Source organism: Enterobacter sp. BNK-16 (assembly GCF_048684955.1).
Lineage (GTDB): Bacteria > Pseudomonadota > Gammaproteobacteria > Enterobacterales > Enterobacteriaceae > Enterobacter > Enterobacter bugandensis.
The window spans coordinates 2,227,659-2,283,461 of the sequence record NZ_JBLQTQ010000001.1; the positions used below are offsets into that span (position 1 = coordinate 2,227,659).

Annotated in this window: 51 protein-coding genes, 1 other RNA gene, 2 pseudogenes and 1 other annotated feature (2 of these 55 running past the window's edge); of the genes and pseudogenes, 30 read left to right on the plus strand and 24 right to left on the minus strand. The window is 57.0% G+C overall.

Features of this window, described 5'->3' with window-relative positions:
* The 4 genes from ACMGGH_RS10630 to amtB form a co-directional block, all read left to right on the plus strand.
* Positions 1–520 carry the 3' end of a SmdA family multidrug ABC transporter permease/ATP-binding protein gene (locus ACMGGH_RS10630; protein ID WP_232948759.1) on the plus strand. The gene continues 1,253 nt to the left of window position 1, outside the view, so only the last 520 of its 1,773 coding nucleotides appear in the window; its start codon lies beyond the left edge, outside the window; the stop codon is at positions 518–520.
* Positions 513–2,294: a SmdB family multidrug efflux ABC transporter permease/ATP-binding protein gene (locus ACMGGH_RS10635; RefSeq protein ID WP_047367613.1), complete on the plus strand. Its 1,782-nt coding sequence runs from the start codon at positions 513–515 to the stop codon at positions 2,292–2,294. The genes ACMGGH_RS10630 and ACMGGH_RS10635 overlap by 8 nt, the downstream gene beginning before the upstream one ends.
* Positions 2,295–2,514: 220 nt before the next feature.
* Entirely contained in the window at positions 2,515–2,853 is a 339-nt protein-coding gene (glnK, locus tag ACMGGH_RS10640; protein WP_008503304.1) for a P-II family nitrogen regulator, read from the plus strand.
* A gap of 35 nt (positions 2,854–2,888) precedes the next feature.
* Complete coding sequence (gene amtB, locus ACMGGH_RS10645) at positions 2,889–4,175, plus strand: ammonium transporter AmtB (RefSeq protein ID WP_014882787.1); 1,287 nt, start codon at positions 2,889–2,891, stop codon at positions 4,173–4,175.
* Positions 4,176–4,269: 94 nt separating this feature from the next.
* Here the strand turns inward: amtB and tesB are convergent, their stop codons facing one another.
* The gene (gene tesB / locus ACMGGH_RS10650) at positions 4,270–5,130 is read right to left on the minus strand and encodes an acyl-CoA thioesterase II (protein WP_028012172.1); all 861 of its coding nucleotides are present in this window, start codon (positions 5,128–5,130) and stop codon (positions 4,270–4,272) included.
* A 203-nt stretch (positions 5,131–5,333) separates the two neighbouring features.
* Between tesB and ACMGGH_RS10655 the strand changes: the two genes are divergently transcribed.
* Positions 5,334–5,861 (plus strand): YbaY family lipoprotein, encoded by a 528-nt coding sequence (locus ACMGGH_RS10655; RefSeq protein ID WP_028012173.1) that lies wholly within the window; start codon positions 5,334–5,336, stop codon positions 5,859–5,861.
* A gap of 33 nt (positions 5,862–5,894) precedes the next feature.
* Here the strand turns inward: ACMGGH_RS10655 and ACMGGH_RS10660 are convergent.
* A pseudogene (locus ACMGGH_RS10660) lies at positions 5,895–6,291 on the minus strand (MGMT family protein).
* Positions 6,292–6,375: 84 nt separating this feature from the next.
* Here ACMGGH_RS10660 and ffs point away from each other — a divergent pair.
* From ffs to ACMGGH_RS10675, 3 genes are all read left to right on the plus strand, one after another.
* Positions 6,376–6,472, plus strand: an RNA gene (gene ffs / locus ACMGGH_RS10665) — signal recognition particle sRNA small type.
* Positions 6,473–6,730: 258 nt separating this feature from the next.
* Positions 6,731–6,982, plus strand: coding sequence for a hypothetical protein (locus ACMGGH_RS10670; RefSeq protein ID WP_006176926.1), 252 nt, complete (start codon positions 6,731–6,733; stop codon positions 6,980–6,982).
* The gene (locus ACMGGH_RS10675) at positions 6,979–7,194 is read left to right on the plus strand and encodes a hypothetical protein (protein ID WP_028012176.1); all 216 of its coding nucleotides are present in this window, start codon (positions 6,979–6,981) and stop codon (positions 7,192–7,194) included. Before ACMGGH_RS10670 ends, ACMGGH_RS10675 begins: the two co-directional genes overlap by 4 nt.
* 80 nt (positions 7,195–7,274) lie before the next feature.
* Here the strand turns inward: ACMGGH_RS10675 and ACMGGH_RS10680 are convergent, their stop codons facing one another.
* Positions 7,275–8,696, minus strand: a complete 1,422-nt coding sequence (locus ACMGGH_RS10680) for a PLP-dependent aminotransferase family protein (RefSeq protein WP_048961232.1) — start codon at positions 8,694–8,696, stop codon at positions 7,275–7,277.
* A gap of 86 nt (positions 8,697–8,782) precedes the next feature.
* Here ACMGGH_RS10680 and ACMGGH_RS10685 point away from each other — a divergent pair, with 86 nt between their 5' ends.
* The 3 genes and pseudogenes from ACMGGH_RS10685 (at position 8,783) to ACMGGH_RS10695 (ending at position 13,735) form a co-directional block, all read left to right on the plus strand.
* Positions 8,783–9,394, plus strand: a complete 612-nt coding sequence (locus tag ACMGGH_RS10685; RefSeq protein WP_028012178.1) for a YczE/YyaS/YitT family protein — start codon at positions 8,783–8,785, stop codon at positions 9,392–9,394.
* A gap of 76 nt (positions 9,395–9,470) precedes the next feature.
* Positions 9,471–10,540: pseudogene (locus tag ACMGGH_RS10690) on the plus strand (LacI family DNA-binding transcriptional regulator).
* 102 nt (positions 10,541–10,642) lie between these two features.
* Positions 10,643–13,735: a beta-galactosidase gene (locus ACMGGH_RS10695; RefSeq protein WP_232948762.1), complete on the plus strand. Its 3,093-nt coding sequence runs from the start codon at positions 10,643–10,645 to the stop codon at positions 13,733–13,735.
* A gap of 33 nt (positions 13,736–13,768) precedes the next feature.
* Here the strand turns inward: ACMGGH_RS10695 and ACMGGH_RS10700 are convergent, their stop codons facing one another.
* On the minus strand, positions 13,769–14,581 hold the full coding sequence (locus tag ACMGGH_RS10700; protein WP_232948763.1) for a nickel/cobalt efflux protein RcnA: 813 nt from the start codon (positions 14,579–14,581) through the stop codon (positions 13,769–13,771).
* A 153-nt stretch (positions 14,582–14,734) separates the two neighbouring features.
* Here ACMGGH_RS10700 and ACMGGH_RS10705 point away from each other — a divergent pair, with 153 nt between their 5' ends.
* Positions 14,735–15,007: a metal-sensing transcriptional repressor gene (locus ACMGGH_RS10705; RefSeq protein ID WP_232948764.1), complete on the plus strand. Its 273-nt coding sequence runs from the start codon at positions 14,735–14,737 to the stop codon at positions 15,005–15,007.
* On the opposite strand, the gene ACMGGH_RS10710 is transcribed toward ACMGGH_RS10705, so the two are convergent.
* Positions 15,000–16,565 carry an EAL domain-containing protein gene (locus tag ACMGGH_RS10710; RefSeq protein ID WP_232948765.1) on the minus strand — a complete coding sequence of 522 codons (1,566 nt, stop codon included), beginning with the start codon at positions 16,563–16,565 and terminating at the stop codon, positions 15,000–15,002. The two genes, ACMGGH_RS10705 and ACMGGH_RS10710, sit on opposite strands and share 8 nt — an antisense overlap.
* A gap of 219 nt (positions 16,566–16,784) precedes the next feature.
* Here ACMGGH_RS10710 and ACMGGH_RS10715 point away from each other — a divergent pair, with 219 nt between their 5' ends.
* Both ACMGGH_RS10715 and ykgO read left to right on the plus strand, forming a co-directional pair.
* On the plus strand, positions 16,785–17,045 hold the full coding sequence (locus tag ACMGGH_RS10715; protein WP_006176933.1) for a type B 50S ribosomal protein L31: 261 nt from the start codon (positions 16,785–16,787) through the stop codon (positions 17,043–17,045).
* 2 nt (positions 17,046–17,047) lie between these two features.
* Positions 17,048–17,188: a type B 50S ribosomal protein L36 gene (gene ykgO, locus ACMGGH_RS10720; RefSeq protein ID WP_003859006.1), complete on the plus strand. Its 141-nt coding sequence runs from the start codon at positions 17,048–17,050 to the stop codon at positions 17,186–17,188.
* On the opposite strand, the gene ACMGGH_RS10725 is transcribed toward ykgO, so the two are convergent.
* Positions 17,185–17,895, minus strand: a complete 711-nt coding sequence (locus ACMGGH_RS10725) for a GNAT family N-acetyltransferase (RefSeq protein ID WP_045259912.1) — start codon at positions 17,893–17,895, stop codon at positions 17,185–17,187. The genes ykgO and ACMGGH_RS10725 overlap by 4 nt on opposite strands.
* Positions 17,896–17,996: 101 nt before the next feature.
* Here ACMGGH_RS10725 and ACMGGH_RS10730 point away from each other — a divergent pair, with 101 nt between their 5' ends.
* Positions 17,997–19,457, plus strand: a complete 1,461-nt coding sequence (locus ACMGGH_RS10730) for a PLP-dependent aminotransferase family protein (RefSeq protein WP_232948766.1) — start codon at positions 17,997–17,999, stop codon at positions 19,455–19,457.
* Here ACMGGH_RS10730 and ACMGGH_RS10735 read toward each other — a convergent pair.
* The 6 genes from ACMGGH_RS10735 to acrA all read right to left on the minus strand — a co-directional run bounded on the left by ACMGGH_RS10735 (position 19,429) and on the right by acrA (position 26,266).
* Positions 19,429–19,896, minus strand: coding sequence for a YlaC family protein (locus ACMGGH_RS10735; RefSeq protein WP_059354006.1), 468 nt, complete (start codon positions 19,894–19,896; stop codon positions 19,429–19,431). The genes ACMGGH_RS10730 and ACMGGH_RS10735 overlap by 29 nt on opposite strands.
* Before the next feature lie 116 nt (positions 19,897–20,012).
* On the minus strand, positions 20,013–20,564 hold the full coding sequence (gene maa / locus ACMGGH_RS10740; RefSeq protein ID WP_028012187.1) for a maltose O-acetyltransferase: 552 nt from the start codon (positions 20,562–20,564) through the stop codon (positions 20,013–20,015).
* A 209-nt stretch (positions 20,565–20,773) separates the two neighbouring features.
* Positions 20,774–20,992, minus strand: a complete 219-nt coding sequence (locus tag ACMGGH_RS10745) for an HHA domain-containing protein (RefSeq protein WP_008499287.1) — start codon at positions 20,990–20,992, stop codon at positions 20,774–20,776.
* 27 nt (positions 20,993–21,019) lie between these two features.
* Positions 21,020–21,394: an Hha toxicity modulator TomB gene (gene tomB, locus ACMGGH_RS10750; RefSeq protein WP_028012188.1), complete on the minus strand. Its 375-nt coding sequence runs from the start codon at positions 21,392–21,394 to the stop codon at positions 21,020–21,022.
* A 509-nt stretch (positions 21,395–21,903) separates the two neighbouring features.
* The gene (acrB, locus tag ACMGGH_RS10755; protein WP_041911061.1) at positions 21,904–25,050 is read right to left on the minus strand and encodes a multidrug efflux RND transporter permease subunit AcrB; all 3,147 of its coding nucleotides are present in this window, start codon (positions 25,048–25,050) and stop codon (positions 21,904–21,906) included.
* Between the two features lie 22 nt (positions 25,051–25,072).
* Positions 25,073–26,266 (minus strand): multidrug efflux RND transporter periplasmic adaptor subunit AcrA, encoded by a 1,194-nt coding sequence (acrA, locus tag ACMGGH_RS10760; protein ID WP_028012190.1) that lies wholly within the window; start codon positions 26,264–26,266, stop codon positions 25,073–25,075.
* A 141-nt stretch (positions 26,267–26,407) separates the two neighbouring features.
* Here acrA and acrR point away from each other — a divergent pair, with 141 nt between their 5' ends.
* Entirely contained in the window at positions 26,408–27,061 is a 654-nt protein-coding gene (acrR, locus tag ACMGGH_RS10765) for a multidrug efflux transporter transcriptional repressor AcrR (RefSeq protein WP_063942740.1), read from the plus strand.
* A gap of 112 nt (positions 27,062–27,173) precedes the next feature.
* Positions 27,174–30,521 carry a mechanosensitive channel MscK gene (gene mscK / locus ACMGGH_RS10770; protein WP_059357443.1) on the plus strand — a complete coding sequence of 1,116 codons (3,348 nt, stop codon included), beginning with the start codon at positions 27,174–27,176 and terminating at the stop codon, positions 30,519–30,521.
* A gap of 1 nt (position 30,522) precedes the next feature.
* On the opposite strand, the gene rsmS is transcribed toward mscK, so the two are convergent.
* Both rsmS and priC read right to left on the minus strand, forming a co-directional pair.
* On the minus strand, positions 30,523–30,699 hold the full coding sequence (rsmS, locus tag ACMGGH_RS10775; RefSeq protein WP_045631461.1) for a pleiotropic regulatory protein RsmS: 177 nt from the start codon (positions 30,697–30,699) through the stop codon (positions 30,523–30,525).
* A gap of 14 nt (positions 30,700–30,713) precedes the next feature.
* Entirely contained in the window at positions 30,714–31,241 is a 528-nt protein-coding gene (priC, locus tag ACMGGH_RS10780; RefSeq protein ID WP_232948767.1) for a primosomal replication protein N'', read from the minus strand.
* Positions 31,242–31,291: 50 nt separating this feature from the next.
* Between priC and ACMGGH_RS10785 the strand changes: the two genes are divergently transcribed.
* The 9 genes from ACMGGH_RS10785 to ACMGGH_RS10825 all read left to right on the plus strand — a co-directional run bounded on the left by ACMGGH_RS10785 (position 31,292) and on the right by ACMGGH_RS10825 (position 40,659).
* A complete protein-coding gene (locus tag ACMGGH_RS10785) occupies positions 31,292–31,669 on the plus strand; it encodes a DUF454 family protein (RefSeq protein WP_028012194.1) in 378 nt (125 codons plus the stop codon).
* A 151-nt stretch (positions 31,670–31,820) separates the two neighbouring features.
* Positions 31,821–32,372 (plus strand): adenine phosphoribosyltransferase, encoded by a 552-nt coding sequence (apt, locus tag ACMGGH_RS10790; RefSeq protein ID WP_000127359.1) that lies wholly within the window; start codon positions 31,821–31,823, stop codon positions 32,370–32,372.
* Between the two features lie 88 nt (positions 32,373–32,460).
* On the plus strand, positions 32,461–34,389 hold the full coding sequence (dnaX, locus tag ACMGGH_RS10795) for a DNA polymerase III subunit gamma/tau (protein ID WP_232948768.1): 1,929 nt from the start codon (positions 32,461–32,463) through the stop codon (positions 34,387–34,389).
* Positions 33,719–33,783, plus strand: a sequence feature (DnaX frameshifting element). Its footprint overlaps the gene before it by 65 nt.
* Before the next feature lie 53 nt (positions 34,390–34,442).
* Positions 34,443–34,775: a YbaB/EbfC family nucleoid-associated protein gene (locus ACMGGH_RS10800; RefSeq protein ID WP_003858972.1), complete on the plus strand. Its 333-nt coding sequence runs from the start codon at positions 34,443–34,445 to the stop codon at positions 34,773–34,775.
* Complete coding sequence (gene recR, locus ACMGGH_RS10805; RefSeq protein ID WP_006809843.1) at positions 34,775–35,380, plus strand: recombination mediator RecR; 606 nt, start codon at positions 34,775–34,777, stop codon at positions 35,378–35,380. Before ACMGGH_RS10800 ends, recR begins: the two co-directional genes overlap by 1 nt.
* A gap of 110 nt (positions 35,381–35,490) precedes the next feature.
* On the plus strand, positions 35,491–37,365 hold the full coding sequence (htpG, locus tag ACMGGH_RS10810) for a molecular chaperone HtpG (RefSeq protein WP_045259919.1): 1,875 nt from the start codon (positions 35,491–35,493) through the stop codon (positions 37,363–37,365).
* A gap of 195 nt (positions 37,366–37,560) precedes the next feature.
* A complete protein-coding gene (gene adk / locus ACMGGH_RS10815; RefSeq protein ID WP_006809841.1) occupies positions 37,561–38,205 on the plus strand; it encodes an adenylate kinase in 645 nt (214 codons plus the stop codon).
* A 124-nt stretch (positions 38,206–38,329) separates the two neighbouring features.
* The gene (gene hemH / locus ACMGGH_RS10820) at positions 38,330–39,292 is read left to right on the plus strand and encodes a ferrochelatase (protein ID WP_207119505.1); all 963 of its coding nucleotides are present in this window, start codon (positions 38,330–38,332) and stop codon (positions 39,290–39,292) included.
* 62 nt (positions 39,293–39,354) lie between these two features.
* Entirely contained in the window at positions 39,355–40,659 is a 1,305-nt protein-coding gene (locus ACMGGH_RS10825; protein WP_045260696.1) for an inosine/guanosine kinase, read from the plus strand.
* A gap of 92 nt (positions 40,660–40,751) precedes the next feature.
* Here the strand turns inward: ACMGGH_RS10825 and ybaL are convergent, their stop codons facing one another.
* Both ybaL and ACMGGH_RS10835 read right to left on the minus strand, forming a co-directional pair.
* Positions 40,752–42,428 (minus strand): YbaL family putative K(+) efflux transporter, encoded by a 1,677-nt coding sequence (ybaL, locus tag ACMGGH_RS10830; protein ID WP_193066089.1) that lies wholly within the window; start codon positions 42,426–42,428, stop codon positions 40,752–40,754.
* A gap of 232 nt (positions 42,429–42,660) precedes the next feature.
* On the minus strand, positions 42,661–43,869 hold the full coding sequence (locus ACMGGH_RS10835) for an MFS transporter (RefSeq protein ID WP_028012201.1): 1,209 nt from the start codon (positions 43,867–43,869) through the stop codon (positions 42,661–42,663).
* Between the two features lie 164 nt (positions 43,870–44,033).
* Here ACMGGH_RS10835 and ushA point away from each other — a divergent pair, with 164 nt between their 5' ends.
* Entirely contained in the window at positions 44,034–45,686 is a 1,653-nt protein-coding gene (gene ushA / locus ACMGGH_RS10840) for a bifunctional UDP-sugar hydrolase/5'-nucleotidase UshA (RefSeq protein ID WP_232948769.1), read from the plus strand.
* A 90-nt stretch (positions 45,687–45,776) separates the two neighbouring features.
* On the opposite strand, the gene ybaK is transcribed toward ushA, so the two are convergent.
* From ybaK to copA, 3 genes are all read right to left on the minus strand, one after another.
* On the minus strand, positions 45,777–46,256 hold the full coding sequence (gene ybaK, locus ACMGGH_RS10845) for a Cys-tRNA(Pro)/Cys-tRNA(Cys) deacylase YbaK (protein ID WP_021241623.1): 480 nt from the start codon (positions 46,254–46,256) through the stop codon (positions 45,777–45,779).
* A gap of 198 nt (positions 46,257–46,454) precedes the next feature.
* On the minus strand, positions 46,455–47,249 hold the full coding sequence (locus ACMGGH_RS10850) for a TraB/GumN family protein (RefSeq protein WP_049000966.1): 795 nt from the start codon (positions 47,247–47,249) through the stop codon (positions 46,455–46,457).
* Between the two features lie 50 nt (positions 47,250–47,299).
* Entirely contained in the window at positions 47,300–49,798 is a 2,499-nt protein-coding gene (copA, locus tag ACMGGH_RS10855; RefSeq protein ID WP_232948770.1) for a copper-exporting P-type ATPase CopA, read from the minus strand.
* Positions 49,799–49,906: 108 nt separating this feature from the next.
* Here copA and cueR point away from each other — a divergent pair, with 108 nt between their 5' ends.
* Positions 49,907–50,317 carry a Cu(I)-responsive transcriptional regulator gene (gene cueR, locus ACMGGH_RS10860; RefSeq protein ID WP_028012206.1) on the plus strand — a complete coding sequence of 137 codons (411 nt, stop codon included), beginning with the start codon at positions 49,907–49,909 and terminating at the stop codon, positions 50,315–50,317.
* Here the strand turns inward: cueR and ACMGGH_RS10865 are convergent.
* From ACMGGH_RS10865 to ACMGGH_RS10875, 3 genes are all read right to left on the minus strand, one after another.
* Positions 50,314–50,766: an NfeD family protein gene (locus tag ACMGGH_RS10865; protein WP_182035480.1), complete on the minus strand. Its 453-nt coding sequence runs from the start codon at positions 50,764–50,766 to the stop codon at positions 50,314–50,316. The genes cueR and ACMGGH_RS10865 overlap by 4 nt on opposite strands.
* The gene (locus tag ACMGGH_RS10870; RefSeq protein WP_008499312.1) at positions 50,763–51,677 is read right to left on the minus strand and encodes an SPFH domain-containing protein; all 915 of its coding nucleotides are present in this window, start codon (positions 51,675–51,677) and stop codon (positions 50,763–50,765) included. The genes ACMGGH_RS10865 and ACMGGH_RS10870 overlap by 4 nt, the downstream gene beginning before the upstream one ends.
* 110 nt (positions 51,678–51,787) lie before the next feature.
* Complete coding sequence (locus ACMGGH_RS10875; protein WP_041911048.1) at positions 51,788–52,645, minus strand: hypothetical protein; 858 nt, start codon at positions 52,643–52,645, stop codon at positions 51,788–51,790.
* Positions 52,646–52,891: 246 nt separating this feature from the next.
* Here ACMGGH_RS10875 and fetA point away from each other — a divergent pair, with 246 nt between their 5' ends.
* Together fetA and fetB are read left to right on the plus strand one after the other, a co-directional pair.
* Positions 52,892–53,563, plus strand: a complete 672-nt coding sequence (gene fetA, locus ACMGGH_RS10880) for an iron efflux ABC transporter ATP-binding subunit FetA (protein WP_028012209.1) — start codon at positions 52,892–52,894, stop codon at positions 53,561–53,563.
* Complete coding sequence (fetB, locus tag ACMGGH_RS10885) at positions 53,556–54,338, plus strand: iron efflux ABC transporter permease subunit FetB (RefSeq protein ID WP_045260704.1); 783 nt, start codon at positions 53,556–53,558, stop codon at positions 54,336–54,338. Before fetA ends, fetB begins: the two co-directional genes overlap by 8 nt.
* A 50-nt stretch (positions 54,339–54,388) precedes the next feature.
* Here the strand turns inward: fetB and ACMGGH_RS10890 are convergent, their stop codons facing one another.
* Positions 54,389–55,243, minus strand: a complete 855-nt coding sequence (locus ACMGGH_RS10890; protein WP_028012211.1) for a co-chaperone YbbN — start codon at positions 55,241–55,243, stop codon at positions 54,389–54,391.
* A 58-nt stretch (positions 55,244–55,301) separates the two neighbouring features.
* A protein-coding gene (locus tag ACMGGH_RS10895) for an SDR family oxidoreductase (protein WP_232948771.1) crosses the window boundary here: on the minus strand, positions 55,302–55,803 show its 3' portion. Its footprint extends 308 nt past the window's final position; the window shows 502 of its 810 coding nt (coding positions 309–810); its start codon lies beyond the right edge, outside the window — the gene reads right to left on this strand; its stop codon occupies positions 55,302–55,304.

Here is a 55,803-nt window from a genome sequence, read left to right on the forward strand (position 1 = left end):
GCCGTTTTTATTTTCGGACACCGTGGCGAATAACATTGCGCTTGGTCACCCGTCGGCGACGCAGGAAGAGATCGAACACGTGGCGCGCTTAGCCAGCGTACATGACGATATTTTGCGTCTGCCGCAGGGCTACGAAACGGAAGTCGGGGAACGTGGCGTCATGCTGTCCGGCGGGCAGAAACAGCGAATCTCGATTGCCCGCGCGCTGCTGCTGAATGCTGAAATCCTCATTCTGGATGATGCGCTCTCCGCCGTGGATGGTCGTACCGAGCATCAGATTCTGCATAACCTGCGCCAGTGGGGCGACGGACGCACGGTGATTATCAGCGCCCACCGTTTGTCAGCGCTCACTGAGGCCAGCGAAATTCTGGTCTTACAGCACGGACACATTGCCCAGCGCGGGCAGCATGAAATGCTTGCCGAGCAGCCGGGCTGGTATCGCGATATGTACCGCTATCAACAGCTTGAGGCGGCGCTGGACGATGCGCCGGAACAGGATCAGGAGGCCACCAATGCGTAAGCTCGGAACGATGTGGCCGACGCTCAAACGTCTGCTGGCCTACGGCTCGCCGTGGCGCAAACCCCTCTCAGTGGCCGTGCTTTTACTCTGGATAGCGGCGATTGCTGAGGTGAGCGGGCCGCTGCTCATCAGCTACTTCATCGACAATATGGTCGCAAAAAGCTACCTGCCGCTGGGGCTGGTGGCGGGCTTAGGCGTGGCCTACGTTGGGTTGCAGCTTGCGGCGGCAGGGCTGCATTATGCGCAGTCGCTGCTGTTTAACCGTGCCGCCGTGGGCGTGGTTCAGCAGCTGCGCACGGATGTAATGGACGCGGCGCTTCGCCAGCCGCTCAGCGAGTTTGATATCCAGCCGGTCGGGCAGGTGATTTCGCGCGTGACCAACGATACCGAAGTGATCCGCGACCTGTACGTCACCGTGGTCGCGACGGTGTTACGCAGTGCGGCGCTGATCGGCGCGATGCTGGTGGCGATGTTCAGCCTCGACTGGCGCATGGCGCTGGTGGCGATTACCATCTTCCCGGCGGTGCTGATCGTGATGATCATCTACCAGCGCTACAGCACGCCAATCGTGCGTCGGGTGCGCGCCTATCTGGCCGACATTAACGATGGCTTCAACGAAGTGATTAACGGCATGAGCGTCATCCAGCAGTTCCGCCAGCAGGCGCGCTTTGGCGAGCGGATGGGCGAAGCCAGCCGATCGCACTATATGGCGCGTATGCAGACGCTGCGCCTTGACGGCTTCCTGCTGCGTCCGCTGCTCAGCCTTTTCTCTGCGCTGGTGCTTTGCGGTTTACTGATGCTCTTTGGCCTGAGCTCAAGCGGTACGATTGAAGTGGGCGTGCTGTACGCTTTTATTAGCTATCTGGGGCGCCTTAACGAGCCGCTGATCGAGCTCACGACCCAGCAATCGATGCTGCAGCAGGCGGTCGTCGCCGGCGAGCGCGTGTTTGAGCTGATGGACAGGCCGCGCCAGGCCTACGGTCATGACGAGCGACCTCTGCAAAGCGGCGCCATTGCCTTTGATAACGTCTCGTTTGCCTATCGCGAAGACCGGCTGGTGTTGCAGGACATTACGCTGGATGTCCCGTCGCGCGGTTTCGTGGCGCTGGTGGGACATACGGGCAGCGGCAAGAGCACGCTCGCCAGCCTGTTGATGGGCTACTACCCGGTCACGCAAGGCGAAATCCGCCTCGACGGTCGCCCGCTCGCGTCTCTCAGCCACAACGTGTTGCGTAAAGGCGTCGCGATGGTGCAGCAGGATCCGGTCGTCCTGGCCGATACCTTCTACGCCAACGTGACCCTGGGGCGAGACTACTCTCAGGAGCAGGTATGGGAGGTGCTGGAAAAAGTGCAGCTGGCAGACCTGGCGCGCGGGTTTAGCGACGGGATTAATACCCGGCTGGGCGAGCAGGGAAACAACCTCTCCGTTGGGCAAAAGCAGCTTCTCGCGCTGGCGCGGGTGCTGATTGAAACCCCGCAGGTGCTGATTCTGGATGAAGCGACGGCCAGCATTGACTCCGGCACCGAGCAGGCCATCCAGCAGGCGCTGGCCGCGGTACGCGACCATACGACGCTGGTGGTGATTGCCCATCGCCTTTCCACCATTGTCGATGCCGATACCATTCTGGTGCTGCATCGTGGACAAGCCGTGGAGCGCGGGACGCACCGTGAGCTGCTGGAAGCCAAAGGGCGTTACTGGCAGATGTATCAGCTTCAGCTGGCGGGCGAAGAGCTCGCGGCCAGCGTGCGCGAGGAAGAGTCGCTCAGCGCCTGATGCACCAAAACAAAGCAACGCGCTAACAGTCATTCCTGTTGGTGCAATACTGAAACGCACCGTGCACCGACATGGTGCGTTTTTTTTCGCCGGTTCATTAAGGAAGACGGCATAACGCTCGTCGCACCGCTTTTCTCCCTCCATTTCATTTCTGGCACACCCCTTGCAATACCTTCTGCGTGAGCTGCGGCCATTACCGAATTCTGACTGGAGGGGATCTATGAAGCTGGTTACGGTGGTAATCAAACCATTCAAACTGGAAGACGTGCGTGAAGCATTGTCCTCAATGGGTATTCAGGGACTGACTGTCACCGAAGTGAAAGGCTTTGGTCGTCAGAAGGGTCATGCCGAGCTTTATCGCGGGGCGGAATACAGCGTTAACTTTCTGCCAAAAGTAAAAATTGATGTCGCGATTGCTGACGATCAGCTTGATGAAGTGATTGATGTGATTAGCAAAGCGGCCTACACCGGCAAAATTGGCGACGGCAAAATTTTCGTTGCCGAACTGCAGCGCGTCATTCGCATTCGTACCGGCGAATCTGACGAAGCGGCACTGTAAATAACGCCTGGCACACAGTGATAGGGATCGAGAAAATGAAGATAGCAACACTTAAAACGGGTCTGGGTTCGCTGGCACTGCTGCCGGGCCTGGCGCTGGCTGCTCCTGCCGTGGCAGACAAAGCCGATAACGCCTTTATGATGATCAGCACCGCGCTGGTGCTGTTCATGTCTATCCCGGGCATTGCGCTGTTCTACGGCGGCCTGATCCGCGGCAAAAACGTTCTCTCCATGCTGACGCAGGTTGCCGTGACGTTCGCGCTGGTCTGCGTGCTGTGGGTGGTTTACGGTTACTCGCTGGCCTTCGGTACCGGCAACGCCTTCTTTGGTAACTTCGACTGGGTAATGCTGAAAAATATTGAGCTGACCGCGCTGATGGGCAGCTTCTACCAGTACATCCACGTCGCGTTCCAGGGCTCGTTCGCCTGCATTACCGTCGGGCTGATTGTGGGCGCGCTGGCGGAGCGCATCCGTTTCTCTGCCGTTCTGATCTTCGTGGTGGTCTGGCTGACCCTCTCCTATGTGCCGATTGCGCACATGGTCTGGGGCGGTGGTCTGCTGGCAACGCACGGCGCGCTGGACTTTGCGGGCGGTACCGTTGTACATATCAACGCCGCGGTAGCGGGTCTGGTGGGCGCATACCTGATTGGCAAACGCGTGGGCTTCGGTAAAGAGGCGTTCAAACCGCATAACCTGCCGATGGTGTTTACCGGTACGGCTATCCTCTACTTTGGCTGGTTCGGCTTCAACGCCGGCTCCGCAAGTGCCGCGAACGAAATCGCCGCGCTGGCCTTCGTAAACACCGTTGTGGCGACGGCGGGTGCAATTCTCTCCTGGGTATTCGGCGAGTGGGCGGTACGCGGTAAACCTTCCCTGCTGGGTGCCTGTTCGGGGGCGATTGCCGGTCTGGTTGGTATCACCCCGGCGTGTGGCTATGTGGGTGTCGGTGGTGCGCTGCTGGTGGGACTGGTCGCGGGCCTGGCAGGTCTGTGGGGCGTCACCGCACTGAAACGCGTGCTGCGCGTGGATGACCCTTGCGATGTGTTCGGCGTCCACGGCGTGTGCGGCATCGTCGGCTGTATCATGACCGGCATCTTCGCCGCGAAATCACTGGGTGGCGTGGGCTACGCAGAAGGTGTCACCATGGTTCATCAGGTGCTGGTGCAGCTGGAAAGTATCGCTATCACCGTGGTGTGGTCTGCCGTTGTCGCCTTCATTGGCTATAAGCTGGCGGATATGACCGTTGGGCTGCGTGTACCGGAAGAGCAGGAGCGCGAAGGTCTGGACGTCAACAGCCACGGCGAGAATGCGTATAACGCCTAATAAAAAGCAAAACGGCAACTTCGGTTGCCGTTTTTAATGTTTATTCCCTCTCCCATGGGAGAGGGGCAGGGTGAGGGCATCAGGCCGCACACTATCACCCGCGATTACGCATTACCCCTTCCTGCACCGTAGAAGCGACCAGCACGCCGTCCTGGGTATAAAACTCTCCACGCACAAACCCGCGAGCGCTCGACGCTGACGTACTCTCCACGCTGTAAAGCAGCCACTCATTCATATTGAACGGACGGTGGAACCACATGGAGTGATCGATGGTTGCGACCTGCATCCCTTTTTCAAGGAAACCAACGCCGTGCGGCTGTAGCGCAACCGGCAGAAAGTTAAAGTCTGACGCGTAGCCCAGCAGATACTGATGCACGCGGAAATCTTCCGGCACGGTGCCATTGGCGCGGATCCAGACCTGACGCTTCGGCTCGGCGGTGTGGCCTTTCATGGGGTTGTGGAACTCAACCGGGCGGATCTCCAGCGGTTTATCGCAGAGAAACTTCTCTTTGACCTGCGGCGGAAGCAGATGCGCCAGCGCGCGGGCGATATCGGTCTCTGATTTGAGTTCGTCCGGCGACGGTGCTGGCGGCATCACTTTCTGATGTTCATACCCCGGTTCCGGCGCCTGGAAAGAGGCGGTCATATAAAAGATAGGCTTACCGTTCTGAACGGCCGCCACGCGGCGTGCGCTGAAGCTGTTGCCGTCTCTAAGGACTTCAACGTCATACACGATCGGTTTTGCGCTGTCGCCAGGGCGTAAGAAATAGCTGTGGAATGAGTGCACCAGGCGGTCTGCAGGGACGGTCTCCTTTGCAGCGTAGAGCGCTTGTCCAACGACCTGGCCGCCGAAAACCTGACGTAAGCCGAGGTCTTCGCTCTGCCCGCGATAGAGTCCTTCCTCAATTTTTTCCAGATTCAGTAATGTCAGCAGATTGTTCAGTGCCTGACTCATAATTATCCTCAATAAACGCCGTAGCGAAAGATAGGCAGAGTATAACGCAGAAATGAAAGTGGTCCGATGGGTAGAATAATCTGAATGTCGGCACGTTTTTAGGCATTAATCGGTGATCTGTGCCACACTTAAAAACGTTATGTGATTGAAACGACATCGGATGGGATCGATCCCGCTGGTGCATTGATGATAAGGAGACTTCAATGAAACTCGTGCCCATGCTAAGTGGTGTAGCTATTGCGGTGGCGTTGTCCGCCTGTGCCGGTAAGAGCGCCCAGGTGCCGGTACCAGCTGCAGATCCGAACGGGATTAATACCCTTTCACAGCAATCCATTCAGCAGCCTAACGTTTCCGGTACAATCTGGATTAAACAGAGAGTCGCTCTGCCGCCGGATGCGGTATTAACGGTCACGCTGTCTGATGCTTCCCTGGCGGACGCGCCGTCGAAGGTGCTGGCTCAGCGCGCGGTCCGTACTGAAGGTAAGCAGGCTCCGTTTAGCTTCGTGTTGCCGTATAACCCGTCAGACGTGCAGCCGAATGCCCGTATTCTGCTGAGCGCAGCGGTAACCATCAACGGCAAGCTGGTCTTTATCACCGATACGGTCCAGGAAGCGATTAACCACGGTGGAACCAAAATCGACCTGAATCTGGTGCCGGTGCAGCAAACCGAAGTCCCGGTTGCTCCACAGACCAATCAGCCGTCCCTGCCAACCCCACCGACCCAGATGTAACTGTTGCTCTTACCCTCTCCTTCGGGAGAGGGTTTAGTACACCCAGCGGTATTTCTGCAAATCAATCTGTCCTGCGCCCGACACCTGCACACCCTCTGAAAGCAACGCCTGACGCTGACGCTGGAGATCCGGCCCGGTCAGCGAGATAGCGCCATGACGGTTCACTACCCGATGCCAGGGCAGCGTACTTCCCTCCGGGAGCCGTTTCAGGACGCCGCCGACCTGTCGCGCCGCGCGTGGAGAGCCTGCCAGCCTTGCCACATCACCATAGGTGGTGACATAGCCTTCCGGAATCGAGGCCACGATTTGCCATACGCGCTGGGGAAAGGAGTCGTTTTCGTCCATACCTTCACCTGTGGGGATGTTTGGACCGTCATGGTAAACGAAGATCGTCCTGATTGCTGCGCCTGTTTGCGCAAGAAACCAGCATCCGGTTCCTGGTCGCTTGCAATTGGCTCTTCGCACAGGGATAATGCGCCAGCGCGTTGGTTATCAACGCTCTCAATGGGGGCTCTGTTGGTTCTCCCGCAACGCTACTCTGTTCACCAGGTCAGGTCCGGAAGGAAGCAGCCAGGGCAGACGACGTGGGTGCCGGGATGTAGCTGGCAGGGCCCCCACCCATTTGTGGCCTCATCCATCTTTCCTGTTTCCATCTCTTTTTAGCCTTTATTCCACAATAATATAATGCCTATACCGTGTAATATATATTTCATCGCTCTGAAATATTACTGTCATAAACCTGTAATAATAGACTGGCATTTTATAATTGGACGTCTATTTTCGTCAAAATTCAAAAAAATATAGATCTGGATAACAGTGATAACTTCGTGTATTAAATAAAGTACTTATTCCGAAGGGAAGTGACAAACATGGCTACTGCAGTTTTAAATGTTAAAATTGACGAAGCGCTAAAAGAAAGACTCCGCCACTATGCGGAAGTAAATAACGAAAATTTAAGCGTGACCACAGAGAAACTGCTGCTGCTGGCGTTTGAAGCAGTAGAAGAGGCGGGAGTATCGGAAGAGGATATTGATAATCAGCATACGGAAGAAGAGAGTGTTTCTCCTTTTACTCCTAAAGAAATCAAGGCTCTACGTAAACTTCTGAAGAAGAGAAAATGAAACAACAACTGTCAACTGCCAGTGACTACAACGAGGCCTGCGCTCTGTTGCGTTCAGGCTACGTGAAGCATGTACGCCTTGGCTGGAATGTTGGAAGCGATGAGTTCTTTCGTATTGCGTCTGACTGGTGTGATACCGGTGCAAAAATAAAGAAAGACGGTGATAATTTCGTTATTTCCCTGAAAGGTTTCCCCATTCCTCCTCAGCACTAAATCCTGACCAGTGAAAACTGCTGACTGCATATATTACAGTCAGCAGTTTTTATTTTATGATCCAGTTCAAAATTTTAATATTAAACCAGGCGGCGTTTGACTGCTGGCGTATTTGAATTTAGCGCGAGCCATAACGGTTTAATCCGCAGCAATGCCGCTTCCAGCTCCGCTGGCTCCAGCGAAAAGGGCATACGTAAAAAGCGGTCAAACGCCCCCGATAAGCCAAACCGCGTCCCGGTTCCCAGGTTAATCCCGATGATTTCTGCCCGTGCGGCAAGCTGTGTCGCCAGCATGCCAGGAAGTTCGATCCAGTAAGATAGTCCGCCCTCCGCCTCATGAAACGTCCACTCCGGGAAATGTTCTCGCAGCAGGTTACTGCATCGATCGCGCCGTTCCGCCAGCATCTTGCGGCGAGCGGGCAGAAAACGCTCGCTGTTGTCGATAAGCCACAGCGTTGCCAGCTGCTCAAGCAGCGGCGAGCCTAAATCCAGCGTATCGCGCGTCTGGGCGAGCGTGGCGATAGTCCGCGAGGAGGCGCGGATCCAGCCGAGACGCAGCCCGCCCCAGAAGCTTTTTCCGGCAGAGCCTAGCGTAATCACGCTGGCCTGTGGGTTAAACGATGCCAGCGGTGGCGGCGGTGGCGAATCAAACCAGAGATCGACCATCGTTTCATCCACGACCAGCGCCGTGCGGGTCTGGGCTGCTATATCAGCGATTGCCTGACGGGTGGCGATATCCATGCATCGACCGGTTGGGTTGTGAAAATCTGGCATCAGGTAGGCCAGGCGCGGCGCGGTCTGGGCAAGCGTAGCCGCAAAGCCATCCGTATCCCAGCCCGTTTCCGGCAACGACACTCCTACTGGCCGACACTGTGCCCCCTGAATAGCGGCAATCGCCAGCGGATAGGTGGGGTGATCGACCACGACGCGATCCCCCGGTCCGGCCATCATCCGCAGCACCAGCGCGAACCCGCTGACGGCACCGTTGACCACCATCACCTCGTCTGCCCGGGTGGGAAGACCTCGCGCGGTATAGCGCGCAGCGATAGCCTCCCGTAGCGCCGGCAGCCCAAGCTGCTCGTAGCCCGTCAGCGAGAGGTGTTGAGTAATAGCCGTCAGTGCATGGGTGTAAGCCTGGTGGATCTCCGGCCCGGCGCTGAGGGCGGCAGTGGAAAGATCCAGGGCGACGCTCGCTGCGGAAAGGGTGGGAACGGCGCGTGCATCCGGGAGGATGACGCGCGACCCGCTGCCGTGGCGGCTTTCAAGATAACCCTCTTCACGCAGGTGGGCGAGGGCGCTGCTGACGGTGGTTCGGCTGACGTTCAGCGCCGTCGCCAGCTCACGCTCACCCGGCAGGCGCGTATGCAGCGCCAGCCGGCCATCAAGGATTAATAAGCGCAGCGCGTCAGCCAACTGGCGCCAGAGCGGAGTGCGGGATGAAGTTTGCTGCCAGTGCCCTAAAAGGCGTACCAAAGACTGGCTTCCGAAGCGGCGTGATGACATAAGCAGTCCACTATTTAAAAACTGGACATTAATCTTAGTGCCATTTTAGGTCAGGATGAAAGTCGGGTTCACTGGAGAAGATAAAAATGGTACGTCGTCTGCTACAACTTTATGTCGGTTTAGGGCTGTATGGGCTTTCCACCGCGATGTTTATTCGTGCGGATTTGGGGGTCGATCCGTGGGATGTGTTTCACCTTGGCGTGGGAATACAGTTGGGGATGAGCATCGGGACGGTGATCATTTTGACCGGGGCTGCGGTGCTCTTACTGTGGATCCCACTGCGTCAGATGCCCGGTCTTGGCACGATCAGCAACGTGATTTGTATCGGTCTGGCGGCGGACGCCAGCATGGCGCTTATCCCCGAACTGAGTTCGTTATCCGTGCGCATCGCTTTCCTGGTGTCGGGCATCGTGATGAACGCGATCGCCACCAGCATGTACATCGGGGCCGGTTTCGGGCCTGGTCCGCGCGACGGCCTGATGACCGGCATTCACGCCCGGCTGGGGTGGTCCATTCGCAGCGTGCGTACCTCCATCGAAGTGTCCGTCCTGCTGATTGGGTGCGTGCTGGGTGGCTCGTTTGGAGTGGGAACCGTGGCGTATGCTCTGACCATTGGCCCGCTTATCCAGCTCTGTTTGCCCTGGTTCCGCCAGAAGCCGCGCGGTGAGAAAATGACGCAGCCGGAGCGGGTTGTTTAATTTGCGAAGCGCTCACATGTTTTAACGGCGTCGCTGTGTCAGAATAGACGCTTCGAAAATCGCGATGCCAGAACGCATGAAAGCAATCACTCTTTATGATGTCGCCCTCCTTGCGGGGGTTTCTTATCAGACCGTTTCCCGCGTGATTAACGACGCGGAGCACGTCTCTGCCCGCACGCGGGAAAAGGTGCAGCAGGCAATGGCGGAGCTGCATTACGTTCCCAACCTGCGGGCGCAGCAGCTGGCGGGGAAACGCACCCGTACGCTGGGGCTCATCACCACCGATCTGGCGCTGCACGCGCCTTCGCAAATTGTCTCGGCGGTAAAATCCCGGGCTGCAGGGCAGGGGGCGAGCGTCCTGATTTCCATGGTGGAGCAGCCGCAGCAGTGTCAGGCGGCGCTTCAGGCGCTGCTGGCGCAGCGGGTAGACGCGCTGCTGGTAAATGTGCCGCTTGACGATCCGCACGCCGAAGCGCTCAGGTCGCTGGCGACGCCCGTCCCGGTGCTGTTCCTCGACGTGTCACCTTCAGCGCAGGTAAATAGCCTCGTGTTTAACGCCGAGGAGGGGGCACGGCTGGGCGTTGAGCATCTGCTTTCGCTGGGGCATCAGCATATTGCCCTGCTGAGCGGGCCGGAAAGCTCTGTCTCTGCGCGCGCGCGTTTGGCGGGATGGAAAGCGACGCTGGCGCAGGCGGGTCTTGACGCGGCTGCGGTGGCCTACGGCGACTGGAGCGCGGCCAGCGGCTATGAGAAGGGACATGTGCTGCTCTCGGGGGCGGTACTGCCGGATGCCATTCTGGTGGCGAACGATCAGATGGCGCTTGGGGTAATGCGCGCCTGTGCGGAAAAAGGGATAGCTGTTCCTGGCCAGATATCGGTGGTCGGGTTTGATGATACAGCCGACAGCGCCTGGTTTTCTCCGCCGCTGACGACCATTCGTCAGGCGTTTCGAGAGGCGGGCGAGCGCAGCGTGGAGTGGCTTCTGTCCCCCAGCGGGGGGAGGAATGCTGGCAGGTTCAGCTGCCGGTAACGCTGGTGACCCGCCATTCCAGCGCGCGCCGTACCCCGCAGCAGGCCGAACGCGAGGATCTGGCGCAGCAGCTCAGAAGCCTGGCCCTCCTTGCCGGGCAGCTTGCCCGCAAATAAAACTTTGTGATCGGACTCGCTACCCCGCGATTGCGTGCTTTACCGTCGCCGGGTGCCAGGGCATGTTAACCAAAATTGTGAGCGCTTCGCAAAGAGGTTAATATGCCCAACACTTTATCGCTGACTCTCAGCGCCATTCTGGCCCGACGGGACTGGGAAAACCCGGGTGTCACCCAGTGGAACCGTCTGGAGGCACATGCGCCGTTACACAGCTGGCGTCTTGAACAGCCTGCCCTGGATGATGCTGCATCCGCCAGCAGACGCTCCCTCAATGGGGTGTGGCGATTTAACTACTTTTCTGCACCCGAACAAATCCCGGAGGCGTGGGTAACCGAAGACTGTGCGGACGCCGTTGCGATGCCCGTGCCGTCGAACTGGCAGATGCAGGGGTTTGACACGCCCATCTACACCAACGTCACCTATCCTATCCCCGTTAATCCGCCTTTTGTGCCGCAGGAAAACCCAACCGGCTGTTACTCGCTCACATTTGATGTGGATGACGCGTGGCTTCAGAGCGGGCAGACCCGCATCATCTTTGACGGCGTGAACTCTGCGTTTCATCTGTGGTGCAACGGGCGGTGGATGGGCTATTCCCAGGACAGCAGGCTGCCTGCCGAATTCGATCTCTCGACGGTCCTGCGGCCCGGTGAGAACCGCCTGGCGGTCATGGTGTTGCGCTGGTGCGACGGCAGCTATCTGGAAGATCAGGACATGTGGCGCATGAGCGGTATTTTCCGCGATGTGACGCTACTGCATAAACCCGAAACGCAGATTGCCGATTATCGCGTGGTGACGGACCTGAATGCGGAGCTGGACCGCGCGGTGCTTAAGGCAGATGTCGCGCTGGCAGGGGCGGGCTTTGCAGACTGCGAGGTGGTCTTTACCCTGTGGCGCAAGGGTGAAAAATGCGCCAGCGTTTCCCGGCGTCCGGGATCTGCCATTGTGGACGAGCGCGGCAGCTGGGACGAACGCTTAACGGTGGCGATCCCCATTGACCGTCCCGCGCTCTGGAGTGCTGAAACGCCGGAACTGTATCGCCTGACGATGGCGCTTCTCGGCCCGCAGGGTGAGGTGCTGGAGGTTGAGGCGTGCGATGTGGGCTTCCGCCGCGTTGACATCAGCAACGGCCTGCTGAAGCTTAACGGTAAGCCGCTGCTGATCCGCGGGGTTAACCGACACGAGCATCACCCGGAAAACGGTCAGGTGATGGACGAGGCGACCATGCGTCGCGACATCGAAATCATGAAGCAGCATAACTTCAACGCCGTTCGTTGCTCGCACTACCCGAACCATCCGCTGTGGTACCGGCTTTGCGATCGCTACGGGCTGTACGTCGTTGACGAAGCCAATATTGAAACCCACGGCATGGTGCCGATGAGCCGCCTCGCTGACGATCCGCGCTGGCTGCCCGCCATGAGCGAGCGCGTGACCCGCATGGTGCAGCGCGATCGCAATCATCCCTCAATTATCATCTGGTCGCTGGGTAACGAGTCCGGCCACGGCGCGAATCATGATGCGCTGTACCGCTGGCTGAAAACCACCGATCCCACGCGCCCGGTGCAGTACGAAGGCGGCGGGGCGAATACGGCGGCGACCGATATTGTTTGTCCGATGTACGCCCGGGTCGATTGGGATCAGCCTTTCCCGGCGGTGCCTAAATGGTCAATCAAAAAATGGATCGGTATGCCCGACGAAACGCGTCCGCTGATCCTCTGTGAATACGCCCACGCGATGGGAAACAGCTTCGGCGGGTTTGCGAAATACTGGCAGGCGTTTCGCAGCCATCCTCGCCTGCAGGGTGGGTTTGTCTGGGACTGGGTCGATCAGGCACTGACGAAGAAAGACGAAAAAGGCAACGCGTTCTGGGCCTACGGCGGGGATTTTGGCGATACGCCGAACGATCGGCAGTTCTGCCTTAACGGACTGGTCTTCCCCGATCGCACGCCGCACCCGTCGCTGTACGAGGCGCAGCGCGCCCAGCAGTTCTTTACCTTTACGCTGGTCAGTACCTCTCCGCTGGTGATTGAGGTGCAAAGCGGCTACCTGTTCCGCCCTACCGATAACGAGGTGCTGAGCTGGACGGTTGCCCGGGACGGAGACGTGCTGGCCGCAGGTGAGGTGACGCTCGCGATAACGCCTGAAGGCGCCCGGCGTCTGGAACTCGACCTGCCGGAGCTGAAGGCCGGGCCGGGTGAAATCTGGCTGAACGTTGAGGTTCGCCAGCCGCTGGCAACGCCGTGGTCACCGGCAGGCCATCGCTGCGCGTGGGAGCAGTGGACGCTTCCCGCTCCACTCTTTATTGCACCGTCAGCCTCTACGGGCGAGCCGCCGGTTTTAACGCAAAACGATCGCATCCTGGAGGTCACGCATCGTCAACAGCGATGGCAGTTCGATCGCGCATCCGGAAACCTGACTCAATGGTGGCGAAATGGCGTTGAAACGCTGCTTTCACCCGTGACGGATAACGTCAGCCGCGCGCCGCTGGACAACGACATTGGGGTGAGCGAAGCGACGCGCATCGATCCAAACGCGTGGGTTGAACGCTGGAAAGCGGCGGGCATGTACGATCTCACCTCGCGCATGCTGCACTGTGAGGCAGAGCAGCATGCGCGTGAGGTGGTGGTTACCACGCTTAATGTCCTGGAGCATCGCGGCAGGGCACTGTTCCTGAGCCGTAAAATCTGGCGGGTGGACGAGCAGGGGGTTCTGCATGGCGACATTCAGGTCGATATTGCGTCTGATATCCCGGAGCCCGCGCGCATAGGCCTGAGCGTTCATCTCGCTGAAACGCCAGAAAAGGTTGACTGGCTGGGGCTGGGTCCGCATGAAAACTACCCGGACAGAAAGCTGGCGGCGCAGCAGGGGCGCTGGACACTGCCCCTGGCAGACATGCACACGCCGTATATCTTCCCGACGGAAAATGGTTTGCGCTGCGATACCCGCAAACTTGTGCTGGGTGCGCATCAGCTGAATGGCGCGTTCCATTTCTCAGTGGGCCGCTATAGCCAGCATCAGCTGCGTGAGACAACCCATCATCATCTGCTGCGGGAAGAGCCGGGGTGCTGGCTCAACCTCGATGCGTTTCATATGGGGGTGGGTGGCGATGACTCCTGGAGCCCCAGCGTTTCGCCGGAATTTATCCTGCAGACGCGCCAGCTTCGTTATACCTTTAGCTGGCAGCAGACTCTTACCTGACCAGAGAGGCGGCCACCGGGCGTGGCCGCCTGCTTACGCCAGAATGCCGCTCAGGCCATGCAGGCTTATGTAAATCCCTACCACGATAATCAGCGCGGCGGAGATCCACGGCGCTTTGCGGGAAAGTTCGCTGAATCCGGGCCAGCGTTTTGTCGCGTGCTTAAGGCTTAAGGCGGCAATCGCGCCGGAAGCGACCAGCGTTAACGCCAGACCGATGCTGAAGCTGAATACCAGCGTCGCGCCGAGCGCAAAATGCTTCAGCTGCAGGCAGATCAGCAGAACGGTGATGGACGCCGGGCAAGGGATAAGCCCGCCGGTCAGGCCAAACATCGCGATCTGTCCTGTCGTCACGTTTTGTCCGTTAAAGCGCCGGTTGATATCCTGCGCGTGCGCGCGCTGGTGGGCGTCCTGCCACTCCTCTTCAACCAGCGGGTGTTCATGGTGATGATCATGGTGGTGGTCATGGTCATGATGGTGGTGGCAATCGTGATGATGATCGTGTGGCCGGCTCTCTTTCCAGGTTCGCCACGCCATCCACAGGGCGATTGCAACGATCAACACCCCGGAGATCAGCTGGAACCAGGGTTCAGACGTATGTGCGTCCCAGCCGCGGCCAAACCATAGTCCTGCCATGGCAATGATCCAGACTACCGCCGTATGGGAAAGCGTAGCCGCCAGACCGAGCAACACCGCCTGCTTCAGCGTGCCGCGGATAGCCACGATAAAGGCAGCCATCATTGTTTTTGAGTGGCCCGGCTCCAGGCCATGCAGCGCACCGAGCAGGATAGCGCTGGGAACAAACAGCCAGGCATTACCCTGCTGCAGGAGTGAAGCAAAATCGTTCATTGAAATTTCCAGTATGGAAAGCGTGCGCAAATAGTACTCCCCCCCAGTAGTTTAATACTACCCCCAGTAGTTTAATACTACCCCCCCGTAGAAAAATACTCAGGGGGAGTAGAGCGTGATATGCTTCAAAAGCCAAAAATGAGGGAGACAGAGATGTCACATACCGTTCGCGATAAGAAGATTTTATTGACTCGCCTGAAGAAAATTCAGGGGCAGAGCACCGGGCTGGAGAAAATGCTCAACAGCGATCATGAGTGCGCCGAGGTGTTACAGCAACTGGCGGCGATCCGTGGCGCGGTCAATGGCATGATGATGCAGGTGATTGAAGGGCATCTTACCGATCATGTCGTGAAAGAGCCCGAAGAGGCGCAGCGTGAAGCCGATCTTGGCGTCGTGCTGCAGGTGATCAAATCCTATCTTAAGTAGAGCGCGTGGCGAGGTTGTTCTCTGCCCAAAGGATAAATTCCGTCCTGGGCAGCGCCTTACTGTAGAACCACCCCTGCCCATACTGCACACCGTGGCGGTGCAGCCAGGTAAGCTGCCCTTCGGTCTCCACGCCTTCCGCCACCATTGCCAGCTGCAGCGACTTCGCCATTTCGATAATGTGCGGCGTTACGTTTTTGTACTCCAGTGCATCCACGAACGATTTGTCAATTTTTAGCGTGTCGACATCGAGATGCTGCAGATAGCTGAGGCTGGAATAGCCCGTGCCAAAATCATCAATGTAGACAGGGTGGCCCGAACGGCGAAACGCGGCGATAGCCGGCGCGCTGATTTTGGGGTCGGCAAAGCCACGCTCGGTTAACTCAAGGGCGATTTGTCGGGGATGAATCTGCCACTTATTCAGGAGTTGACTCAGTAAAGGCGGCAGATTACCGGAGGTCAAATCGGCCGGGGCGAGGTTGATGGAGATATGCTGATCGGGGTGGAGCTGCAGCCAGTGGCCCATATCTTCAAACACTTTTTCCATAACTAACTGCGTCAGCTGCGAGATGAGGCCGGTTTGCTCGGCAAGCGGCACAAATATATCAGGCGAGAGACTGCTTCCGTCTGGCTGGGGCCAGCGCGCAAGCGCTTCCGCACCCACGATTTTTCCACTGCACAGCGCCACGATAGGCTGATAGTGAACCACAAAATCGCGGCTGTTAATGGCGTCCAGCAGGCGATTGCGCGGCGACTGGATACGTCGCAGGATCCGCAGGACAAACAGTGCCGCCAGCAGGCTTATCAGGACGCCAAACGGCAGCCAGAAAAGCAGCTGTCGGTGCCAGCTTTCAGCCAGGGGGGTGAGCGATGCCCACGTGACGACACTAAATCCAAGCTCAGGTACCGGCTTCATCACGTACATGGAGCCCTTGTACTGAACGCTGGAGACGCCTCGATCGTTGATCCGATCGCGGATATGCGGATCAAGCGTGTTACTGCTGGCGAAAATAAGATGCGTTGCGCTTCCCACCAGAGCGGCATCAATGGCAATCGCCCCGAAAGGGATCACATCCACAAGCGAGGCAGGATCGACCAGAACAAGGTAATGGCCCTTCCCGAGCACGGCCATATAGCGGTGAAACCCAAGATCGTTCTGTGCGGTAAGCCACGCGCTGTAGCCATCTTCGGTGATACGCATGGGAGGAGGATAAGCGGCGGATTTACTCGCCTGCTCAAGCGAAGAGCAGAGGGGTTTGAGGTTGTCGATATAGATCACCTCCTGGATATAGCGCCACGAGAACGCGACCCGACGTATTTCCCTCAAATGCAGCGGACTACAGGGAACGCCCTTAAATCCCTGCAGGTGATTTAACGCTTCTTTAGCCTGATCCACGACTCTGTCGGTGCGCATCAGCACCCGAGAAGCATAGCTATCCAGCGCATCAACAAATTTCTCTTCTGCCTGGCGATGGGCAAGCCAGATGCTGAGGCAAATGGGAACCAGCACGGAAAAGATAAGTACGCCAGTCACCAGACTGACCAGATGTCGGGTTTTCATGCTGTCGTTTCCTTTCTCATATGCCCGAATCCGGACGCTGAGTTTCCTGCCTGAAGAGAAAGATTTTACCGCGAAATGAAATAGTTATAGCACGTGGGGGCAGGGTTTTCATGTTATCTAAAGCAAATCAGAAAATATCCTCAGGAGAGAGAGGGTTGTTTTTTCAACCTTGCCTGGATATTATTTTGTTATGTTATAACAAAACACAAAGGGTTTATGATGAAACCAAACATCCATCCAGCGTATCGCACCGTGGTATTCCACGACACCAGTGCCAATGAATACTTTAAAGTGGGTTCAACCATTAAAACCGACCGCGAAATTGAGCTCGACGGTGAAACGTATCCGTACATCACTATCGAGGTTTCTTCAAAATCGCATCCGTTTTATACCGGTAAGCAAAAAACGTTTTCCACGGATGGCAGCGCAGCGCGCTTCCGCAAGCGTTTTGGCGGTTTTCTTAATGCGAAGCGGGGCTAACCATGCAGGTGCTTAACTCATTGCGCAGCGCAAAACAGCGTCACCCGGATTGCCAGATAGTCAAACGCAAGGGACGCTTATACGTGATTTGCAAATCTAATCCGCGCTTTAAGGCGGTGCAGGGACGTAAAAAAAGACGCTAGACTCGCGTTTCTCGCCAGCTTTCCAGGGATCTTTTCTGTTTGCCATCGGCAGTAAAATTGTCGGTGGCAAGCCAGCCTTCAAAGGCGCTCGCCAGCGCCGGCCACTCTTTGTCGAGAATCGAAAACCAGTCGGTATCCCGGTTACGGCCTTTTATGACCAGCGCCTGGCGAAAACGGCCTTCAAACTGAAAGCCCAGACGCAGTGCCGCTTTGCGTGATGGTTCGTTCAGGCTGTTGCACTTCCATTCATATCGCCGGTAGCCCAGGGTATCGAACGCGTACCGCATCAGCAGATATTGCGCTTCTGTTGACATGGGCGTGCGGCTTAACAGCACGGAGAAGTGAACGTGCCCCACTTCCACAACGCCGTTTTTAGGATCGATCCGCATCAGGGCCAGCGTCCCGACGGGGGCCTGGGTCTGATTATCTATAACGGTAAAGTGCATCGGGTCAGATAACTCACACACGCTTGCCACCCATTCGGCAAACTCAGCGGCCGTGGCATCGGGTTCGCGCAGTAGCCACGTCCAGCTGCGGGTGTCTCCGGCCAGAGCATAGGCGGAGAACAGCGCCCCGGCATGCTCCACGCGCAGCGGTTCAAGCCGACAATAATGCCCCTGCAGTACTACCCGGGACGGATGAGGGCGAGGCTGCCAGTCGGTAAGGGCTTCACCCACAGGTTGTCCAAACTCATTGAATGTCTTCATCTTTATTTCCGTGACGTTGAGAAGAGTTCCAGATTAGAAAATTACTGGTTCCTTAAAAAGAACCACTCAGCTATGTTTTGGTGGTACCACAAGGAGATGAGATGAACATACCGGGCGATGAACTTTATACCTTGCTCTATGCTGCGCTTAAAACGCGTGGGGAAGAGACGCTCCAGCGCGCGCTCTATCTCGCTTTGCGGGAGGCCATACTGGGCGGAAGGCTTCGGTCCGGCAGCCAGCTGTCCGGCTCGCGAACGCTGGCGCAGCAGCTTTCCGTTTCACGGAACACCGTCAATGCGGCGCTGGACCAGCTCACGCTCGAAGGCTATTTGCTGCGTAACCGTCAGGGGACGCGGGTGGCACAATTCGCCCATCGTGCCAGCCCGCGGGTTCTGACCGATCCAGAGGTCAGGCTGGCAAAACGTGTCGTCCAGCTGCCTGCACCTGTGCCGCGCGACACCCCGGTGATGGCCTTTACGCCGGGAACGCCCGCCATCAACTATTTCCCCTTGCCGCTGTGGCGGCGATTGTACGATCGCGTCCTGCGGGAAGAGGGGAGCGCTCTGCTGGGCTATGGCGACCCGGCCGGTGAGCCGTCGCTGCGGGCAGCCATCGCCCGTCACCTTGCGCTTTCTCGCGGCATTGACTGCGACGCCAGCCAGATTGTGATAACCGAAGGGGCGCTGGAGGGCGTCAATCTGTGCACGATGCTGTTAAGCGAGCCGGGGGATGTCGCCTGGGTGGAAAATCCCGGCTACAGCGGGGCCAAAAGCGCCTTCGTCAAAACCGGCCTTGCGATGACCGGCATACCGGTGGATGACGAGGGAATGTGCTGGGAAGGGCTGCATGCGCCTTCACCTGCGCTCGTTTTCATTTCGCCGTCGCATCAGTTTCCTTACGGGAGCGTGCTCAGCGCGCGGCGGCGTCTGGCGCTGCTGGAACTGGCCCGCCAGCACAAGGCGTGGATCATTGAGGACGATTACGACAGCGAGTTCCGCTATGTCGGCGAGCCCGTACCGGCGATGCTGGGCATGGTCAACAACGCGCCCGTTGTGTATCTGGGGACGTTCAGTAAAACGCTGTTTCCGTCGCTCCGAATGGGGTTCATGGTGTTACCGCCAGCGCTGGCGAAAGCAGCGCGTCCTGCTATCGGCTCGCTGCTGCGCGGCGGGCACCGCGCAGAACAGCGCGCCCTGGCGCTGTTTATCGAGGAGGGGCACTATGCCCGTCATCTTGCCGCCATGCGTCGCCTGTATCGTAAGCGTTACCGCCAGCTGCGGGAGGTGCTGAGCGCAGAGCTTCATACTCCGCACCGTGTTCTTGCCGGAGAAGGGGGAATGCACCTGACATTGGCAATTGACGGTATCGACGACCAGCGGCTGGTAGAGAAAGCGAGGGCATTTCAGCTGGCACCCGCTGCGCTGAGCGGCTATTACCTGGAGACGAAGCAGGGGCAAACCGGCCTGGTTTTAGGTTACGGCAACACCTCTGCTTCGCAGTTTGCGCCGGGTATCCGACGCCTGCAGGCGTTAATTACGCAGCAGCAGAGCGGGAAAGGGTAAAAACATCATAAAAAGAGAGCTGGCCTTTCGTTGCGACCATTTTCTGCAGCTTCTCTTTGTGCACGGTTTCGACAGCCGGAGAGTGCAGGATGCTGTCGATAAGCTCATTTGGCACAAAACGCGTGTTGTACCATTCGCCGTTGTAGCAGACCCGGAAATCGAGGACGTCGATATCTTCGTAACGGTAGCGGGGATTCACGTCGAAAAAGAAAAAGGCGTTAAACACGACAAACAGCACCACCAGCAGCCAGACGGAGTCCACCAGCGTTTCGGACTTCAGCATGACAATCAGCGTCGCCAGCCAGGCGGCATACATGGCAACAAACAGCCCGGGATGTTTGCGGATAAAGCTAATGCTAAAGCGCGGGCGATTGTCTCGCTTTTCGCGGTGGTTAAGATCGTCGATGGTGGCGGTAAGCAGGCGCTGTATCTCGGTCATTTTTGGCCTTTTGAGAGTTGACAATACAGGGTATCTGCCAATTTTAGGGGAGCCATCCGACTGAAAAAAGTAACAGTCGGGCGCTAAAAGACCATAACAGTTGGCTCCCCGGATCGTTACAGCGTTTTGATGATTTTCGCCGGGTTGCCGCCCACGACGACGTTAGCCGGCACGTCTTTCGTCACGACGGCACCGGAAGCCACAACCACATTATCCCCGATGGTGACGCCTGGGTTAATGACCGCACGTCCACCAATCCAGACATTATTGCCAATGGTGACGGGCTTACCAAACTCCACTCCGCTGTTACGTTCTTGCGCATCCAGCGGATGGGTGGCCGTATAAATATGAACGCCCGGCGCGAGCATGCAGTTGTCGCCAATATGTACAGGGCAGACATCCAGCATTACGCAATCGAAGTTGGCGTAAAAGTCTTTGCCCAGATAAATGTTATATCCATAGTCACAGCGGAAGCTCGGCTCAATATACGCCCCTTCGCTTTGTCCCAGCAGTTCCGCCAGAATATTCTGGCGTTCTGTTTTTTCGTCAGGCGCGGTGTGGTTATAGCGGTGAAGCAGATGGCGCGCCCGAAGCCGGTCGGCGCGTAACGTCTCATCACCAGGGCGGTAATGTTCACCTGAAATCATCTTCTGTTTTTCTATGCTCATCGGAAACCTCTCTGGATGTTATTCCTGAAGGGTAATCGCAACGGGCGTTAAGGGGAACGTTCCCGGAAGGCCGATGTGACCAAAGTCACAACATTGTTGCTGATGAGCGCGTTTAACACGGAGACCTGGCTTTCGCGCAGGGAGCATAACGGGACAGGTGAATACAGCTTATAACGTGGCGTAGAACCTCTACAGACACACTTCAAAGATTAACGGACAAATTTCCATACAGAAGTAGGGATTTTGTCATACAGCTTATTCATCGTTAGCTCTGCAAGGCGATGGTCAGCGGCTGAATAAAATACCGCCAGTTCATTATCAGAAAGCTCGTATTTATTCTTTTCAATGACGCGTTCAAGGGTGTCAATTGACTGACAACGTCGTAAGCGCATCAAATAATCGATTTTTGTGAGTGGTTTATCAGACATAAATTCACCTTAGTAATTGTAATAATTTTAACAGGAAAGACTAACCGGGTTAGCTCTGCTCACGTTGACGAAACAGCGGAATAGCCGGTTTCCCGATTTACGCCATTTTTGCAAATCCTGAGTGTTAATGCCGTAACTGCTGAACAACATAAAGGTGTCGTCCAGGTATTCATCAATTTGCTCAATGAGCTTATTATCTTCATTGTACTTAATTTTATAATTAAGTGCGAAGGTAGCGATATGCTCTATCAGCTCATTCAACTGTAAATTGATGGCAGACGTTGGGTCATTTACCCAGCCATGGTTGCTTTCATCAAGATTGGCAAGGCAGTCATGGTACAAGGATTCGCAGAGAAATTTCAACTGCGCGATATCATGCCTTTTTGGCGAGTACTCGTCCATAGCGCATCCCCTTCTGAGTGATTTCTTACTCACCGAACATCATTGTCGGGATGGATACATCTGACTTAGCTACATGAGCGCTGTGTTCCTGATAACCTAACTATAAGCCACTCCTTCCTGGATTTCACCGCGCTATTACGAAAAATTACAAATAAAACCGCAGGCTGCGAGCGTCTACGCAAATGTTCATCCGAAACTGAACTTTTTTATCAGGATTAACGATAGTTTTTTCGCTTCCTTACGTTTCATTGGCTTAGCTTACAGCCATAAGAAAAGTTCACATCCGGAGTTCCGTTTGTCTTAACTTTTAATTAGGAATATTCCTAACAACTTAAGCAGGGAAATAGATTTAAAAAAATCCTGAGTTCACCTATTAAGTTATCAGTTAATTATGATATGTCTGTTTAAGATGGCAGAAAATAAATAGGACCTCAATAAGCTTATTTTATGATTTTTTCTGAAAATGAAAAAGGCCGCAAATGCGGCCTTTTTATTATATGAAACCGGTATCAGTGAGGTTCTACCGAATGACTGTGCTCAACATCTTCATTCTTCCGGCTGAAGCGGCGGCGCACCACCACGAAGAACACCGGGACGAAGAAGATAGCCAGTACGGTCGCGGTGATCATACCGCCCATTACACCTGTACCGACCGCGTTCTGCGCACCGGAGCCTGCACCGGAGCTAATAACCAGCGGCATTACGCCGAGGATGAACGCCAGAGAGGTCATCAGGATTGGACGCAGACGCATACGCACCGCTTCCAGCGTCGCCTCAATAAGGCCTTTACCCTCTTTCTCCATCAGATCTTTGGCGAATTCAACGATAAGTATCGCGTTCTTCGCCGACAAGCCAATGGTTGTCAGCAGGCCTACCTGGAAGTACACGTCGTTGGTCAATCCACGGAACGTTGCCGCAAGCAGCGCACCAATAACCCCGAGTGGAACCACCAGCATAACGGAGAACGGAATTGACCAGCTCTCGTACAGCGCCGCCAGACACAGGAAGACCACAATCAGTGAAATGGCGTACAGGGCAGGGGCCTGGTTACCGGACAGACGTTCCTGATAGGACATACCAGTCCAGTCATAGCCGATACCCGCAGGCAGTTTGCTAGCCAGCTCTTCCATCAGGTTCATGGCTTCACCGGTGCTTCGGCCCGGTGCGGCCTGGCCCAAGATTTCCATCGACGGCAGACCGTTGTAACGTTCCAGACGCGGAGAGCCGTATTCCCAGTGTGACGTTGAGAAGGATGAGAACGGCACCATCTGACCGTTGCTGCCGCGAACGTACCAGTTGTTAATATCGTTCGGCAACATACGGTACTGCGCTTCGGACATGACGTACACTTTCTTCACGCGACCACGGTCGATGAAGTCGTTGACGTAGCTACCGCCCCATGCCGCGCCCAGCGTGGTATTGATGTCGCTGATGGACACGCCCAGCGCCTGCGCTTTTTCCTGATCGATGTTGATCTTATACTGCGGCGTATCTTCCAGTCCGTTTGGACGTACGCCGACCAGCAGGTCAGGGTGTTTAGCCACTTCGCCGAACAGCTGGTTACGCGCCTGCGTCAGTTTCTCGTGACCCAGACCGCCCTGGTCGATCAGCTGGAAGTCGAAGCCGGTCGCCGTACCCAGTTCAACAATCGCTGGCAGGTTAAAGGCGAAGACCATCGCATCTTTAATCTGCGAGAAGGTGCCCATGGCACGGCCCGTGATCGCTTCAACTTTATTCTCATCGCCCGGACGATCCGCCCAGTCTTTCAGAGAAACGAAGGCGATACCGGTGTTTTGACCACGACCCGCAAAGCCAAAGCCGTTAACCGCAAACACGGATTCAACGTTCGCTTTCTCTTTGGTGAGATAGTAGTCCGTCACTTCGTCCAACACCTTCTGGGTACGCTCTTGCGACGCACCCGCCGGAAGCTGCGCCATCGTCAGGAACACGCCCTGGTCTTCATCCGGCAGGAACGAGCTTGGCAGACGAACGAACAGGAACGCCATCCCCACTACGATGATGATATAGAGCAGCAGATAACGACCGGTGCTGCGCAGGATATTGCCCACGCTGTCGGTGTAGTGGTGCGTGCTCTTATCAAACATGCGGTTAAACCAGCCGAAGAACCCTTTATGCTCGCCGTGACCGCCTTTCTGAACTGGCTTCAGCATGGTGGCACACAGCGCTGGCGTCAGGATTAACGCTACCAGTACCGACAGCGCCATCGCGGAGACGATGGTAATGGAGAACTGGCGGTAAATCGCACCCGTAGAGCCCCCGAAGAAGGCCATCGGGATAAATACCGCGGACAGCACCATCGCAATACCGACCAGCGCGCCCTGGATCTGGCCCATAGATTTACGGGTGGCTTCCTTCGGCGGTAAACCTTCTTCCGCCATCACGCGCTCGACGTTCTCTACTACCACGATGGCGTCATCCACCAGCAGGCCGATGGCGAGCACCATCCCGAACATCGTCAGGGTGTTTATCGAGAACCCAAAGGCTGCAAGGATGGCAAAGGTCCCCAGCAGAACGACCGGCACGGCGATGGTTGGGATCAGCGTCGCGCGGAAGTTTTGCAGGAACAGATACATCACCAGGAACACCAGGATGATCGCTTCTACCAGCGTTTTAACCACTTCGTGAATCGAAATTTTAACGAACGGCGTAGTGTCATACGGATAAACGATTTTCAGGCCTGACGGGAAGAATGGTTCCATCTTCTTCAGTTCCGCACGGATCGCCGTCGCGGTGTCCAGGGCGTTCGCGCCTGTCGCCAGTTTGATACCCAGACCGGACGCCGGTTTACCGTTAAACTTCGCGATGATGTCGTAGTTCTCACCACCCAGCTCAACCCTGGCCACGTCGCGCAGACGAACCTGCGAACCGTCCTGGTTCACCTTCAGCAGAATTTTGCTGAACTCATCGGCGGAGGTCAGACGGGTTTGCGCGATAATGGACGCGTTAAGCTGCTGGCCTTTCACCGGCGGCGTACCGCCTAGCTGACCGGCTGCCACCTGGGCGTTCTGCGCTTTAATCGCGTTAATCACGTCAACCGGCGTCAGCTGGAAGTTGTTCAGTTTGTTCGGATCCATCCAGATACGCATCGCGTACTGGGAACCGAACAGCTGAACGTCACCCACACCGGACGTACGGCTGATGGCGTCCTTCATGTTAGCGCCCACGTAGTCGGAAATATCCTCCTGCGTCATGGTGCCGTTGGTGTTAATCACGCCGACAACCATCAGGAAGCTGCTGGACGATTTCTCGACGCTCACACCCTGCTGTTGCACTTCCTGCGGCAGAAGAGGCATTGCCAGCTGCAGTTTGTTCTGCACCTGAACCTGCGCAATGTCCGCATCCGTACCGGATTCAAAGGTCAGGGTGATCTGAACCGTACCGGTGGAGTCACTGTTTGAGGACATGTACATCAGGTTATCGATACCGTTCATGTTCTGTTCGATAACCTGAGTCACGGTATCCTGCACCGTTTTCGCATCAGCCCCCGGGTAGGTTGCGGAGATCGTTACCGCCGGTGGCGCAATCGTTGGATATTGCGCAACAGGCAGCTTCAGGATCGCAAGTCCCCCGGCCAGCATGATGATAATGGCGATCACCCACGCAAATATGGGGCGATCGATAAAGAAATTAGGCATGTCTTAACGGCTCCTGTTTAAGTTAAGACTTGGTTTGTTCTGACTGGCCAGCGGCCGAAGCTTGTTGTTTATCGTCAGATGTCACTTCCTGTGCTTTTACCTGCGCGCCAGGACGTACTTTTTGCAAACCAGTAACAATCACGCGATCGCCATCTTTCAGACCTTCCGTCACCAGCCATTTATCGCCAATCGCCTGCGTGGCGGTGATATTGCGCGTTTCGACTTTGTTATCTGCCCCAACAACCAGTGCGCTCGCATCGCCGCGTGGCGTACGGGTCACACCCTGCTGTGGAACAAGAAGTGCGGTTGGATTCGTTCCTTCTTCCAGACGCGCGCGAACGAACATACCTGGCAGCAGATTTTTGTCAGGGTTCGGGAAAATCGCACGTAAGGTGATGGAACCGGTGGTCTGGTCGACCGTCACATCGGAGAATTCCAGAGTACCTTCCTGCGGGAACTTGATACCGTCGTTGGTAACCAGCTCCACTTTGGCTTTGCCGTTTTCCTGTTTCAGGGTGCCGTTAGCCAGCTCCTGTTTCAGGCGCAGGAAATCGTTGCTGGACTGCGTCACGTCAACGTAGATCGGATCAAGCTGCTGCACGGTAGCCAGCGCAGTGGTCTGCCCGTTCTGCACCAGCGCCCCTTCCGTCACGGCAGATTTACCAATACGACCGCTGATAGGGGAGGTCACTTTGGTATAGGCCAGGTTAATGCGTGCAGTTTCGACAGCCGCTTTGGCTGCTACCACGGCCGCGTTAGCCTGCTGGGCATCTGCCAGCGCGGTATCGTAATCCTGTTGACTGATGTACTTCGTGCCGAGCAGTTTCTGATAGCGGTTCAGCGTCAGCTGAGCGATTTTTGCCGCCGCTTGTGCTTTAGCCAGGTCACCTTTCGCGCTTTCATAAGAAGCCTGATAGGTCGCGGGATCAATCTGATACAGAGACTCACCGGCCTTCACATCGCCGCCTTCGGTAAAGTTACGTTTCAGGATAATGCCGCTAACCTGAGGACGCACTTCCGCAATGCGGTAAGCGTTTGTACGGCCTGGTAATTCTGTGGTGATCTGCAGAGGTTCAGATTTGAGTGTCACAACGCCGACTTCTGGCGCCTGCTGAGCTCCTTGTTGAGCCGGTTTGTCGTCACATCCTGTAAGCGCTAAGCTGCCTGAGAGCATCAGAACGACCGCCAGAGGCGTTAACCCTCTGTTTTTGTTCATATGTAAACCTCGAGTGTCCGATTTCAAATTGATCAAGGGTCCTGAGTCTAAAAACCCATTGCTGCGTTTATATTATCGTCATGCTATGGTACATACATTCACAAATGTATGTAAATCTGACTCCTGTAAATTCACCCACCTATGGCACGAAAAACTAAACAACAAGCGCTGGAAACCCGACAACACATTCTGGATGTGGCAATACGTTTGTTCTCTCAGCAGGGTGTTTCTTCTACCTCGCTGGCGCAAATTGCTCAGGCTGCCGGTGTGACGCGGGGAGCGATTTACTGGCATTTTAAAGACAAGTCAGATCTGTTCAGTGAAATCTGGGAGCTTTCAGAGTCCAGCATTAGCGATCTCGAGAGTGAGTATCGGGCAAAATTCCCTGACGATCCACTCTCAGTATTAAGAGAAATATTAGTATATATCCTTGAAGCAACGGTAGTTGAAGAGCGTCGCAGATTAATGATGGAAATTATCTTTCATAAATGTGAGTTCGTGGGCGAGATGGCGGTGGTGCAACAGGCGCAGCGCAGCCTCAGCCTGGAGAGTTACGATCGTATCGAACAGAACCTGAACCTGTGTATGCAGGCAAAGCTGTTACCGGCCAATTTACTCACCCGCCGGGCGGCCATCCTGATGCGCAGCTACATTTCAGGTCTGATGGAAAACTGGCTTTTTGCGCCGCAATCCTTTGACCTCAAAGAGGAAGCCCGCAGCTACGTGGCGGTTTTACTGGAAATGCTACAGCTCTGCCCGACGCTGCGCAGCGACGCGCTTTCGCTCACGGCCTGAGTCCTTCCAGGATTTATCTCAGAGGCTTACGTTCTCGCTATTCTGCTTCTGACGAGCGTGATATTCTTCACGCCGGACTATTTTCGGTCATCTGCTGACATCATTCACAACTATGCTGCCCATCAATCGCTCGCAACATCCTGTATTTGCATTGCTCTTTGCTATGCTGTTTTTCTTCGCCACGGCGCCGCTGACCTGGGCCCGCGCCGACAACAGTAACGATATCCCCACGCGCGCTGATGTTCAGTCGCAGCTCGACACGCTGAATAAACAAAAAGAACTCTCTCCTCAGGAAAAACTGACGCAGCAGGATCTGACGGAAACGCTGGAAACGCTGGATAAAATTGAACGCGTTAAGGCTGAAACCACCCAGCTTCGTCAGAAGGTGGCGCAGGCGCCGGAGAACATGCGTAAGGCCACGGAAGCGCTAAGCGCGCTAAGCGACGTCGATAACGACGATGAAACGCGCAAAACGCTCTCCACGCTCTCCTTACGCCAGCTGGAATCGCGCGTCGCGCAATTGCTCGACGATCTGCAAACCGCACAGTCCGATCTCGCTACCTATAACAGCCAGCTCGTCTCCCTGCAAACCCAGCCCGAGCGCGTGCAAAACGCGATGTACGCCGCGTCTCAGCAGCTGCAGCAGATCCGCAACCGCCTGAACGGCACGACGGTAGGGGAGGGCACGCTGCGCCCGACCCAGCAAACCCTGCTGCTGGTTCAGCAGTCGCTGCTCAATGCGCAAATTGAACAGCAGCGTAAAAGCCTGGAAGGGAATACGGTGCTGCAGGACACGCTCCAGAAGCAGCGTGATTACGTCACCGCGAACATTAATCGTCTGGAACATCAGCTTCAGTTGCTGCAGGAAGCTGTTAACAGCAAGCGCCTGACGCTGACTGAAAAAACCGCCCAGGAGGCCGTATCCCCTGACGAAACCGCCCGTATTCAGGCGAATCCTCTGGTGAAGCAGGAGCTTGAGGCTAACCACCAGCTCAGCCAGCGCCTGATAGTGGCGACGGAAAGCGGCAACTCGCTGGTTCAGCAAAATATCAAAGTGAAGAACTGGCTGGATCGCGCGTTGCAGGCGGAGCGCAACATCAAAGAGCAGATCGCGGTTCTGAAGGGCAGCCTCCTGCTGTCGCGTATTCTCTACCAGCAGCAGCAGACGCTGCCGTCTGCCGACGAGCTGGAGGACATGACCAACCGCATTGCGGATTTACGTCTGGAGCAGTTTGACGTCAACCAGCAGCGCGATGCCCTTTTCCAGAGTGATGCCTTCGTCGCCAAAATTGAAGAGGGGCACTCCAGTGACGTAAACCCGGAAGTACATGACGCGCTGCTCCAGGTGGTGGATATGCGCCGTGAACTGCTTGACCAGCTCAATAAACAGCTGGGCAACCAGCTGATGATGGCAATTAACCTGCAGATCAACCAGCAGCAGCTGGTCAGCGTGTCAAAAAGCCTGCAGGAGATTTTGACGCAGCAGATTTTCTGGGTGAACAGCAACAAGCCGATGGACTGGGACTGGATTAAGTCCTTCCCGGAGACGCTGAAAACGCAGATTAAGAGCATGAAAATCACCGTGAACTGGGAGAAAGCCTGGCCTGCGGTAATGATTGCTTTCCTGGCGGGCTTACCGCTGCTGCTGATTGCCGGTCTGATACGCTGGCGTTTGAAATGGCTGAAACAGTACCAGGCGAAGCTGGCTTCGGAAGTGGGGCAACTGCGTAACGACAGCCAGCTCCATACGCCAAAAGCGATTCTGATCGATCTCATTCGCGCGCTGCCGGTGTGCCTGATTATTCTGGCCGTGGGCCTGATCCTGCTCACGATGCAGCTTAACGTCAGCGATCTGCTCTGGGCGTTCAGTAAAAAACTGGCGCTGTTCTGGCTGGTATTTGGCGTGTGCTGGAAGGTGCTCGAAAAAGACGGCGTGGCGGTGCGTCACTTCAACATGCCTGCGCAGCTGACCAGCCACTGGCGTCGCCAGATTGTGCGCGTCAGCCTGGCGCTCCTGCCGCTGCACTTCTGGTCGGTAGTCTCCGAGCTTTCCCCGCTGCATCTGATGGATGATGTGTTGGGTCAACTGGTCATTCTGCTCAACCTGCTGCTGATTGCGATCCTGATGTGGCCGATGTGCCGCGACAGCTGGCGTGATAAAGAGTCCCACAATATCCGTCTGGCCACCGTGACGGTGCTGGCGATCATTCCGCTGGCGCTGATGGTGCTTACGGCAACGGGCTACTTCTACACCACGCTGCGCCTGTCCGGGCGCTGGATCGAGACGGTCTATCTGGTGATCGTCTGGAACCTGCTCTATCAGACCGTGCTGCGCGGCTTAAGCGTCGCGGCCCGCCGCATTGCTTACCGTCGTGCCATTGCGCGTCGTCAGCATCAGGTGAAAGAGGGGGCTGAAGGCGCGGAGCCGCAGGAAGAGCCGACCATCGCGCTGGAGCAGGTTAACCAGCAGACGCTGCGTATCACCATGCTGGTGATGATCGCGCTGTTTGCGGTGATGTTCTGGGCGATCTGGTCTGATTTAATTACCGTCTTCGCTTATCTCGACAGTATTACCCTCTGGCAGTACAACGGTACCGAAGCCGGCGCGGCGGTGATGAAAAGCGTCACCATGGGCAGCCTGCTGTTTGCGCTGGTGTCGTCGGTAGTGGCCTGGGCGCTAATTCGTAACCTGCCGGGTCTGCTGGAAGTGCTGGTGCTCTCAAGGCTGAACCTGCGCCAGGGGGCGTCTTACGCCATCACCACCATCCTGAATTACGTCATCATTATCGTCGGGGCGATGACGGTATTCGGCTCGCTGGGCGTCTCGTGGGATAAACTGCAGTGGCTGGCGGCGGCTCTCTCGGTCGGTCTTGGTTTTGGCCTGCAGGAGATCTTCGGTAACTTTGTCTCCGGCCTGATTATCCTCTTCGAACGTCCGGTGCGTATCGGCGATACCGTCACCATCGGCACGTTCTCCGGGACCGTCAGCAAGATCCGAATTCGTGCGACCACCATCACCGACTTCGATCGCAAAGAGGTGATCATCCCGAACAAAGCGTTCGTGACCGAGCGTCTGATCAACTGGTCGCTCTCTGATACGGTGACGCGCGTGGTGATCCGCCTGGGCGTAGCCTATGGATCGGATCTGGATAAGGTGAAAGAGGTGCTGCTGAAGGCGGCGTCTGAGCATCCGAAAGTGATGCACGATCCTGCCCCGGCTGTGTTCTTCACCACCTTTGGGCCGAGTACGCTGGATCACGAGCTGCGTTTATACGTGCGCGAGCTGCGCGACCGCAGCTACACGGTGGATGAGCTTAACCGCTCTATCGATCGCCTGTGCCGTGAAAACGATATTAATATCGCCTTCAACCAGCTTGAGGTTCACCTGCGTAACGAGAAAGGTGATGAGCATACGGAAGTGAAGCGCGACATTAAGGGCGACGACCCGACTCCGGCTTAATCTATTTTCCCTCTCCCACGGGGAGAGGGTTAGGGTGAGGGGGAAGTTTCCCCTCAAAATCCCGCCGCACAATCTCCAGCGCTTTAAGCACCGTCTCGGCCGGGATCTCATGATTCTCCAGCAGCATAATCAAATCGACGGCCAGCTTGACCTCATCGGGTGCATTTTCCAGTGACATAAATGTGGCTCCAGTTAACGGGTCAGGCGTTCAATCACGCGTTCAATCTCATCCAGCGCCTGACGGCAGCGGACGATGCGGCCTTCCAGCGCGCTAATCTCGCGCATCAATAGCTGCTGCTCTTCCAGCGTTTCGCTGTTGTTCAGGCGGGCTTCGCGCTCGCGCTTCATCTCAAACAGACGCCGCTCAAACTCCTGGTTCTCCAGCCGCTTGCGCTGCCATTTTCCCAGCCCAGGCGAGGCGCTGTCCCACGCCCGTAGCGGCCAGGCGGCGATTTCGCGGTGCAGGGCGGTGATCTGCTCGGTAAGATGCTCCGCAAGCCACACCACCTGTTCCTGCTGTTCACTCTCAACCGCGTGGCGAAGCTCATCGAGGTTGGTCTGCATCTCAGCAAGGTAATCCTGAATGACGGTGCTGCGGGTGCGGAAAAGCTGCCGGTCAAAGCGCGGTTTCAGCGTGGCGTGTCCCATCAGCGGCATGGCCTGCGCCCGCAGAGCGATCAGCTGATTTTGCAGCTTCTCAAGAAGCAGTGCTGTTTTCAATGCGCTCTCCAGTGGTAAAGTAGCCGTTCAGTTTGATAACGATTCGCATTATGCAGCGTACTATTTTAATCATCATTGGCTGGCTCGCGGTAGTGCTGGGTACGCTAGGTGTGGTTTTGCCCTTGCTGCCGACCACCCCGTTTATCCTGCTGGCCGCCTGGTGCTTCGCCCGCTCGTCGCCGCGTTTTCACCACTGGCTGCTGTACCGCTCGTGGTTTGGCGGCTACCTGCGGCACTGGCAAAAACACCGGGCCATGCCGCCCGGGGCCAAGCCGCGCGCCATTGCCTTTATCCTGATCACCTTCGCCGTTTCGTTATGGCTGGTGAACATGATGTGGGTGCGTATTCTGCTGCTGGCGATCCTGGCCTGCCTGCTGATCTTCATGTGGCGGATCCCCGTGGTTGATGAAAAGCAACAAAAGCACTGAAGCCTCATCATGGCGGTTGCAATTATGGCGCGCAGCCAGTAAATTCGACCGTTTTCGAGCACAGGTGCGCTTGGTCAAAGGTTAAACAACTGTTACTTTGACCGACTCGTCGCGCGCCGTGAGTAACACTGTTTCATTTAGGCACAAACCGATGACCGCAACTGCACAGCAGCTTGAATATCTGAAAAATAGCATCAAAAGCATCCAGGACTATCCAAAGCCTGGTATTCTTTTCCGTGATGTCACCAGCTTGCTGGAAGACCCGAAAGCGTACGCGCTCAGCATTGAACTGCTGGTCGAGCGTTATAAAAACGCCGGGATCACCAAAGTAGTAGGTACCGAAGCCCGCGGCTTCCTGTTTGGCGCACCGGTTGCGCTGGCGATGGGCGTGGGTTTTGTGCCGGTGCGTAAGCCGCGCAAACTGCCGCGTGAAACCATCGCGGAGAGCTACGAGCTGGAGTACGGCACCGATCAGCTGGAAATCCACGTTGACGCGATCAAGCCTGGCGACAAAGTGCTGGTGGTCGACGATCTGCTGGCGACCGGCGGCACCATTGAAGCGACCGTCAAGCTGATCCGCCGTCTGGGTGGTGAAGTGACCGATGCGGCCTTCATCATCAACCTGTTCGATCTTGGCGGTGAACAGCGCCTGGAAAAACAGGGCATTACCAGCTATAGCCTGGTGCCTTTCCCGGGTCATTAATCCCGGTTTTCACAACCTCGCTCAACGGGTGAGGTTGTGATAGCATTCCCCTCCATAAATTCACCTTCCAGCGTTGCAGAGCCTGCCCATGAGTTATCAGGTGTTAGCCCGTAAATGGCGACCACAAACCTTTGCTGACGTTGTCGGTCAGGAACATGTGCTGACGGCCCTGGCGAACGGCTTGTCGCTAGGTCGCATCCATCACGCCTATCTTTTTTCCGGCACCCGCGGCGTCGGTAAGACTTCTATTGCCCGTCTGCTGGCGAAAGGTCTGAACTGCGAAACCGGGATCACCGCCACCCCGTGCGGCGTGTGTGACAACTGCCGCGAGATCGAGCAGGGGCGTTTTGTCGATCTGATCGAGATCGACGCCGCCTCGCGCACCAAGGTGGAAGACACCCGCGATCTGCTCGACAACGTGCAGTACGCCCCGGCGCGCGGCCGCTTCAAGGTCTACCTGATCGATGAAGTGCACATGCTGTCGCGCCACAGCTTTAACGCCCTGCTGAAAACGCTGGAAGAGCCGCCCGCGCACGTTAAATTCCTGCTGGCGACCACCGATCCGCAAAAGCTGCCGGTCACCATCCTGTCGCGCTGCCTGCAGTTCCACCTGAAGGCGCTGGACGTTGAGCAGATCCGCGCGCAGCTTGAGCACATCCTTGATGAAGAGAAGATCGTTCACGAGCCGCGCGCCCTGCAGCTGCTGGCCCGCGCGGCTGACGGCAGCCTGCGTGATGCGCTAAGCCTGACCGACCAGGCGATTGCCAGCGGTGACGGCAAGCTCTCGACCGAAGCGGTCAGCACCATGCTCGGCACGCTGGATGACGATCAGGCGCTGTCGCTCATCGAAGCGATGATTGCCGCCAACGGCGAGCGCGTGATGTCGCTGGTGAACGCGGCCGCTGCCCGCGGTATTGAGTGGGAAGCGCTGCTGGTCGAGATGCTCAGCCTGCTGCACCGCGTGGCGATGCTGCAGCTGTCTCCGTCGGCCATCGGTGCGGATATGGCCGCCATTGAACAGCGGATGCGTGAACTTGCCCGTACCGTGCCGCCTGCCGACGTGCAGCTGTATTACCAGACGCTGCTGATTGGCCGCAAAGAGCTGCCATACGCGCCGGATCCGCGGATGGGCGTCGAAATGACGCTGCTGCGCGCGCTGGCGTTCCACCCGCGCATGCCGTTGCCGGAACCGGAAGCGCCGCGGCAGTCTTTTGCCCCGGTCGCCCCTACGGCGGTGATGTCACCGCAGCAGGTGCCGCCGCAGCCGACGCCGCCGCCACAGCAAAACGTGCCGCTGTCGGATGCCACCAGTTCGGTGCTTGCCGCACGCAGCCAGCTGCAGCGTGCGCAGGGAGTAACCAAACCAAAAAAGAGTGAACCGGCAGCGCCAGGAAGAGCGCGGCCGGTGAACAACGCCGCGCTTGAACGACTGGCCTCGGTAACGGAGCGCGTACAGTCGCGTCCGGCACCGTCCGCGCTCGAGCAGAAAGCCCCGGTGAAAGAAGAGGCTTACCGCTGGAAGGCGACCACCGTTGTTGAAACGGTCAAGGAAGTGGTCGCCACGCCGAAAGCGCTGAAAAAGGCGCTGGAGCATGAAAAAACGCCGGAGCTTTCCGCGAAGCTCGCCGAAGAGTCCATCGCGCGCGACGCCTGGGCCGCTGAGGTCAGCAAACTCCAGCTGCCGAAGCTGGTGGAGCAGGTCGCGCTAAACGCCTGGAAAGAGCAGGACGGCAATCAGGTGCGTCTGCACCTGCGTCCGGGCCAGCGGCACCTCAATTCCCCTGGCGCGCAAAAGGCGCTGGCAGAGGCGCTTGCTGCTTTACAGGGTTCACCGGTTGAATTGACTATCATTGAAGATGATAATCCGGCAGTGAAAACGCCGCTCGAGTGGCGCCAGGCCATTTATGAAGAGAAGCTCGCGCAGGCGCGCGAGGCAATTATTGCGGATAACAACATCCAGACCCTGCGCCGGTTCTTCGACGCCGATCTGGATGAAGAGAGTATTCGCCCCATTTGATCGTGAGTCTGACTTACGGTTGTAATCCTTAACGTGAAAGAAGAGAGAAGCCTATGTTTGGTGGAAAAGGCGGTCTGGGTGGCCTGATGAAGCAGGCTCAGCAGATGCAGGAAAAAATGCAGAAGATGCAGGAAGAGATCGCTCAGCTGGAAGTCACGGGTGAATCCGGTGCCGGTCTGGTCAAGGTGACCATCAACGGTGCGCACAACTGCCGTCGCGTTGAAATCGACCCGAGCCTGCTCGAAGACGACAAAGAAATGCTGGAAGATCTGGTTGCAGCCGCGTTTAACGATGCCGCTCGCCGTATCGACGAAACCCAGAAAGAGAAAATGGCCTCTGTTTCCAGCGGTATGCAGCTGCCGCCGGGCTTTAAGATGCCATTCTGATGCAAACCAGTCCGCTGCTCACGCAGTTAATGGAAGCACTGCGCTGCCTGCCGGGCGTTGGCCCGAAGTCGGCGCAGCGCATGGCGTTTACGCTATTGCAGCGCGACCGCAGCGGCGGGATGCGCCTGGCGCAGGCTTTAACCCGCGCCATGTCAGAAATTGGTCACTGTGCGGATTGCCGGACCTTTACCGAGCAGGACGTGTGTAACATCTGTACGAACCCGCGTCGTCAGGAGAACGGTCAGATTTGCGTGGTGGAGAGTCCGGCGGACATCTACGCCATCGAACAAACCGGGCAGTTTTCCGGCCGCTATTTTGTGCTGATGGGGCATCTCTCCCCGCTGGACGGCATTGGCCCGGACGATATCGGTCTCGATCGCCTTGAACAGCGTCTTGAGTCCGAAACCATCAAAGAGGTGATCCTCGCCACCAACCCGACGGTGGAAGGGGAGGCAACCGCCAACTATATCGCCGAGCTGTGCGCGCAGTACGGCGTTGACGCCAGCCGCATCGCCCACGGCGTGCCGGTCGGCGGCGAGCTGGAGATGGTCGACGGCACCACGCTGTCGCACTCGCTGGCCGGACGACACAAGATTATTTTCTGACCAAACGGAGGCTGCGCGCGCGGCCTCCGCTTGAAAATTTCCCCCCTTATCCCCATCTCTCACTCAACGTTTTACAACCCCATTAAATGGCATTGTTGAGGTCGACTTAGATGAAAGGACAAGAAACCCGTGGTTTCCAGTCAGAAGTAAAACAGCTTCTGCACCTGATGATCCATTCCCTGTATTCCAACAAAGAAATTTTCCTGCGTGAGCTGATTTCCAACGCCTCCGATGCGGCGGACAAGCTGCGCTTCCGCGCGCTGTCCAACCCGGATCTGTATGAAGGCGACGGCGAGCTGCGCGTGCGCGTCTCTTTCAACAAAGAGAACCGCACCCTGACCATCGCTGATAACGGCATCGGGATGAACCGCGACGAGGTGATCGACCACCTTGGCACCATCGCTAAATCCGGCACCAAAGCGTTCCTGGAGTCCATGGGCTCTGACCAGGCGAAAGACAGCCAGCTGATTGGCCAGTTCGGCGTGGGCTTCTACTCGGCGTTTATCGTGGCGGACAAAGTCACCGTGCGCACCCGCGCGGCGGGCGACAGCGCCGAGAACGGCGTGCTGTGGGAATCCAAAGGGGAAGGCGAATACACCGTTGATGACATCACTAAAGCGGATCGCGGCACCGAAATCACCCTCCACCTGCGCGAAGGGGAAGACGATTTCCTGAACGACTGGCGCGTACGCTCCATCATCAGCAAATATTCCGATCACATCGCGCTGCCGGTAGAGATTGAAAAACAGGAAGAGAAAGACGGTGAAACCGTTGTTTCCTGGGAGAAAATCAACAAGGCGCAGGCGCTGTGGACGCGTAACAAGGCTGAAATCAAAGACGACGAGTACAACGAGTTTTATAAGCACATCGCCCACGACTTTACCGACCCGCTGACCTGGAGCCACAACCGCGTGGAAGGGAAGCAGGAGTACACCAGCCTGCTGTACATTCCGGCACAGGCACCGTGGGACATGTGGAACCGCGATCACAAGCACGGCCTGAAGCTGTACGTGCAGCGCGTCTTCATCATGGACGACGCCGAGCAGTTCATGCCGAACTACCTGCGCTTTGTTCGTGGCCTGATAGACTCCAACGATCTGCCGCTGAACGTCTCCCGTGAAATCCTCCAGGACAGCACCGTTACCCGTAATCTGCGTAACGCTCTGACCAAACGTGCGTTGCAGATGCTGGAAAAACTGGCGAAAGACGACGCGGAAAAATACCAGACCTTCTGGAAACAGTTCGGCCTGGTGCTGAAAGAAGGCCCGGCTGAAGACATGGCGAACGTTGAAACTATCGCCAAACTGCTGCGCTTCGCCTCTACGCATACCGACTCCTCCGCCCAGACCGTGTCGCTGGAAGAGTACGTCTCCCGCATGAAGGAAGGGCAGGAGAAGATCTACTACATCACCGCCGACAGCTATGCGGCAGCGAAGAGCAGCCCGCATCTGGAGCTGCTGCGTAAGAAAGGCATCGAAGTGCTGCTGCTTTCTGACCGCATCGACGAGTGGATGATGAACTACCTGACCGAGTTCGACGGTAAGGCGTTCCAGTCCGTTGCCAAAGCCGACGAGTCCATCGACAAGCTGGCGGATGAAGTGGACGAAAGCGCGAAAGAAGCCGAGAAGGCGCTGGAGCCGTTCGTTGAGCGTGTCAAAACCCTGCTGGGCGACCGCGTGAAAGAGGTACGCTTCACGCACCGTCTGACCGATACTCCGGCGATTGTCACCACCGATGCGGACGAAATGAGCACCCAGATGGCGAAGCTGTTCGCCGCGGCGGGCCAGGCCGTGCCGGAAGTGAAATATATCTTTGAGCTTAATCCGGATCATCCGCTGGTGAAACGCGCGGCGGATACCCAGGATGAAGCTCGCTTTGCCGAGTGGGTTGAACTCCTGCTGGATCAGTCCCTGCTGGCCGAGCGCGGCACCCTGGAAGATCCTAACCTGTTCATTAAACGTGTGAATGCGCTGCTGCTGGCGTAACTGACCACGTCTCCCCTGGTCTTCTCCCTCTCCCCGTGGGAGAGGGCCGGGGTGAGGGCACCAGACCGCACTCTCCCAAATTATCTCCCCCCATTAACCGTTTCAGCCTTCCCGCCTTCCTTGAGCCACGCCCGTTCTGGTGGTATTGTTTAGCGCTTTTGAAAAATTGAAACGACATTTGAGGGGATTTTCGCAATGCGTATTATTCTGCTTGGCGCTCCGGGCGCGGGTAAAGGAACTCAGGCTCAGTTCATCATGGAGAAATACGGTATTCCGCAAATCTCCACCGGTGACATGCTGCGCGCCGCTGTAAAATCTGGCTCCGAGCTGGGTAAACAAGCGAAAGACATCATGGACGCAGGCAAGCTGGTAACCGACGAGCTGGTTATCGCGCTGGTTAAAGAGCGCATTGCGCAGGAAGACTGCCGTAACGGTTTCCTGCTGGACGGCTTCCCGCGCACCATTCCTCAGGCTGACGCCATGAAAGAAGCGGGCATCAACGTGGACTACGTGCTGGAGTTCGACGTACCGGACGAACTGATCGTTGACCGTATCGTTGGCCGTCGCGTGCACGCAGCCTCTGGCCGCGTTTACCACATCAAATTCAACCCGCCTAAGGTTGAAGGCAAAGACGACGTGACCGGCGAAGAGCTGACCACCCGTAAAGACGATCAGGAAGAGACCGTGCGTAAACGCCTGGTGGAATACCATCAGATGACCGCGCCGCTGATTGGCTACTACACCAAAGAAGCGCAGGCGGGTAACACCAAATACGCCAAAGTTGACGGCACCAAAGCCGTGGCTGACGTACGTGCAGAGCTGGAAAAAATCCTCGGCTAATCGCGCGCCTCTCACCCGGGCTCCCGGGTGAGAAATATTCTCATCTTACCTATTACAGCAATGGGTTTCGTTTAAACGCATTTCCGCTACAATTGACAACCTATCAAATGGTTAAGAGGCGTGAATGAGTCAGGCGAAAACCGGCATCCTGCTTGCCAATCTGGGCACCCCAGAAGCACCCACTCCAGCGGCGGTAAAACGCTACCTGCGACAATTTTTAAGCGACACGCGCGTCGTGGATTTTCCGAGACTGCTGTGGTGGCCGCTGCTGCGTGGCGTCATTCTGCCGATTCGCTCTCCGCGCGTCGCCAAACTTTATCAGTCCGTCTGGATGGAAGAGGGCTCGCCGCTGATGGTGTACAGCCGTCGTCAGGAAAAAGCGCTGGCCGCCCGTCTGCCGGATATGCCCGTCGCACTCGGCATGAGCTACGGTAAACCTTCGCTGGAAAGCGCCGTCGATGCGCTGCTGGCACAGGGCGTGGATCATATCGTCGTGCTGGCCTTGTATCCGCAGTACTCCTGCTCGACGGTGGCCGCCGTCTGGGACGAGCTGGCGCGTATTCTGAAGACGCGTCGCCGCATTCCGGGCGTGACCTTTATTCGCGATTACGCCGATAACGACCTCTACATCAAGGCGCTTGCCAACAGCGCCCGAGCATCGTTTGAGAAACACGGCGAGCCGGATCTGCTGCTGCTCTCCTATCACGGTATTCCGCAGCGTTTCGCCAACGAAGGGGATGATTACCCCCAGCGCTGCCGCGATACCACCCGCGAACTGGTCTCCGCCCTTGGCCTGCCGCCGGAGAAGGTGATGATGACCTTCCAGTCGCGCTTTGGCCGCGAGCCGTGGCTGACGCCGTACACCGATGAAACCCTCAAAATGCTCGGCGAGAAGGGCGTTAAGCACATTCAGGTGATGTCGCCGGGCTTCTCGGCAGACTGTCTGGAAACGCTGGAGGAGATCGCGGTGCAAAACCGTGAATTTTTCCTGGAGGCTGGCGGCGAAAAGTACGAGTACATTCCGGCGCTTAACGACTCGCCTGAGCACATCGACATGATGGTCTCGCTGGTGACGAACGGTCGCTGATCGCACTTCGGGCCGGGTTTGTGCTACCATTCCCGGCCCATATTCTTCGTACAGTTCAGACCATGAAATTTCCCGGTAAACGCAAATCCAAACACTACTTTCCCGTCGATGCCCGCGATCCGCTCCTGCAGCAAATCCAGCCTGAAAATGAAACCAGCGCGGCCTGGGTTGTCGGTATCGACCAGACGCTGGTGGACATTGAAGCGAAAGTGGATGATGAGTTTGTCGCCCGTTACGGTCTGAGCGCCGGTCACTCGCTGGTGATTGAGGACGACGTTGCCGAAGCGCTGTACCAGGAGCTGGTGCGCGAAAATCTGATTACCCATCAGTTCGCTGGCGGCACCATCGGCAACACCATGCACAACTACTCGGTGCTGGCAGATGACCGCTCGGTGCTGCTCGGCGTGATGTGCAGCAACATTGAAATCGGTGGCTACGCCTACCGCTACCTGTGCAACACCTCCAGCCGCACCGATCTTAACTATCTCCAGGGCGTAGACGGGCCGATTGGCCGCTGCTTTACGCTGATCGGCGAATCCGGCGAGCGTACCTTTGCCATCAGCCCGGGCCACATGAACAAGCTGCGCGCGGAAAGCATTCCCGAAGAGGTGATCGCGGGCGCGTCTGCGCTGGTGCTGACCTCCTACCTGGTGCGCTGCAAGCCGGGCGAGCCGATGCCGGAAGCGACCATGAAGGCGATTGAGTACGCCAAAAAGTACGACGTGCCCGTCGTTCTGACGCTGGGCACCAAATTCGTGATTGCCGATAACCCGGAGTGGTGGCAGACCTTCCTGAAAGAGCACGTCTCGATTCTGGCGATGAACGAAGAAGAGGCCGAGGCGCTGACCGGTGAAAGCGATCCGCTGCTGGCGTCCGACAAAGCGCTGGACTGGGTGGATCTGGTGCTCTGCACCGCGGGTCCGGTTGGGCTGTATATGGCGGGCTTCACCGAAGAAGAGAGCAAGCGCAAAACCCAGCACCCGCTGCTGCCGGGGGCGATTGCGGAGTTCAACCAGTACGAGTTCAGCCGCGGCATGCGCCACAAAGACTGCGTGAATCCGCTGCGTATCTACTCCCACATTGCGCCGTATATGGGCGGGCCGGAGAAGATCATGAACACTAACGGCGCGGGCGACGGCGCGCTTGCCGCGCTGCTGCATGACATTACCGCGAACGCCTATCACAAAACTAACGTGCCGAACTCCAGCAAGCACAAGTTCAGCTGGCTGACCTATTCGTCGCTGGCGCAGGTGTGCAAGTACGCGAACCGCGTGAGCTACCAGGTGCTGAACCAGCATTCGCCGCGCTTAACGCGTGGACTGCCGGAACGAGAAGACAGCCTCGAAGAGGCGTACTGGGACAGGTAAAAGCAAAACGGCAACCTGTGGTTGCCGTTTTTAGTATTTGTTCCCTCTCCCTGGGGAGAGGGCCAGGGTGAGGGCATCAGGCCGCAGCAAACTTACCCCGTCACCGCCTCTTCAACTGGCGGCTTCGTCAGCAGCGTCAGCATGGTATTCGCAATCTCACGCTCGCCCATCACCACCTGATTCGCGCCGCGCTCGGTAATGTACTCCACCTCGTCGTCATAGTGCGCTCGGGCAATGATCTCAATACCGGGGCACTTCTCACGCGCGGAGGCCACAATCTCACCCGCCTCATAGCCGTTAGGGATGGTCAGCAGCAGCCAGCGGGCGCAGTCCAGATGCGCGAGATTCATGATCTCTTCGTTTGCAGCGTTGCCCAGCACCGCGCGAATTCCGCGCTCGCGCAGCTCGTCAACGCGGGTGCGTGAGGTTTCAATCACCACCAGCGGAATGCCCTGCGCCATCAGCTTCTCGCCGAGCAGGCTACCCACGCGCCCAAAGCCGACCAGCAGGGCGTGATTGCAAATATCGACCGGGATCTGCTTCTCTTCTTCGATGGCCTCTTCCAGCGTCTGCTCTTCCAGCGTTTCGGTTTTATCAAGGTATTTTTCCAGCAGGGCAAACAGTACCGGGTTTAGCATGATGGAGAGGATTGCCCCTGCCAGCACCAGATTTTGCCCCGCCTGTGGCAGCAGGTTCAATGCCATGCCCAGACCGGCCAGAATAAAGGCGAACTCGCCAATCTGCGCCAGGCTGGCGGCAATCGTCAGCGCCGTGCGCGGGGAGTGGCCGAACATTCGCACCAGGAAGAAGGCCGCGAGCGACTTACCAAAAATAATGATCGCCAGCGTGCCCAGCACGGCCAGCGGCTGCTGGATCAGCACCAGCGGATCGAACAGCATCCCGACGGAGACGAAGAACAGCACGGCAAACGCATCGCGCAGCGGCAGCGTGTCGTGCGCCGCACGGTGGCTCAGCTCGGACTCGTTCAGCACCATCCCGGCGAAGAACGCCCCCAGGGCAAAGGAGACATCAAACAGCTCAACGGCACCGAAGGCGATGCCCAGCGCCAGCGCCAGCACGGAGAGGGTAAACAGCTCGCGGGAGCCGGTTGCCGCGCTGCGGGACATGATCCACGGCACCAGACGGCGACCCACCAGCATCATGATGGCGATAAACGCCACCACTTTACCGATGGTGATGCTCATATCCAGCGCCAGCGAGGCGAAGCCGACGTTGTCTTTTTCCATCATCCCGGCGACGGCGGGCAGCAGTACCAGCGTCAGGACCATGACCAGATCTTCTACAATCAGCCAGCCAATCGCGATTTGCCCGCGCTGGCTGTCTATCAGCTGCCTCTCTTCAAGCGCGCGCAGCAGCACCACGGTACTGGCGGTGGAGAGGCACAGCCCAAAGACGATGCCGGTCATCAGCGACCAGCCCAGCACTGCCGAAAGCGCCATGCCCAGCAGCGTCGCCACCCCTATCTGGGCGATCGCTCCGGGTATGGCGATCGACTTTACCGCCATCAGGTCCTTCAGCGAAAAATGCAGACCGACGCCAAACATCAGCAGAATCACGCCCAATTCCGCCAGTTCAGGAGCCAGTTTGGTATCCGCAACAAAACCTGGCGTAAACGGTCCCGCCAGCACACCTGCCAGCAGATAGCCGACAAGAGGAGAAATACGCAGCTTATTGGCAATCATGCCAAGGATAAAAGCGAGCACAAGTCCACCAACAATGGTGGTAATAAGCGGTGTGGCGTGGTGCATTCCGTCTCCTTTCGTGGTGAGTGTTCCATTTTTGGCGTGAATACCAAAAAGCCAGGTAATAGTTTATGACAATTTTTACCCTTATGTTTATGAATAATTGTTGAAGTTTGAATAAAACAGCAATATGCGCGTAAAAAAGCGCATTTTGATAAATTACGCAAGAGGAGAAAGAAGAAACCCTTATGGCATCAGGCTGTCAGGCAGCCAAAGTCAAACTTTGGCTGCCCGTAATTTACGCTTTGTGGCGGTTATCAGGCAGGAATATGGTCAACATCCCAAGAAGTGGCAGGAAAGCGCAGATTTTATAAACCAGGAAGATGCTGGTGTGATCCGCAACCATCCCTAATACCGCTGCACCCAGCCCGCCCATGCCGAAGGCGAAACCGAAAAACAGTCCGGAAACCATACCGATACGACCAGGCAGCAGCTCCTGGGCATAGACCAGAATGGCGGAAAACGCGGAGGCGAGGATAAAACCAATAATCACGGTCAAAATCCCCGTCCATTCAAGGCTGGCGTACGGCAAAATGAGGGTAAAGGGCGCCACGCCGAGGATAGAGCCCCAAATGACATATTTACGGCCAATTTTATCCCCCACCGGCCCGCCAATGACCGTTCCTGCGGCCACCGCGAAGAGGAAAGCAAACAGGTGAAACTGCGCGTTTTGTACCGATAATCCGAATTTTTGCATCAGATAAAAGGTGTAATAGCTGCTAATGCTCGCCATATAGAAGTATTTGGAGAAAATCAGCACCAGCAGCACGGAGACCGCAAGAATGACCTTATTACGAGGCAGGGGATTGATAACCTTCGCTTTAGGTTTCCCTTTGTTCACGCGATGCTGGGCGGCGTACCAGCGGCTGATCTGTGCCAGCACGACAATGGCGAGCAGGGCGGCCAGCACAAACCAGGCCACATTGCCTTTGCCATACGGGGCGATAATCACCGCCGCCAGCAGCGGGCCGAGGGAGCTACCGAAGTTGCCCCCTACCTGGAAGAGTGACTGCGCCAGCCCGTGACGGCCACCGGAGGCCATACGCGCCACGCGTGAGGACTCCGGATGGAAGACGGACGAGCCGGTTCCCACCAGCGCGGCGGCGAGCAGAACCGCTTCAAAACTGCCTGCCATGGCCAGCAGCACCAGCCCGCTTAAGGTAAAGCACATGCCTATCGGCAGCGACCACGGCATCGGGTATTTATCCGTCCAGTAACCCACCACCGGCTGCAGCAGCGACGAGGCCAGCTGGAAGGTCAGGGTGATCATCCCGATCTGTACGAAGGTTAACGAAAACTCGGACTGCAGCAGCGGGTAGATCGCCAGAATCAACGACTGGATCATGTCGTTGAGCAGGTGCGAGAGGCTGATTGCGCCTAAAACTTTAAAAGAGGTGCGCGACGCCGGCGCGCCCGGAGCGGGCTGGGTTGATTCACTGATTGCCATAAATACCACGTCAATTTGTTATTAGAGATGCAGGGAGTAATTATTATCCGACTAACATACTCGTCCGTGACATTTGAAGAAAGTCGCAATTCTGAAAACTTATTTGTCTATTCTTGTTAGTCACTGTAATTTTTGCCTTTGTCTATTGGTCAGGGAGAGAGAAGATGAAGTTAATGAAGCGGGGCGTCGCGCTGGCGCTTATTGCCGCATGGGGCCTGGCAGGCCTGCCCGCGCAGGCGTATGAAAAAGATAAAACCTATAAAATCACCATTCTGCATACCAACGATCATCACGGTCATTTCTGGCGCAGTGAATACGGCGAGTATGGTCTGTCGGCGCAAAAAACGCTGGTGGACGGCATTCGCAAAGAGGTGGCGGCCCAGGGCGGTAGCGTGTTGCTGCTGTCGGGCGGGGATATTAATACCGGCGTGCCGGAATCGGATTTACAGGATGCTGAACCCGATTTCCGCGGCATGAATTTAATCGGTTACGACGCGATGGCCGTCGGCAACCACGAGTTTGACAATCCGCTGAGCGTGCTGCGCCAGCAGGAGAAATGGTCCAAATTCCCGTTCCTCTCCGCCAATATTTATCAGAAAAGCACCGGCGAACGTCTGTTTAAACCATGGGCGCTGTTTAAGCGTCAGGATCTCAAAATCGCGGTCATCGGCTTAACCACCGACGATACGGCAAAAATCGGTAACCCTGAGTTCTTCACCGATATCGAATTCCGCAAACCGGCAGACGAAGCGAAGCTGGTGATTCAGGAGCTGCAGCAGAACGAAAAGCCGGACGTGATTATCGCCACTACCCACATGGGACACTACGATAACGGCGAGCACGGCTCCAATGCGCCCGGCGACGTGGAGATGGCGCGCAGCCTGCCAGCGGGCTCGCTGGCGATGATTGTGGGCGGTCACTCGCAGGATCCGGTGTGCATGGCGTCGGAGAACAAAAAGCAGGTGGACTACGTGCCGGGCACGCCGTGTGCGCCAGATCGTCAGAACGGGATCTGGATTGTGCAGGCCCACGAGTGGGGTAAATACGTGGGTCGGGCGGACTTTGAGTTTCGTAACGGTGAGATGAAGCTGGTGCGCTATCAGCTTATCCCGGTGAACCTGAAGAAGAAAGTCACCTACCCGGACGGGAAAAGCGAGCGCGTACTTTACACGCCAGAGATTGCTGAAAACCAGCAGATGCTCTCCCTGCTGACGCCGTTCCAGAACAAAGGCAAGGCGCAGCTGGACGTGAAAATCGGCACGCTGAACGGTCGTCTGGAAGGGGACCGCAGTAAAGTCCGCTTCGTGCAGACCAACATGGGCCATCTGGTGCTGGCGGCGCAGATGGCGCGTACGAATGCGGACTTCGGCGTGATGAGCGGCGGCGGCATTCGTGACTCCATCGAAGGCGGAAACATCACCTATAAAGACGTGCTGAAGGTGCAGCCGTTCGGCAACGTGGTGGTGTATGCGGATATGAGCGGGAAAGAGGTCGTTGACTACCTGACCGCCGTGGCGCAGATGAAGCCGGACTCGGGTGCCTATCCGCAGTTTGCCAACGTCAGCTTTGTGGCAAAGGACGGCAAGCTCAACGATCTCAAAATCAAAGGCGAGCCGGTCGATCCGGCGAAAACCTACCGTCTGGCGACGTTAAGCTTTAACGCCACCGGCGGCGACGGCTATCCGCACATTGATAATAAACCGGGCTACGTAAACACCGGCTTTATCGACGCGGAAGTGCTGAAGCAGTACATCGAGCAGAACTCGCCGATTGACGTGAATGCCTATGAGCCGAAAGGTGAGGTGAGCTGGCAGTAGTGCGGTTGTGTTGCCGGGTGGCGCTGCGCCTTACCGGGCCTACATTCGAATCGTAGGCCCGGTGAGGCGCAGCGCCACCGGGCAATTTTCTCAATCCCGGCGCGCAATATCCGCAAACTTCGCGTCCAGCATTTTAGCCAGATCGCCCGCGGCCAGTTCAATATCCAGCCCGCGTTTACCGCCCGAAATATAGATCGTCTCAAACTCCTGCGAAGGCGCATCGATCAGCGTTGGCAGGCGCTTTTTCTGTCCGAGCGGGCTGATCCCGCCCACCAGATAGCCCGTGGTGCGTTGTGCAACCATCGGGTCCGCCATATCCACCTTTTTCGCCCCCAGCGCTTTCGCTACCTTTTTGAGATCGAGCTGTCCGGCAACGGGCGTTACCGCCACGGCGAGATGCTTCATATCGCCATTCACCGCCACCAGCAGCGTTTTATAGACCTGGTCAGCGTTCAGCCCCAGCTTGCGCACCACTTCATCACCAAAGTTGGTTTCGTTAGGATCGTGATCGTAGGTATGGATCCGGAAAGAAATATTGTTTTTTTCGAGTAATTTAACGGCGGGAGTCATAGCTATCCTTCTTACGACAGACAATTCATGCAGCCAGCATACGCCTGACGTTTGTCTAAAAAATAGCACCATCTTGCGCAATAGTGTTGGCAGTGATGGTCACTTTGAGCGACAATCGGCTCAGCCGAAGGTCACTTCGGTATAATAAAAACGATGAAATTCCTCTTTGACGGGCCAATAGAGATATTGGCCATTTTTTTATTTCAACAGCGACGGCAAATTCCCTTCGCCGTATAAATGCAGCGCCCCGACCGCGACCACGTACTCCCCCGCAGGTAAAGCATGCAGCGTCTCTCGCCAGGCTTTGTTGCGCGCATTCATCAGCACATCATAAAGCGATTCACTGAACGTCGACGGTAGCGCCAGCTTACCGTCCGCGGGCGGCGCATCCAGCCACCAGCCAATCATGGTTTGCAGCAGACGCGCGTTGGTGTGCCAGTGGGTCAGGGTATCATCCAGCAGCATCAGACCGTCGTCAGGAAGCTGGCGCAGGAGCGCAATCTGGCTGTCCGTCCCTTCCAGCTCGATGATGGGCATACGGCGCGCCCGCGCCACGTTCAGCAGCTGGTAATCAATGCCGTAGTCACCGCGCAGGCCCAGACGCTGCGCCTGCGTGGCCTGCAGCACCATCGCAATTTGCCACAGCGGCAGGTTGTCAATCATGGAGAGCGACACGCCGGTTTCTGCCGCCACGCGCCTCAGCTCCGCGAGCTGGTCGTCGTTCAGGCGCTCCGCCAGCGGGAGATCGCTTTCAAGCCCGGCAAACGGCGACTCGTGGCCGGAAATGTCGGCCTCGACGACCAGCGCGTCGGCGCGCTTCAGGCGTTTTATCAGACCGGATGGCAGAGGAGACATTCCCTGCGTGCCCATATGGATGCTGCCGACCAGGTGCAGGTGTTGCCCGCCGGGAAGCGAGATATCCAGGCCGGGCCAGGCATAGCGGCGGGGAAAGAGGGCGCGAAACGATGCTTTTATACGATTAAACAGACTCATACGCGCTCCATGACCGGAAAGGGTCATGCTAGCGCGTACGAGAACAAGGTTCAATCCTTCGGTTTAAACCGCAGCAGACGGTTGGCGTTGCTCACCACGGTAATGGAGGAGAGTGCCATCGCCGCACCCGCAACCACCGGATTCAGCAGGGTGCCGGTCAGCGGCCACAAAATGCCGGCAGCAACCGGAATACCGAGCGAGTTATAGACGAACGCCCCCAGCAGGTTCTGCTTCATGTTGCGCAACGTGGCTTTCGAAATGGCCAGGGCGTCGGCAACGCCCATCAGGCTGTGGCGCATCAGCGTGATGGCCGCGGTTTCGATGGCGACATCGCTCCCGCCACCCATGGCTATCCCTACGTCCGCCTGGGCCAGCGCCGGGGCGTCGTTGATGCCGTCGCCCACCATCGCCACCTGGCGACCCTGACTTTGCAGGTTCTTGATGGCGTCCGCTTTGCCGTCCGGCAGCACGCCCGCAATCACCTCATCAATACCGGCCTCTTTCGCGATGGCGTTGGCGGTGGTCGGGTTATCCCCGGTCAGCATCACCAGGCGATAGCCCGCGCGGTGCAGGCGCTGTAAGGCATCCACGCTGTCCTGGCGAAGCGGATCGCGCACGGCCAGCAGCGCGGCGGCTTTGCCATCCACCGCCAGCAGAACCGGGGTGGCGCCCCGAGACGCCTGTGCTTTCAGCTCTTCTTCCAGCGCGGACGTATCAACACCGTTTTCATTCAGCAATGCCTGGTTACCCAGCAGCAGCGCGTGGCCGTCGGCTTCACCGCTGACGCCGAGCCCGCGCAGGGTACGGAAATTGCTGACCTGCGGCAGGGCAGAAGCATTCGCCTTATCGAGAATGGCGCGGGCCAGCGGGTGGCTGGAACCTTGCTCCAGCGCGGCGGCAAGGCGCAGCGCATCCTCTTGCGCAATGCCAGCGGTGCTCACGGCCACTACCTGCGGTTTGCCTTCGGTCAGCGTACCGGTTTTATCAAAGACAATCGTATCCAGGGTGCTCGCCCGCTGCAGGGCATCCGCATCACGGACCAGCACGCCAAACTCGGCGGCACGGCCCACGCCGGAGATAATTGACATCGGCGTCGCCAGGCCAAGAGCGCACGGACAGGCGATGATCAGCACCGTAGTGGCGATGACCAGGGTGTAGACAATCTGCGGTGCCGGGCCGAAGAAATACCAGATCGCCGCGCTCAGCAGCGCAATGCCGACCACTACCGGCACAAAAATGGCCGAGATTTTGTCAGCAAGATGGCCAATCTCCGGCTTGCTGCTCTGGGCCTGACGGACCATGCGGATAATACGCGACAGCGTGGTGTGGCTACCGACGGCACTGGCGCGGAACAGCACGCTGCCGTCCTGCACTACCGTACCGGCATGAACCGCATCGCCCTGTGATTTTTGTTGGGGGATCGGCTCCCCGGTCAACATCGCTTCATCCAGCCAGGCGTCGCCCTGGGTGATTTCACCGTCGACGGGCACCCGGTCGCCGGTGGTCAGGCGCAGCGTCATGCCCGGCTGTACCTCCGCCAGCGGGACGCTTTTTTCCCCATCTTCCGTGACCACGCGGGCCGTCGGCGGGGTTAAATCGAGCAAACGTTCCAGCGCTTTCGAGGAGCGCTGACGGGCGCGCGCTTCCAGCATGTGGCCCAGGTTAATCAGGCCGATAATCATGGCGCTGGCTTCATAATAGAGATGGCGGGCTTCCATCGGGAACCACTGGGGCCAGACGTTCACGCTCATGGAGTACAGCCACGCCGCGCCGGTACCGAGCGCAACCAGCGTATCCATCGTCGCCGTGCGGTTTTTCAGGCTCTTCCAGGCGCTGGTATAAAAATGCCCACCTGCAAAGACCATGACCGCAAGGGTAATTAAACCAATCACCAGCCACAGCGTGCGGTTATCTGCGGTGACCATCATGTTGTCACCCATCATGCCCCACACCATCACCGGAATACCGACCAGCAGGGCGACGATCGCCTGCCAGCGGAAGCGCTTCATGGTGGCAATAGCCGTTTCCTGCTGGCGTTCGCGGCGCTCGGCATCATCTTCGATGGCCTCCGCCCCGTAGCCCGCTTTTTCCACGGCCTGCACTAAATCTGCGGCGGAGGCACTGCCCATCACCAGCGCAGTACGCTCCGCAAGGTTGACCCGTGCCTGTGCGACGCCCGGTACCGCCTGCAGGGCGTTCTGCACGCGGGAGACGCAGCTGGCGCAGCTCATGCCGTTGATCAGCAGCTGTTGGCTGTCATCAATATCATCTGCTGCCGGAAGCTCAGGAGTGGCCGCTGTCAGCGCTTCCGACGGGGATGATGACTCTGCCAGCGGGTTAGCCTTTGGGTGGCTTAACTCCGCCCCATAACCGGCCTGTTTAATGGTATCAATCAGCGCGTCCGCGCTGGCGCTGCCGGTCACGGCGGCATGGTCGATAGTCACTTCAGCGCTTTCAACGTCAGGACGCTGTTCCAGGCTTTCTTTAACGCGTTTGACGCAGTGGCCGCAGGAGAGGCCGTCCAGCGTCAGGTCGATAGTGTGAGACATAACAAAACTCCCGTATAATATATTGGTCAGTTGTTGACCGGAGTAACGCTTTTCGCTAACTGTTATGAAGGTTAAACCTTCCATCAAGGGGAAGGTCAAGGGGGAAATGTGAATATCAGTGACGTGGCAAAAAAAACCGGCTTAACCAGCAAGGCGATCCGCTTTTATGAAGAGAAGGGGCTGGTAACGCCACCGCTGCGCAGTGAAAACGGCTACCGCAGCTACACGCAGCTGCATCTCGATGAGTTGACGCTGCTGCGCCAGGCAAGACAGGTGGGATTTAACCTGGAAGAGTGCGGCGAGCTGGTTAACCTGTTTAACGATCCGAAGCGCCACAGCGCGGACGTGAAAAAACGCACGCTGGAAAAAGTGGCGGAGATCGAGCGCCACATCATCGAGCTACAGGCGATGCGCGAACAGCTACTGCAGCTGGCGGAATCCTGCCCGGGTGATGACAGCGCCGACTGCCCGATTATTGATAATCTTGCCGGCTGCTGCCATCGCAAAACCCACGTCTAGCAGGCTTTTACCCGCAGCGTAATCCCTTCCACCGCAATGACCTCAACCTGCGTTCCGGCACTGAGGTCGTCGTCGGCCACCACCGGCCACGAGCTGTCGCCCACGCGCATGTGCCCGCGCCCGTTCACCAGCGCGGCGTCGAGCGTAAAGCGCTTGCCGACAATTTGCTGTCCGCGCTGGTTAAGATTCGCGTCCAGCGGTTTCTGCTCTTTGACCTGACGGTTAAGCCAGCGCCACCACAGCCAGGCGGCAACCAGCGTCAGCACGGCAAACAGCGCGCCCTGCCACGCCCAGCCCAGAGGAAGGATCCAGACCAGCAGGCCCGTAATGACAGCGGCAACACCGCTCCAGAGCAGGTAGCCGTTGCCGCCAAGCATCTCCGCCGCCAGCAATAAGCCACCGAGGCTTAGCCAGAAGGCATGAGGATGTGCAACGATGAGCTCAATCATTTTTTACGCTCGTTTCCGCTGTCTTTGATCAGTTCGGCGATCCCTGCGATAGAGCCCATCAGGCTGCTGGCGTCCAGGGGCATCATCACCACTTTGCTGTTGTTCGCGGAGCCGATCTCTTTCAGCGCATCGGTATATTTTTGCGCCACGAAGTAGTTCACGGCCTGGATATCACCGGCGGCAATCGCCTCGGAGACCATCTGCGTTGCGCGGGCTTCCGCTTCTGCGGAACGTTCACGCGCTTCCGCCTGTAAGAACGCGGACTGACGGTCGCCTTCGGCTTTCAGGATCTGCGACTGTTTTTCCCCTTCCGCTTTGAGGATCTCCGCCTGACGGACCCCTTCGGCTTCCAGAATATAGGCACGCTTGGTACGCTCGGCCTTCATCTGCGCGTTCATGGAGGCGATCAGCTCTGCCGGTGGGCGCACGTCGCGGATCTCAATACGGGTGACTTTGATCCCCCACGGGTTCGTTGCCTCGTCAACAATGTGCAGCAGGCGGGTATTGATGCTGTCGCGCTGGGAGAGCATTTCGTCCAGCTCCATCGAGCCGAGCACGGTACGGATGTTGGTCATCGTCAGGTTGACGATCGCCAGCTCCAGGTTGCTCACCTCATAGGCCGCTTTCGGCGCATCAATCACCTGAATAAAGCAGACGGCATCAATGGTAACGTTGGCGTTATCTTTGGAGATCACTTCCTGAGAGGGGATATCCAGCACCTGCTCCATCATGTTGATCTTGCGGCCAATCCGGTCCATGAACGGAACAATCAGGCTCAGGCCGGGCTGCAGCGTGTTGGTATAGCGGCCGAAGCGCTCGACGGTCCACTGGTAACCCTGAGGGACAATTTTGACACCTGCGCCCACGATAACCAGCGCAACGAATATAAGGACGGGAACAACGATGAGCATAAAAACCTCCTGTTTTGCTTGCTTTGATGAGAAAAAGCGCGTGTTTGCTATTCGTAAGTATATCGGCTAATGGGCTAAAATTCGCCCCGTCCGACGGGCGGGGCAGAGCGTTAGTGGTAGCTGTAGGTAAAGTCAGCGATCAGCGCATCGTCACCCGCATCGGCGATGGCTTTCGACAGGCCGTGATAGAAGGTCTCCAGCCCAATCTCTTCGACCTGGCGCAGCTGCTCGCGGATCGGCGCGCAGAACAGCTCCGCATTGCCCGCGCCCACGCGCTTGTTGTTCGGCGGAAGCTGACCGGTGATCCCTTTGAACCAGGTGCGAACCGCGCCCTTCAGAGAGGTGGGCGCGTCGTTGACGGCGTCGTGTCCCGTCAGAATTTGCAGCGTCGGGAACTGGTCTGCACAGACTGCCGTTTTCATACGCGCATAAAACTGGCTGAAGAGTTCGAAAGACTGCAGATCGGTGACTTTGGGTTTGGTCGTTTTGCCCTGAACGTTGCCTGTCTTTTTCGCCGCGGGCTGCGCGGGCGCCAACTTATTGAGCTGCAGATCGAACAGCAGGTTCGCGTGTTCGCGTCGTTTGCTTACGTCCGGGAAGCGTTCGATAAACGCGCGGATAAATTCCGGCGTCATCAGGTCCGCAAAATCATGGTTGACCAGCCACTGGCCGCGGGCAAACTCACCGGGAGACTGGAACCAGGCCGGAACCTTGCCCGGCTCGAACTCTTTGACATTCCCTCTGCCGTCGATTTCAACGAAGCGAGTGCCGTTATCAAACGCAAAGCGGCAATTCTTCAGCTGAATGACCGGCTTCATCTTCAGCAGGCCCTTAACGAACCGGACAAGCTCTCCCCCGAACACATAAGCCGTAACGGATTCTGAAGCAATGGCAGCAAGAAGCTGATCGATGGTTTTCACGCCGGGTTCAAGTTCAGAAAACTCATAAAAAGTGTGAATATTAGACATTCTTGTACTTCCTTATTGTGTTGCGGGCAGAGCTTAACACCACTTTAACGAATGTTCTAAACCAGGGATACGGAAGTGTCGCTAAGGTCACGGCGTAAACTGTAAAGCGAAAGTGTAAAGCATGTCTAATGAATGCACGGTAAACACAATCGGAAGTCTTGGCAGCGAAAGGGGGCGTTAAAACGCGTTGTGACGAACGTGCGGCACGGATTATGCTAATAACGCTCAGGAGTTACTGGAAAAAATATGAACAACGAAAATGCAGTTTTGCAGATAAAGGACGTCGGCTTTCGTGTCGCAAATAACACGATCCTCCAGCATGTCGGGTTTAACCTTTCTCCCGGTGAGTTCAAGCTGATAACGGGGCCGTCAGGCTGCGGTAAAAGCACCTTACTGAAGATTGTGGCCTCACTGCTGAGCCCAACGGAGGGAACCATTCTGTTTGAAGGGCAGGATATTGCGTCACTTTCCCCGGAAAGCTATCGCCAGCAGGTCTCTTATTGCGTCCAAACGCCCGTGCTTTTTGGCGACACGGTTTTTGATAACCTGATTTTTCCGTGGCAAATCCGCAATAAAACGCCGGAGCCGGAAAAATTCATCGACGATCTGGCCCGTTTTGGCCTGGCGAAGGAGACGCTGACCAAATCCATCAGTGAGCTCTCGGGCGGTGAAAAGCAGCGCGTCTCGCTGATCCGTAATCTGCAGTTCTTACCGAAGGTATTGCTGCTGGATGAGATCACCAGCGCGCTTGATGATGCCAACAAACGCAACGTCAACGAGATTATTCATCGTTACGCCCGCGAGCAGAATATAGCCGTGCTGTGGGTGACGCACGACTCAAACGAAATTACCCATGCGGATGACGTGATTACGCTCCAGCCGCACGGCGGGAAAATGCAGGAGGCCAACCGTGGGTGAGCATAACATTACCAATGAATCTCTGGCGTTTTCGATGGTGCTGGTGCTGATTGCTATTGTCGTCAGCTACCGGGAAAAGCTGGGCCTGGAAAAAGATATTGTCTGGAGTATCTGCCGCGCGGTGGTTCAGCTCATCATCGTCGGCTATGTGCTGAAGTATATTTTCAACGTCAACCACGCGGTGCTGACGCTGCTGATGGTGCTCTTCATCTGCTTTAACGCGGCGTGGAACGCGCAGAAACGCAGTAAATATATTGATAAGGCGTTTATCTCGTCATTTATCGCGATTACCACCGGGACGGCGCTCACCCTGGCGGTGCTGGTGCTCTCTGGCTCGATTGAGTTTACGCCGATGCAGGTGATCCCTATCTCCGGGATGATTGCGGGAAACGCCATGGTGGCCGTTGGCCTGTGCTACAACAACCTCGGCCAGCGTTTCAGCAGTGAACAGCAGCAGCTGCAGGAGAAGTTAAGCCTGGGGGCGACGCCAAAAGTGGCTTCAGCGCGGCTGATTCGTGAGAGCATTCGCTCATCGCTGATCCCGACCGTGGATTCTGCCAAAACGGTGGGGCTGGTGAGCCTGCCGGGCATGATGTCGGGGCTGATCTTTGCCGGTATCGATCCGGTAAAAGCGATTAAGTATCAGATCATGGTGACGTTTATGCTGCTTTCCACGGCGAGCCTGTCAACCATCATTGCCTGCTACCTGACCTATCGGAAGTTCTACAACCCGCGCCACCAGCTGGTGGTGACGCAGTTGAAAAAGACGGGGTAATATCGGTTTTTGTAGGCCCGGTAAGCGTTAGCGTCACCGGGCATTTTTTGTTAGTAGAGCAGCGCGTACAACTGACGACGATACTTAGACGCCAGCGCGTCTCCGGTGCCCAGCGCGGCCAGGATCTCCTGGAACATCTTGCGCGCCTGACCGTCTGCGGCAGCCAGATCTTTCTGCAGGTGGCTGAACAGCAGCTCCAGCGCCTCTTCGTTACGTCCCACCTGATGCAGCTGGAGCGCCAGCTGGCTTGCCAGCGCGGCATCCGCCGGGTTGTCGGCCACCTGCTGCTGCAGCTGCTGAATTTCCGGGGTGTCCGCCGCCTGCTTCAGCAGCTCAATCTGCGCCACCAGCCCCTGATAGCGGGTGTCCTGATCCTGCATTGGAACCGTCTTGAGCACGGCTTCCGCGTCTTCTGAACGGTGCAGGGCGATCTGCGTTTCCGCCAGCAGCAGGCCGATCTGGCTGTTCTGGTTCGACAGCTGCCACGCCTCTTTCAGCAGCGGCAGCGCCTCGTCGTATTTGCCTTCCTGCATCAGCGCCATCGCTTCCTGCGCTTTCAGCTCTTCTTCGCGCGGCAGCACTTTATCCAGCAGGGCGCGAATCGCCTCTTCCGGCTGGGGGCCCTGGAAGCCATCGACAGGCTGGCCGTTCTGGAACAGATAAACGGTTGGAATGGCGCGCAGACCAAACTGCGACGCCACCATCGGTTCGGCGTCACAATCCAGTTTCGCCAGAATGAACTGACCGTTGTACTGCGCGGCAAGGCTTTCCAGCACCGGCGTCAGCTGCAGACAGTGCTGGCTGCGCTCAGACCAGAAGTAGAACAGCACCGGTTTAGCCATCGACTGTTCGAGGACCTGTTGCAGGTTTGCTTCTGTAATATTGACGATATTCTGTACGGACATGCGGCTTTCTCTTTTGTCGGTTTACTCTTTACATGGGGATGAGCGTCGTCGCTTCAACTCAGCCGTGCAAAATTTTGTCCATTATCCTGCCCGGCAGCAGGCGCTTTAACCAGCCGACGGCATGGGTGACCAGCGTCACCGGATAGCGCATTTTGGGATGCTCGCTCTCAAAAGCATGGCGCACTTTGGCAACCACCGCCTCTGGCCCGAGGGTAAAACGTGCGGCGATGCCGGGGTTTTCGACCGGCTTGTCCGCCTGGGTCTGGTTCACGTTTTCGGTAAAGCGGGTACGGATCGGGCCGGGTTCAATCAGGCTGACCTTGATGCCGCTGTGGCGCAGCTCCATGCGCAGGGCGTCGGACCAAGCTTCCAGCGCATATTTGCTGGCGGCGTAGGCGCCGCGGCCCGGGGTGGAAATCAGCCCCATCACTGACGATGTCATCACGATGCGCCCTTCGCCGTGCGGCAGCATGGCCGGGAGCAGACGCATGGTGAGCTGATGGACGCCAAAGAAATTGGTTGAAAACTGCTTCTCCAGCGTTTCGCGCGAGAGCGTATCC

What these genes read in the sequence shown, in the direction of transcription:
- ACMGGH_RS10635 (WP_047367613.1), top strand. Translation starts at nt 513, where the DNA reads ATGCGTAAGCTCGGAACGATGTGGCCGACGCTCAAACGTCTGCTGGCC.
- glnK (WP_008503304.1), top strand. Translation starts at nt 2,515, where the DNA reads ATGAAGCTGGTTACGGTGGTAATCAAACCATTCAAACTGGAAGACGTG.
- amtB (WP_014882787.1), top strand. Translation starts at nt 2,889, where the DNA reads ATGAAGATAGCAACACTTAAAACGGGTCTGGGTTCGCTGGCACTGCTG.
- tesB (WP_028012172.1), bottom strand. Translation starts at nt 5,130, where the DNA reads ATGAGTCAGGCACTGAACAATCTGCTGACATTACTGAATCTGGAAAAA.
- ACMGGH_RS10655 (WP_028012173.1), top strand. Translation starts at nt 5,334, where the DNA reads ATGAAACTCGTGCCCATGCTAAGTGGTGTAGCTATTGCGGTGGCGTTG.
- ACMGGH_RS10670 (WP_006176926.1), top strand. Translation starts at nt 6,731, where the DNA reads ATGGCTACTGCAGTTTTAAATGTTAAAATTGACGAAGCGCTAAAAGAA.
- ACMGGH_RS10675 (WP_028012176.1), top strand. Translation starts at nt 6,979, where the DNA reads ATGAAACAACAACTGTCAACTGCCAGTGACTACAACGAGGCCTGCGCT.
- ACMGGH_RS10680 (WP_048961232.1), bottom strand. Translation starts at nt 8,696, where the DNA reads ATGTCATCACGCCGCTTCGGAAGCCAGTCTTTGGTACGCCTTTTAGGG.
- ACMGGH_RS10685 (WP_028012178.1), top strand. Translation starts at nt 8,783, where the DNA reads ATGGTACGTCGTCTGCTACAACTTTATGTCGGTTTAGGGCTGTATGGG.
- ACMGGH_RS10695 (WP_232948762.1), top strand. Translation starts at nt 10,643, where the DNA reads ATGCCCAACACTTTATCGCTGACTCTCAGCGCCATTCTGGCCCGACGG.
- ACMGGH_RS10700 (WP_232948763.1), bottom strand. Translation starts at nt 14,581, where the DNA reads ATGAACGATTTTGCTTCACTCCTGCAGCAGGGTAATGCCTGGCTGTTT.
- ACMGGH_RS10705 (WP_232948764.1), top strand. Translation starts at nt 14,735, where the DNA reads ATGTCACATACCGTTCGCGATAAGAAGATTTTATTGACTCGCCTGAAG.
- ACMGGH_RS10710 (WP_232948765.1), bottom strand. Translation starts at nt 16,565, where the DNA reads ATGAAAACCCGACATCTGGTCAGTCTGGTGACTGGCGTACTTATCTTT.
- ACMGGH_RS10715 (WP_006176933.1), top strand. Translation starts at nt 16,785, where the DNA reads ATGAAACCAAACATCCATCCAGCGTATCGCACCGTGGTATTCCACGAC.
- ykgO (WP_003859006.1), top strand. Translation starts at nt 17,048, where the DNA reads ATGCAGGTGCTTAACTCATTGCGCAGCGCAAAACAGCGTCACCCGGAT.
- ACMGGH_RS10725 (WP_045259912.1), bottom strand. Translation starts at nt 17,895, where the DNA reads ATGAAGACATTCAATGAGTTTGGACAACCTGTGGGTGAAGCCCTTACC.
- ACMGGH_RS10730 (WP_232948766.1), top strand. Translation starts at nt 17,997, where the DNA reads ATGAACATACCGGGCGATGAACTTTATACCTTGCTCTATGCTGCGCTT.
- ACMGGH_RS10735 (WP_059354006.1), bottom strand. Translation starts at nt 19,896, where the DNA reads ATGACCGAGATACAGCGCCTGCTTACCGCCACCATCGACGATCTTAAC.
- maa (WP_028012187.1), bottom strand. Translation starts at nt 20,564, where the DNA reads ATGAGCATAGAAAAACAGAAGATGATTTCAGGTGAACATTACCGCCCT.
- ACMGGH_RS10745 (WP_008499287.1), bottom strand. Translation starts at nt 20,992, where the DNA reads ATGTCTGATAAACCACTCACAAAAATCGATTATTTGATGCGCTTACGA.
- tomB (WP_028012188.1), bottom strand. Translation starts at nt 21,394, where the DNA reads ATGGACGAGTACTCGCCAAAAAGGCATGATATCGCGCAGTTGAAATTT.
- acrB (WP_041911061.1), bottom strand. Translation starts at nt 25,050, where the DNA reads ATGCCTAATTTCTTTATCGATCGCCCCATATTTGCGTGGGTGATCGCC.
- acrA (WP_028012190.1), bottom strand. Translation starts at nt 26,266, where the DNA reads ATGAACAAAAACAGAGGGTTAACGCCTCTGGCGGTCGTTCTGATGCTC.
- acrR (WP_063942740.1), top strand. Translation starts at nt 26,408, where the DNA reads ATGGCACGAAAAACTAAACAACAAGCGCTGGAAACCCGACAACACATT.
- mscK (WP_059357443.1), top strand. Translation starts at nt 27,174, where the DNA reads ATGCTGCCCATCAATCGCTCGCAACATCCTGTATTTGCATTGCTCTTT.
- rsmS (WP_045631461.1), bottom strand. Translation starts at nt 30,699, where the DNA reads ATGTCACTGGAAAATGCACCCGATGAGGTCAAGCTGGCCGTCGATTTG.
- ACMGGH_RS10785 (WP_028012194.1), top strand. Translation starts at nt 31,292, where the DNA reads ATGCAGCGTACTATTTTAATCATCATTGGCTGGCTCGCGGTAGTGCTG.
- apt (WP_000127359.1), top strand. Translation starts at nt 31,821, where the DNA reads ATGACCGCAACTGCACAGCAGCTTGAATATCTGAAAAATAGCATCAAA.
- dnaX (WP_232948768.1), top strand. Translation starts at nt 32,461, where the DNA reads ATGAGTTATCAGGTGTTAGCCCGTAAATGGCGACCACAAACCTTTGCT.
- ACMGGH_RS10800 (WP_003858972.1), top strand. Translation starts at nt 34,443, where the DNA reads ATGTTTGGTGGAAAAGGCGGTCTGGGTGGCCTGATGAAGCAGGCTCAG.
- recR (WP_006809843.1), top strand. Translation starts at nt 34,775, where the DNA reads ATGCAAACCAGTCCGCTGCTCACGCAGTTAATGGAAGCACTGCGCTGC.
- htpG (WP_045259919.1), top strand. Translation starts at nt 35,491, where the DNA reads ATGAAAGGACAAGAAACCCGTGGTTTCCAGTCAGAAGTAAAACAGCTT.
- adk (WP_006809841.1), top strand. Translation starts at nt 37,561, where the DNA reads ATGCGTATTATTCTGCTTGGCGCTCCGGGCGCGGGTAAAGGAACTCAG.
- hemH (WP_207119505.1), top strand. Translation starts at nt 38,330, where the DNA reads ATGAGTCAGGCGAAAACCGGCATCCTGCTTGCCAATCTGGGCACCCCA.
- ACMGGH_RS10825 (WP_045260696.1), top strand. Translation starts at nt 39,355, where the DNA reads ATGAAATTTCCCGGTAAACGCAAATCCAAACACTACTTTCCCGTCGAT.
- ybaL (WP_193066089.1), bottom strand. Translation starts at nt 42,428, where the DNA reads ATGCACCACGCCACACCGCTTATTACCACCATTGTTGGTGGACTTGTG.
- ACMGGH_RS10835 (WP_028012201.1), bottom strand. Translation starts at nt 43,869, where the DNA reads ATGGCAATCAGTGAATCAACCCAGCCCGCTCCGGGCGCGCCGGCGTCG.
- ushA (WP_232948769.1), top strand. Translation starts at nt 44,034, where the DNA reads ATGAAGTTAATGAAGCGGGGCGTCGCGCTGGCGCTTATTGCCGCATGG.
- ybaK (WP_021241623.1), bottom strand. Translation starts at nt 46,256, where the DNA reads ATGACTCCCGCCGTTAAATTACTCGAAAAAAACAATATTTCTTTCCGG.
- ACMGGH_RS10850 (WP_049000966.1), bottom strand. Translation starts at nt 47,249, where the DNA reads ATGAGTCTGTTTAATCGTATAAAAGCATCGTTTCGCGCCCTCTTTCCC.
- copA (WP_232948770.1), bottom strand. Translation starts at nt 49,798, where the DNA reads ATGTCTCACACTATCGACCTGACGCTGGACGGCCTCTCCTGCGGCCAC.
- ACMGGH_RS10865 (WP_182035480.1), bottom strand. Translation starts at nt 50,766, where the DNA reads ATGATTGAGCTCATCGTTGCACATCCTCATGCCTTCTGGCTAAGCCTC.
- ACMGGH_RS10870 (WP_008499312.1), bottom strand. Translation starts at nt 51,677, where the DNA reads ATGCTCATCGTTGTTCCCGTCCTTATATTCGTTGCGCTGGTTATCGTG.
- ACMGGH_RS10875 (WP_041911048.1), bottom strand. Translation starts at nt 52,645, where the DNA reads ATGTCTAATATTCACACTTTTTATGAGTTTTCTGAACTTGAACCCGGC.
- fetA (WP_028012209.1), top strand. Translation starts at nt 52,892, where the DNA reads ATGAACAACGAAAATGCAGTTTTGCAGATAAAGGACGTCGGCTTTCGT.
- ACMGGH_RS10890 (WP_028012211.1), bottom strand. Translation starts at nt 55,243, where the DNA reads ATGTCCGTACAGAATATCGTCAATATTACAGAAGCAAACCTGCAACAG.